At 54.1% G+C, this 41368-nt stretch carries 37 protein-coding genes and 3 tRNA genes (1 of these 40 only partly in view); 20 read left to right on the top strand and 20 right to left on the bottom strand.

What is annotated here, in order from left to right; genetic code table 11:
• The 6 genes from obgE to KKW20_RS13695 all read right to left on the bottom strand — a co-directional run.
• Positions 1-258: the 5' portion of a GTPase ObgE gene (obgE, locus tag KKW20_RS13670; RefSeq protein ID WP_214568459.1), read on the bottom strand. It extends 774 nt beyond the left edge of the window; 258 of the gene's 1032 nt are visible here — the first part of the coding sequence; it begins with the start codon at positions 256-258; the stop codon falls past the left edge of the window.
• Positions 259-367: 109 nt separating this feature from the next.
• A complete protein-coding gene (locus KKW20_RS13675) occupies positions 368-880 on the bottom strand; it encodes a GNAT family N-acetyltransferase (protein ID WP_214568460.1) in 513 nt (170 codons plus the stop codon).
• On the bottom strand, positions 880-1407 hold the full coding sequence (locus tag KKW20_RS13680; RefSeq protein ID WP_214568461.1) for a GNAT family N-acetyltransferase: 528 nt from the start codon (positions 1405-1407) through the stop codon (positions 880-882). The genes KKW20_RS13675 and KKW20_RS13680 overlap by 1 nt, the downstream gene beginning before the upstream one ends.
• Positions 1408-1420: 13 nt before the next feature.
• Entirely contained in the window at positions 1421-1960 is a 540-nt protein-coding gene (locus KKW20_RS13685; RefSeq protein WP_214568462.1) for a GNAT family N-acetyltransferase, read from the bottom strand.
• 204 nt (positions 1961-2164) lie between these two features.
• A complete protein-coding gene (rpmA, locus tag KKW20_RS13690) occupies positions 2165-2434 on the bottom strand; it encodes a 50S ribosomal protein L27 (protein ID WP_214568463.1) in 270 nt (89 codons plus the stop codon).
• 21 nt (positions 2435-2455) lie between these two features.
• Positions 2456-3046 (bottom strand): 50S ribosomal protein L21, encoded by a 591-nt coding sequence (locus KKW20_RS13695; RefSeq protein ID WP_214568502.1) that lies wholly within the window; start codon positions 3044-3046, stop codon positions 2456-2458.
• A 304-nt stretch (positions 3047-3350) separates the two neighbouring features.
• Here KKW20_RS13695 and KKW20_RS13700 point away from each other — a divergent pair, with 304 nt between their 5' ends.
• On the top strand, positions 3351-5507 hold the full coding sequence (locus KKW20_RS13700) for a tetratricopeptide repeat-containing sulfotransferase family protein (RefSeq protein WP_214568464.1): 2157 nt from the start codon (positions 3351-3353) through the stop codon (positions 5505-5507).
• Positions 5508-5573: 66 nt separating this feature from the next.
• On the opposite strand, the gene KKW20_RS13705 is transcribed toward KKW20_RS13700, so the two are convergent.
• From KKW20_RS13705 to purC, 6 genes are all read right to left on the bottom strand, one after another.
• Positions 5574-6353 (bottom strand): HpcH/HpaI aldolase family protein, encoded by a 780-nt coding sequence (locus KKW20_RS13705; RefSeq protein ID WP_214568465.1) that lies wholly within the window; start codon positions 6351-6353, stop codon positions 5574-5576.
• 65 nt (positions 6354-6418) lie between these two features.
• The gene (locus tag KKW20_RS13710) at positions 6419-7753 is read right to left on the bottom strand and encodes a sigma-54-dependent transcriptional regulator (protein WP_214568466.1); all 1335 of its coding nucleotides are present in this window, start codon (positions 7751-7753) and stop codon (positions 6419-6421) included.
• A 31-nt stretch (positions 7754-7784) separates the two neighbouring features.
• Entirely contained in the window at positions 7785-9563 is a 1779-nt protein-coding gene (locus KKW20_RS13715) for a sensor histidine kinase (protein WP_214568467.1), read from the bottom strand.
• Between the two features lie 36 nt (positions 9564-9599).
• Positions 9600-10268, bottom strand: a complete 669-nt coding sequence (purQ, locus tag KKW20_RS13720) for a phosphoribosylformylglycinamidine synthase subunit PurQ (protein WP_214568468.1) — start codon at positions 10266-10268, stop codon at positions 9600-9602.
• Positions 10268-10498 carry a phosphoribosylformylglycinamidine synthase subunit PurS gene (gene purS / locus KKW20_RS13725; RefSeq protein WP_214568469.1) on the bottom strand — a complete coding sequence of 77 codons (231 nt, stop codon included), beginning with the start codon at positions 10496-10498 and terminating at the stop codon, positions 10268-10270. The genes purQ and purS overlap by 1 nt, the downstream gene beginning before the upstream one ends.
• An 11-nt stretch (positions 10499-10509) precedes the next feature.
• On the bottom strand, positions 10510-11274 hold the full coding sequence (gene purC, locus KKW20_RS13730; RefSeq protein WP_214568470.1) for a phosphoribosylaminoimidazolesuccinocarboxamide synthase: 765 nt from the start codon (positions 11272-11274) through the stop codon (positions 10510-10512).
• A 238-nt stretch (positions 11275-11512) separates the two neighbouring features.
• Here purC and KKW20_RS13735 point away from each other — a divergent pair, with 238 nt between their 5' ends.
• From KKW20_RS13735 to KKW20_RS13760, 6 genes are all read left to right on the top strand, one after another.
• A complete protein-coding gene (locus KKW20_RS13735; RefSeq protein WP_214568471.1) occupies positions 11513-11824 on the top strand; it encodes a DUF1476 domain-containing protein in 312 nt (103 codons plus the stop codon).
• Positions 11825-11991: 167 nt separating this feature from the next.
• Positions 11992-13980: a phosphatidylglycerol lysyltransferase domain-containing protein gene (locus KKW20_RS13740; RefSeq protein ID WP_214568472.1), complete on the top strand. Its 1989-nt coding sequence runs from the start codon at positions 11992-11994 to the stop codon at positions 13978-13980.
• Between the two features lie 100 nt (positions 13981-14080).
• A complete protein-coding gene (bmt, locus tag KKW20_RS13745; protein ID WP_214568473.1) occupies positions 14081-15094 on the top strand; it encodes a betaine--homocysteine S-methyltransferase in 1014 nt (337 codons plus the stop codon).
• A 480-nt stretch (positions 15095-15574) separates the two neighbouring features.
• On the top strand, positions 15575-16279 hold the full coding sequence (locus KKW20_RS13750) for a corrinoid protein (protein WP_214568474.1): 705 nt from the start codon (positions 15575-15577) through the stop codon (positions 16277-16279).
• Positions 16280-16375: 96 nt separating this feature from the next.
• Complete coding sequence (locus tag KKW20_RS13755; RefSeq protein ID WP_214568475.1) at positions 16376-16561, top strand: hypothetical protein; 186 nt, start codon at positions 16376-16378, stop codon at positions 16559-16561.
• A 109-nt stretch (positions 16562-16670) separates the two neighbouring features.
• Positions 16671-17318: a DUF1638 domain-containing protein gene (locus tag KKW20_RS13760; protein ID WP_214568476.1), complete on the top strand. Its 648-nt coding sequence runs from the start codon at positions 16671-16673 to the stop codon at positions 17316-17318.
• A 97-nt stretch (positions 17319-17415) separates the two neighbouring features.
• Here KKW20_RS13760 and KKW20_RS13765 read toward each other — a convergent pair whose 3' ends face one another.
• A complete protein-coding gene (locus KKW20_RS13765) occupies positions 17416-17826 on the bottom strand; it encodes a SufE family protein (RefSeq protein ID WP_214568477.1) in 411 nt (136 codons plus the stop codon).
• Positions 17827-17948: 122 nt separating this feature from the next.
• Between KKW20_RS13765 and KKW20_RS13770 the strand changes: the two genes are divergently transcribed.
• Positions 17949-18419, top strand: a complete 471-nt coding sequence (locus KKW20_RS13770; RefSeq protein WP_214568478.1) for a hypothetical protein — start codon at positions 17949-17951, stop codon at positions 18417-18419.
• 35 nt (positions 18420-18454) lie between these two features.
• Here KKW20_RS13770 and rnd read toward each other — a convergent pair whose 3' ends face one another.
• The 3 genes from rnd to purM form a co-directional block, all read right to left on the bottom strand.
• A complete protein-coding gene (gene rnd / locus KKW20_RS13775; protein ID WP_214568479.1) occupies positions 18455-19615 on the bottom strand; it encodes a ribonuclease D in 1161 nt (386 codons plus the stop codon).
• 109 nt (positions 19616-19724) lie between these two features.
• Positions 19725-20339: a phosphoribosylglycinamide formyltransferase gene (gene purN / locus KKW20_RS13780; RefSeq protein ID WP_343207597.1), complete on the bottom strand. Its 615-nt coding sequence runs from the start codon at positions 20337-20339 to the stop codon at positions 19725-19727.
• Positions 20336-21385 (bottom strand): phosphoribosylformylglycinamidine cyclo-ligase, encoded by a 1050-nt coding sequence (purM, locus tag KKW20_RS13785; protein WP_214568480.1) that lies wholly within the window; start codon positions 21383-21385, stop codon positions 20336-20338. Before purM ends, purN begins: the two co-directional genes overlap by 4 nt.
• 115 nt (positions 21386-21500) lie before the next feature.
• Between purM and KKW20_RS13790 the strand changes: the two genes are divergently transcribed.
• A tRNA-Ile gene (locus KKW20_RS13790) sits at positions 21501-21577 on the top strand.
• 64 nt (positions 21578-21641) lie between these two features.
• Here KKW20_RS13790 and KKW20_RS13795 read toward each other — a convergent pair.
• Together KKW20_RS13795 and KKW20_RS13800 are read right to left on the bottom strand one after the other, a co-directional pair.
• Positions 21642-22415, bottom strand: coding sequence for a class II aldolase and adducin N-terminal domain-containing protein (locus KKW20_RS13795; RefSeq protein ID WP_246534608.1), 774 nt, complete (start codon positions 22413-22415; stop codon positions 21642-21644).
• 84 nt (positions 22416-22499) lie between these two features.
• Positions 22500-23813 (bottom strand): ATP-binding protein, encoded by a 1314-nt coding sequence (locus KKW20_RS13800; protein WP_214568481.1) that lies wholly within the window; start codon positions 23811-23813, stop codon positions 22500-22502.
• Between the two features lie 158 nt (positions 23814-23971).
• On the opposite strand from KKW20_RS13800, the gene KKW20_RS13805 reads away from it, so the two are divergent.
• From KKW20_RS13805 to KKW20_RS13855, 11 genes are all read left to right on the top strand, one after another.
• Positions 23972-24877, top strand: a complete 906-nt coding sequence (locus tag KKW20_RS13805; protein WP_214568482.1) for an MBL fold metallo-hydrolase — start codon at positions 23972-23974, stop codon at positions 24875-24877.
• A 61-nt stretch (positions 24878-24938) separates the two neighbouring features.
• Positions 24939-25013: transfer RNA gene (locus KKW20_RS13810), tRNA-Asn, on the top strand.
• A gap of 478 nt (positions 25014-25491) precedes the next feature.
• Positions 25492-27915, top strand: coding sequence for an ATP-binding protein (locus tag KKW20_RS13815; protein WP_214568483.1), 2424 nt, complete (start codon positions 25492-25494; stop codon positions 27913-27915).
• 271 nt (positions 27916-28186) lie between these two features.
• Positions 28187-28444, top strand: a complete 258-nt coding sequence (locus KKW20_RS13820) for a hypothetical protein (protein ID WP_214568484.1) — start codon at positions 28187-28189, stop codon at positions 28442-28444.
• Between the two features lie 581 nt (positions 28445-29025).
• Positions 29026-29100 (top strand) — tRNA-Asn (locus KKW20_RS13825).
• A gap of 497 nt (positions 29101-29597) precedes the next feature.
• Positions 29598-31565, top strand: coding sequence for a site-specific integrase (locus KKW20_RS13830; protein WP_214568485.1), 1968 nt, complete (start codon positions 29598-29600; stop codon positions 31563-31565).
• 78 nt (positions 31566-31643) lie between these two features.
• Complete coding sequence (locus KKW20_RS13835; protein WP_214568486.1) at positions 31644-32333, top strand: hypothetical protein; 690 nt, start codon at positions 31644-31646, stop codon at positions 32331-32333.
• Positions 32334-32525: 192 nt separating this feature from the next.
• Positions 32526-34544, top strand: a complete 2019-nt coding sequence (locus tag KKW20_RS13840; protein ID WP_214568487.1) for a type I restriction-modification system subunit M — start codon at positions 32526-32528, stop codon at positions 34542-34544.
• A complete protein-coding gene (locus tag KKW20_RS13845) occupies positions 34541-35899 on the top strand; it encodes a restriction endonuclease subunit S (protein WP_214568488.1) in 1359 nt (452 codons plus the stop codon). Before KKW20_RS13840 ends, KKW20_RS13845 begins: the two co-directional genes overlap by 4 nt.
• Position 35900: 1 nt before the next feature.
• On the top strand, positions 35901-36386 hold the full coding sequence (locus tag KKW20_RS13850) for a hypothetical protein (protein WP_214568489.1): 486 nt from the start codon (positions 35901-35903) through the stop codon (positions 36384-36386).
• A 5-nt stretch (positions 36387-36391) separates the two neighbouring features.
• Entirely contained in the window at positions 36392-39352 is a 2961-nt protein-coding gene (locus KKW20_RS13855; protein WP_214568490.1) for a type I restriction endonuclease subunit R, read from the top strand.
• A 62-nt stretch (positions 39353-39414) separates the two neighbouring features.
• Here KKW20_RS13855 and KKW20_RS13860 read toward each other — a convergent pair whose 3' ends face one another.
• On the bottom strand, positions 39415-40446 hold the full coding sequence (locus tag KKW20_RS13860) for an AAA family ATPase (protein ID WP_214568491.1): 1032 nt from the start codon (positions 40444-40446) through the stop codon (positions 39415-39417).
• A partial coding sequence (gene tnpC, locus KKW20_RS13865) for an IS66 family transposase (protein WP_214568492.1) occupies positions 40415-41368 on the bottom strand: 954 nt, incomplete at its 5' end. The genes tnpC and KKW20_RS13860, both read right to left, overlap by 32 nt.

The following is a 41368-nucleotide window of genomic DNA, read 5'->3' on the forward strand; positions in this document are numbered from 1 at the left end:
GATGTCATCACCATCGGCTCCAGTGCGTTGTTTGCCCATGCCCGGGCGGCCGTTATCTGCGAAAAAATGCTGTTGATAGCGGAAATCAATGAGCGTGTTCAGCCCTTCGACCACCTCGGCAATCACATCACCGCCGCCGCCGCCGTCGCCCCCATCAGGCCCGCCGTATTCAATGTATTTTTCGCGCCGGAACGACACACAGCCGCCACCGCCGGCACCGGAACGAATATAGACCTTGGCGAGATCGAGGAATTTCATGTGTCTTAGCCTTTTCTGAACTGGCTTTGGCGATAGAGGGAAATGGCGTCAGGCTCAAGTCTTTGGCGCTACAAACCCGCGTTTTCCACCCTAAAACGAGATATTAGCATCATTTTGCAGGCGGACGGGGCAGAGCAAATTTTTGAACCGGCAGGTCCTTGCCTTGCGCCTGACAAAATGCTGTCGCTGTGCCACATTTTGAAAAGCCCAGTTTTTGCAAAACGCTTCTGGAAGCAACATTGCCCTGAAACACCGCGGCGCCGATCTGATCCCACTCATACCGCGCCCAGCAATGTTTGATCAATTCGCACGCCATTTCGGTTGCAAATCCTTTGCCCCAAGCCTCGCGCGCGAGCATATATCCAAGCTTTGGTCCATCAACATCCTGCGACACGATTCCCATACCACCGACCATCTGACCTTTGTTAAAGACCGGACCAGCCATCCCCCATTTTGGGTCAAACGGCTTGCAACGCTCCAACGTACGGCTCGGGACTGCGGGCCACGGCCAAGTGGCTGTCCATTTTACAACGTCAAAATCAGAGGCAAGCGCATGATAGGCGTCATAATCCGCGAGTGTTGCCCGGCGCATCATCAAACGATCAGTGATCAGGCGTGTCATCATTTTGATTGGTCCCAGTCCGCCCGATTTAACCAGTCCGCCCGGTTTAAGCTGACCTTAATCAGAGGAACGGCTCGCCCTTGTGCTTGCGAATGCTCAGAAATAACGCGGCCAGTTGGTTGAAACCCAAGCTTTTTAAGAACGGCGCAGGAACCAGAATTGCCCTCGAAATACCCGGAGCTAAGCACCCGCGCCCCGGAGGTTTCAAAGTACCAATCCGTCAGGGCCTCGGCCGCTTCGGTCATATAGCCTTTGCCGTGAAACGGCTTGCCCAACCAATAGCCAAGCGTGTCGCCAATACCGATCACACCAATCACGCCCTCTTCAGTCTGAATGGCGAGCCCCTCAAAGACAGACCCCGCCTGAAGGTACTCCAGAAAGGCGTCAAAGTCGTCTGCTGTGTATGGATAAGGCACAACCGTCAGCCAGCGCGAGACATCAATGTCGTTTAACAAACGAACAATGACGTCCCGATCACCACAAGTCAGCGGGCGCAAAATCAGGCGCGGCGTTTCGATATTTTCCATGAACAGCAATCACTTACGCAAACTTGTGCATGTAGGTCCAGGTTGGAACATTGGCCGCGCGCGCAACACAGTGACTTTCCGCGTCCCCAATATACTCAAACCCAGCATTGGTCAGAACACGCGCCGAGGCCGGATTATCCTGAAATACTTCTGCAAAAATTTCACTATTTTTCAGCGGGTTGGCCGAAATCATGGCGCGTACGGCCTCTGACGCGATACCGGCATTCCAAAATGCGGGCGCCACCCAATAGGACATTTCCGATTGGCCACGATCTAATCGGGTCAGTGTAACCACACCCAGCACTTCCTGCTGTTCTGTCAATGCCCCGTCAATCACCCAAGCATCCTGCGGTTGAGACCCGTCCAGAGCACGTTGGATGAAGCCTTCTGTCACGCCATCAGGCAACGGATGTGGAATAGATCGCGTGCTGCGCGCCACACGTTCGTCGCCCGCATAAAGCGCCATCGCACCTGCGTCGGATTTGCGCACGGGGCGCAAAACGAACCGGTCAGCGGGGATAACGGGTTGGCAAGAAATCGTATCGTACATCATGGCTTTCCCTCCTCCGAAAAGCGCAGATTGCCAAATCTTCAATTTGTGGATGGCCCGCCCGTTTAGAGAGCTGACTATCTGGCAAAATGGTTAACAAAACTTAAAGGTCCAAATGCGACATCCCAGTTCGATCGGCCCCAAAACAGAAAAGGGGCCGGCTGTTGCAGCCGGCCCCTGAATTTTCATCACCTTACAGGTTTCGACTTACTCAGCGGCCTCCGCCACTGGGAGAACCGAAATAAAGGTGCGGCCCTTGAGGCCCTTGTGGAACTTCACTTTACCTTCGCTGGTTGCGAAGAGGGTGTGATCACGTCCCATACCGACGTTTTGGCCTGCCCACATTTTGGTGCCGCGCTGACGCACGATAATGTTGCCGGGAACGACGTCCTGACCACCAAAAATTTTGACGCCAAGGCGACGACCGGCTGAGTCGCGGCCGTTACGGGATGAACCGCCTGCTTTTTTATGTGCCATGCTATCTCTCCTTAGCTCAGATTAGGCCAGTGTTTTGGCCTGCTCGACCCAGTCTGCTTTCACTTTAACAGCCTCAAAGCTGTCAACGTCGATCGCAGCCAGTTGGGCGAAGGTGGTGACGCCGGCATCAGCCAGCTTTTTGGCAGCGGCAGGGCCGACACCAGTGATGGTGGTCAAGTCGTCGCCACCCGCTTGAGCGGGAGCTTCGGCTTTAGCAGCTTTTTTAGCGGCAGGTTTTGCAGCAGGCGCAGCAGCACCCGAAACAGAACCAGCACCCATTGCAGCTTTTACACCAGATTTATCAGCGCCCTTTTCGAGGACTTCAAGGATCTTCACCAAAGTCAGTTTCTGACGGTGGCCCTTGGTACGCTTTGAGCTGTGCTTACGACGGCGTTTCACAAAGTTAATCACTTTGTCGCCTTTGATCTGATCGATCACTTCTGCTTGAACGCCCGCGTCTGCGACGACGGGGGTACCAACAGTGGTGCCAACCATGAGAATCTCGTTGAACTGGACAGTGTCACCAGCTTCGGCCGCCAGCTTTTCGACACGCAGGATGTCGCCAGCTTGGACCTTATACTGCTTGCCGCCGGTTTTCATAACCGCAAACATATGATCTTCCTTCATTTTCCGCGTCCTACGGCCCCGGTTTGACCCGGTGTTCCAAGGATGGGTCTGGCCCATCTTGCCCCGAACGGCGCGCCCATATGGGCCGCAATTAAACTCACTGGTAAAGGGAACCCCTTACCAGACTGGCGGCTTATCGGGGGAATTGGGACTTAAGTCAAGAAAAATAACAGCAAAGCCCGACGGAATGCTCAGCTTGTGCTTGCCTCCATGGGCAGGCCATATTAGCCAATGACCACGCGAAAAGACCACTTAGCATTCTATACCAATCCCTGCGGAGAACCAGCCCATGACGCAAAAACGATCAAAATCATCGGCCCCCATGTTCCCGCTGGCAAGTCAGGCGGCAAAAGCAAATGTTGGATCCACCACGGGGATGCAACAGACCAACCTAAAGGTCGCCCAAGCCCAAACTGCCATTCGCATGGGGCATGCAAAGATGTCTCAGGGCAAATTCAAAGAGGCGGTAGACGCCTATCAAACGGCGGCGCGCATTCTACCCAAGGAAATCGCTATTTGGACGGCATATGCAAAATCCTTGTCGATGCTTGGGGACAAAACGGCCAACAAACGCGCCCAAAAGTTATTGAAAAAATCTGGCCTGCCCGGCCCCGCACAGAAATCCATCGTGACCGAGATGTCGCGCAGCAACACCAAAACCTCGCGCACCAGCACCGGGATTTCTAAGGAAGTGATCAACCAGCTTCTGACCCGCTTTAACAACGGGGATGCGCAAGGCGTTGCGCAGGAGGCAAAGGCCCTCGCTGAGGTGCATGGTTCAAATGAAATCATCCGATTGATCCTGGGGGCCTCGTTGGCAGCGCTGGGTCAAAACGAAGGTGCAGAAGCGGCTTATCTGGAGGCATTGTCCATTGCCCCAGATTACGCAGAGGCCCAAGCAAATCTGGGCGAGCTTCTGACCGCGCAAGGGCGGTACAATGATGCGTTGGAGCATCTTCAGGCGGCGTTCCGTCAAATTCCCTCGAACCCGAAAGTCCTGGGAAACCTTGGCCGCGCCATGAAAGAGGTGAACCGCACACATGAGGCGCTTAACTATCTCGACAAGTTCTTAGCCCTCGCGCCGAACACGCCTTTTGCGCAATTTCTGCGCGCCGAATGCCTGATCACGTTGGAGCAGGGTGAAGAGGCGATTAAAGCTTTGGATGCAATGCCCGAGCAGCATCGTTCAAACCCAGAACATCTTGTTTTGCGGGCCGTTGCCTTAGATCAAACCGGGCAAACGGACGAGGCGCTGGACCAAGTCCGAGACGCAGCCAAGCTTGCCCCAACCCAAATTCGTGTTGTCACGGTGTCGGCAAATCTGTTGCAGCAGCATGGGGCGTTTGACGAAGCAGAGGCGCTGTTGGTCAAAGCGACCGAGCTGGGGTTAAAACATGGTGCGGTGTACCGCCAGATCACAAGCGGGCGGAAACTCGACAAAGACGAACCTCTTGCGCTTGAAATGCTGGACCAATGGGTTTCAAACCCCGAGATCAAGGGGCGTGCAGACCTTGGGTATGCCTTGGTCAAATTGATGGAGGACAACAAGCAGTATGACAAGGTATGGCACTATCTTGACACGGCAAACACCATCCTGCGCACCGAGTTCCCCAACCCAAAAGGACGCGACCGTCGAGAGTTGACGCAAATGCTATCCTTCGTCGGGGATATGGATCTTACGCGCGTGGGAAAGGTTGGCTATCAAGACGACAGTCCAATTTTTGTCACCGGTCTGCCCCGGTCGGGCACCACGCTTGTGGAGCAAATTCTTTCAAGCCATTCGCGTGTGACAGGCGGGGATGAAATGGCGCTTTTCCATACGATGGGCTTTAATCGCGCCTCGGACGTTTTGGCCAAGGGTGGCAAAATCAACGATATGACACCCAAAATGCTTGAAGAGATTGGCAAAGACTATCGAGACGCCGTTCTGAAACGTCACCCGGGCGCAGATATTGTAACCGACAAGTCAATCTCGACCTATAAAGTTGCGCCTTTGGTGTGGCTTGCCCTTCCCAAAGCAAAAATTGTCGCGCTGAAACGTGACCCACGCGACAATCTGTTTTCGATGTTGAAAAACCGGTTTGTGTCCGGGCTGCACACTTACACCTATTCTCAATCAGATCTGGTTGAGGTTTACCAATTGTTCACCGAATATCTTGCCGCGTGGCGTGAATTGGCAGCCGACCGGATCTATGAAATCCAATATGAAGAACTCGTCGCCAATCCCGAAGTTGAAGTGCGCAAGTTGTTGGAGTTCTGCGAGTTGGGTTGGGAAGACGCCTGCATGAACTTCCACCAAAACACCCGCAAGGTGAAAACCCTGTCGATCCACCAAGCCCGTCAGCCCCTTTATAATTCCTCAATTGGCCGTTGGCGCCGTTACGAGGAGCATTTGGGCGAGATGTTGGAGGGGCTTACGGGGATGGTCGGCGTACCGGAAGACTAAGGCGGCGCCCCCCACAGAGTGACCCAAAAGGGCTGCCAACGGCGGCCCTTTTTAAGTTTTTCAATGTTACGTTTGCGTGGCCAAACGCGCCGCTGCCAAATTCGCTTGCAAGGATGCGCGCAGCAAAGATGCCTCTGATCCAACGCCAAAAAAGGTCACACCAAGTTGGGCATAATGACCAAAACTGGCCGCATCAAAACTTAGAATGCCCGCCGCTTTGCCCGCTGCTCGAATGTCAGCAATACCTTTTTCAATCGCCGCTTTGACATCTGGATGGCCGGGGTTTCCCAAATGCCCCATGTCAGCCGACAGATCAGCGGGGCCAATAAACACCGCATCCACACCATCCGTCCCGGCGATAGCTTTGATATTTTTCATAGCTTCTCTGGTTTCAGCCTGCAAAACCAAACAGATCTCACCATCGGCGTTTTCCGCATAATCCGCATTATGCCCATAAAGTGCCGCTCGTGCGACCCCTGCCCCCATACCGCGCACACCGCGCGGCGCATATTTGGTGGCGGCGACAATGGCTTGGGCCTGGGCACCTGTATTGACCATTGGCACCAACAGACTTTGCGCGCCAAGATCCATCACTTGCTTGATCACCCAGTCTTCACCGATGGGGACACGCACAATGGCGGACGTGTCGAACTGTCCCAACACGCGGAGCTGTTCCAGGATGGTATTCGGGTCAAACGGCGCATGTTCGCCGTCTATCAAGCACCAGTCATAGCCTGTTGCACCAACAATCTCGGTCGCGGAGCCTGACCCGAGGTTCAGCCACATCCCGAGCTGCATCTCACCTTTTGCAAGCGCGTGTTTTAGCGTGTTGGTTGGCGCAGGCATATGATTATCCTCAATATATTTATCATCTTAACGATATCCTACACACGGCCCCCAACAAGGGAGGTTCACTGTAGATAGTCGGCCCGCTGCAACCCATATTTTGCCATCTTTTCGTTCAGCGTCCGCCGTGGAAGGCACAGTTCATCCATCACCCCAACAATCGACCCTTTGTGGCGCCGCATTGTGTTGTCAATCAACATGCGCTCAAAGGCTTCAACATATTCCTTCAAAGGCTTCCCTTCGGTGGTCATCACCGGTTGCGCCTCTTCGTGGTCATTCATCAACAGTGACGAAATCGTGCCCGTTCCACGCCGTGACTGAAGCACCGCACGTTCGGAGATATTGATCAACTGGCGAATGTTTCCGGGCCAAGGCGCTTGCATCAATTGGGCCGCCTCCTGCACGCTGACGGTGGGGGCGGCACAGCCATATTCATCGGCAAACTGATCCGCAAACCCAGTGAACAACATCAAAATATCTTCGCCCCGCTGGCGCAGCGGCGGCAAGGTGATTTTCATCGCAGCCAAGCGATAAAACAGATCGGGGCGCAGGCAATCTTCGCAGGTTTTGCCCTGTTCTTGCAGGTTGCAAATCGCGACAATGCGTGTTTCGGCTGGGGCACCTTGATCATTCATCCAGGTCAATAAACGCGCCTGAAGCCCCATCGGCAGTGCCTCGATATCTTCCAACACAAGCGTTCCGCCACGCGCCTCTTCGACATAAGGCTGGTTGCCACCCTCTTCCATTGGGCCAAACAAGCGACGCCCAAGCGCGTCCTCATCCGTGTCTGTGCAAGACACGACCACAAATTTATTTCCGGCCTTGGCCCCAACCGCATGAAGGGCGTGGGCCACGAGTGTTTTACCCGTCCCAGTTTCGCCCTCAATCAAAGCATGGCCATCCGACTGGCCGATATCCAGAATGTCTTCCCTTAGACGTGACATGACCGGGGATGCGCCGATCAGTTTCTTCATGATGGTGGTGCCATCCCCCAGTTCCTTGCGCAAAGCGCGGGCATCAAGCGCCAGACGCCGCTTATGCGTGGCTTTCTTTACCAGGTTGGTCATGTTGTCTGGGTTAAAGGGCTTTTCCAGGAAATCAAATGCCCCGACCCGCATCGCCTCCACCGCCATGGGGACATCGCCATGACCCGTAATCATGATAACGGGAAGCGAGCTGTCCAGCGACATCAGCTTTTTCAGGAAATCCATTCCATCCATGCCCGGCATCCGAATATCCGAAATCACCACACCCGGATAATCAGGTCCAATCCCCTTCAAGGCGTCCACCGCCGAGGGGAAGGTTTCGGTTTGAAAACCTGAAAGGGCCAACCACTGAGAGATGGACTGACGCATATCTTGTTCGTCATCCACAATTGCAACTTTTATTGCCTGAGCCATGGCTTTTCCTCCGCCATTTTCACCGGCCACCTTATTCAGCGGCTTCAATATCACTGTCTTCTTCATCTAAGATAGGAAGCTCAACTTCAAATACAGCCCCCCCATCTTGCCCATTTCGGGCGGTTAACCGCCCACCAAAATCAGTGACAATCCCCGAAGAAATTGCCAAACCCAGCCCAACCCCGTCCCCCGGGGCCTTGGTGGTGTAGAAGGGTTCAAACAGATTATCGAGATCCGTGACCCCCTCGCCATTGTCGCGCACGGTGATCAAAGCGTAATCCCCGCGGCTCACAATGATGTCCACCTGTGGGGCATCCACTGTTTTTGTGGCATCAATGGCGTTGCGCAACAAGTTGATCAACACCTGCTCCAGACGCAACCGATCCCCCATGACCATCACCGGATTGCGGGGAATATTGCGCGTGATGCGCACTTCGCGGCGCTTCAGCTGCGGTTCCATCATCGACAACGCCATAGAAACAGATTTCCTGATGTCCATCGGTTCAAACGCATCACCGCCTTTGCGGGCATAGGATTTTAGCTGCCGGGTGATCGCCCCCATGCGCTCAATCAGATCATCAATACGCTGGAAACTGGATAAGGCTTCATCGGGTCGCTTGCGTTGCAGCAACAGTTTGGCACCGGCCAAATAGGTTTTCATGGCTGCAAGCGGCTGGTTCAGCTCGTGGCTGACAGCGGCCGACATTTCCCCCAAAGCGGCCAGTTTGGAGCTTTGCGCCAGTGTCTGCTCCGCCACCTGAAGGTTCTTTTCAGCCCTCTGCCGCTCTGCGATCTCCCTTTGCAACTGGTCATTAAGCTGCCGCAAATCCGCGGATTCCTGAGCAAAAAGAACAGACCTGAATTGGGCGCGTCGGCTGATCAAATAAAAGGTCAGCGATAAAAGCATCGCGAAAGCCATGATTTCCAACGACAAGAACGCGTTCACCTTTTCCCTGACCGACGCATAAGATGTGAAGGATGCAATCCGCCAACCCTGAAAAGGCACACGCGCTTCATGGCGCATCACCGCCTCCCCCAGAAACAGCATCTCTGACGGTAGGGCTGTCCATTCTGTGGTATTACGAAAGCTGCGCCGGATGGCGGTCATGGCTGGGACGGTCACCAGGGCATCATCTTCTTGTTTGCCACGCCAGCGTGGCTCTGTCGCCAGAATGACATCGTTCTGGGAATTGGTCACCAAAACAGCATCCGAAATTCCGGACCAGCTCTCTTCAAATTTGCGCAAATCAACTTCTACGACAATAACACCAATGACCTTGTTGCCAGCTTCGATTTTGCGCGAATAGGTGAACTCATATGCGCCTGACTCGCTTTGCGCGGTGGAAAACACCGTTTCCGAACTGCGCAGTGCATCAACGAAATAGGGGTCTGATCGGTGTAATTCCCCCAATGTTTCCCGAACAGTCGCCGCCACAGTCCGCCCATCACCATCAAGCAATATCAGTGATTTGGCTTCGATCTCTTCCCGATAGGAAATCAAACGCGCAGAGCTTTGCGAAAAATCGTCCGAATTTAGCGCATTGATCAGCGCCGGATCCCGAGACAGCAAAAGTGGCACAACCGAATTGCGCTGTAACTCGCTGATAAGGTTCCCAGAATAAAGCGCCACGCGAAGCTCTGCCCGGTTGCGCGTTGTTTCCGTATAGCGTTCGGTCAGCCAACTGTTTGAGACATAAATCACCGCAGCGGCAAGGCTGATCAACGCCAGCAAGACCACTCGCGCACGCAGTGAAACCCCTGTGCGCGGGGTCAAAGCAGGTTTGGGAGGGTGTTGGACATTATCCGCCATGGCGCAAGTCTAAGCGCCATGGCGAGGGGCCACAAGTCAGGCTGCGACCACGGCATCCACCAACGAGCGGAACATTGCCACCCCGTCAGTGCCGCCATGCATCTCATCCACGCAACGCTCTGGATGCGGCATCATACCAAGCACCCGGCGGTTCTTGGAAATCACACCCGCGATGTCGCCGGTCGATCCATTGGGGTTGTCGGTGTAGGTAAAAGCAATGCGGCCCTCGGATTTCAGCTGCGCCAGCTTTTCATCCGTGACGTTGTAATTGCCATCATGATGCGCCACCGGAACAGACAGTTCCTGCCCTTCGGAATACCCAGACAAGAAAGCATTATCTGTGTTTTCCACTTTTAAACCAACCGGTTTGCAGATGAACTTCAGATTTGCATTGCGCATCAAAGCACCGGGCAAAATACCCGTTTCAGTGAGCACCTGAAACCCGTTACAAATCCCGATCGCATAACCACCACGCTCGGTGTGACGGATCAAAGACCTGGTGATTGGGGATTGCGCGGCAATGGCCCCACACCGCAAATAATCCCCAAAGGAAAACCCGCCCGGAACACCCACGATGTCCAGATCCTCAGGAAGGTCGGTTTCTTTGTGCCAAATCATGGTCACATCGGCCCCGGCCCGCTCAAACGCGACGGCGAGGTCACGGTCACAATTTGACCCCGGAAAGACAAGTACGCCCGCCTTCATCACAGCACCTGAATGGCGTAGTTTTCGATCACGGTGTTGGCCAGAAGCTTGTCACACATGTCTTTTATGGTGTCTTCCGATGTGCCGTCAGCCACATCCAATTCAATCACTTTTCCCTGACGCACTTTTTCAACACCGTCAAATCCCAGGTTGCCAAGCGCGTGGCGCACGGCCTCGCCCTGGGGGTCCAAAACGCCGGTTTTCAGCATGACATCAACACGAACTTTCATGGGGCTCTTCCTTAGTTGATCAGGGTGGGTTTGGTGTTGGCGTGGGTCACATTTGAAGGCAGAACCCCCAAACGGCGCGCCACTTCGGTATAGGCGTCGGTCAGATTGCCAAGATCGCGGCGGAACACATCTTTATCAAGCTTTTCGCCCGTTTCAATGTCCCACAGACGGCAGCTGTCCGGGCTGATTTCATCGGCCAGAATCAAACGCGGAAAGTCGCCTTCGTAGATGCGGCCAAATTCGATTTTAAAGTCGATCAGCTTGATCCCGACACCGTACATCACGCCAGACAGATAGTCATTTACGCGCAGTGTCGTATCGACGATCTCGCCCAGCTCTTGCTGCGTGGCCCAGCCGAACGCCATAATATATTCTTCCGGAACCAGAGGATCCCCCAAAGCGTCGTCTTTATACGAGAACTCAACAATCGGGCGCGGCAGGCGTGTGCCCTCTTCGATCCCCAAACGCTTCGCCATGGACCCGGCCGCGAAATTACGCACGATCACTTCAAGCGGCACAATTTCAGCCGCTTTGATCAGCTGTTCGCGCATATTCAGGCGTTTGATGAAATGCGTTGGCACGCCAATCTGACCAAGGCCGGTCATGAAAAACTCAGACAGACGGTTGTTCAACACGCCTTTGCCTTCGATCACGTCCCGCTTTTCGGCGTTAAACGCGGTGGCGTCATCCTTGAAGTATTGAACCAGAGTGCCCTGTTCCGGGCCTTCATAAAGAACTTTTGCTTTGCCTTCATAGAGTTTTTTGCGACGCGCCATGGGATCCCCGCCATTTGAGTGCAGCCCGCGGGGTCAAACGACTCCCGCACTTGCACGCCCTATAAGCAATTCCCCCCTTTGGGGCAACATGGGGGTATCATTCTGTGCCGATTATCCGAGAAATCCACCAAATCCTCTCAAATTCCCATGAATGAGAGCGCTAGCGGGGTTGCGATGGGGCGCTTGGATAGGCATATCAAGAGCAACAGAATGACAACCCATAGATAGGGACGCCAGAATGACAACGTTTGACGATCGTGAAAACGCCTTTGAAGCTAAATTTGCCCATGATGAAGAAATGATTTTCAAGGCAAATGCGCGGGCCAACAAAAAACTGGGCCTGTGGGCTGCTGAAAAACTGGGTAAAACTGGTGATGAAGCGGAAGCTTATGCCAAAGAAGTCATCGTTGCTGATTTCGAAGAGGCCGGTCACGATGATGTCGTGCGTAAAGTTGTGGGGGACCTCAATGATGTCACCGCCGACGAAATCCGCGCCAAACGGGCCGAACTTTTGGCTGTGGCCAAGGCTGAAATGGCCGGCGACGCTTAATCGCGTTGGATTCAGAAATTATGAGGCGCGCCCATTTGGCCGCGCCTTTTTTTGTACCCATGCCCACCCTCAGCTGGGACAAGACATAAGTTCGAACAAATTGATCTGTTAACGGTCTCTTTGCAAAGCAGGCTTAAAGTAAGCCGGGGCAATGCAAAGGGTGAGGTATGCATCAAGGACGTTTCAGAGGTATTGGGCGCGAACGGCTGGCCGAGCGCCGCTTTTCCAACGTTTTGCCACATGCAGGTGGCGACGGCATTGACCTTCGCAAAATGCTGGCGCGACAAATCCTGCCGCTGGCGTTTGCCCTTGGTATTGTCTGGCTACTTTGGGGGAAAATGGATGACCTCGACGTAAACCATATCAAAACCTCACTCAAAACCGTAGCTCCGCATCAATGGCTTCTTGCCGCTTTCTTTTCCGCAATCTCATTCTGGGCACTTGGGCGCTATGATCGTGTGGTCCATCGCCTGATCGGCTCCCCCACACAATCAGGCGCTGCACAGCGCGCGGGTGTCACAGCTATCGCACTGTCGCAAACCGTGGGCATGGGGGTGTTATCATCCGCTTTGGTGCGCTGGCGAATGCTGTCAGAGATCAGCCTGTTACAAGCCACCCGGATTTCAATGATTGTCTCGGTATCCTTTCTGACGGCCTGGGCCGTGGTGGCGGCAGGGGTTGTCCTATTGGTCCCTCTGAACCTGCCAGGATCCACCTGGATCGCTTGCGCGGTCCTGGCTGGGGCCACAGCATTGGTTGCCTTCTCCGTATTTCGCCCAAATTTTCTATCGCGCTTCAACCTCCCGTCAGTAAAGGCAATGGCAGCCTTTGTGGCCCTTGCGGCAATCGATACATTTGCAGCAGGCGCAGCACTTTGGGCGGTAATGCCGGAAAACTGTGTCATAGGGCTTGTGCCGCTCGTGGCCGCCTATCTCATCGCCCTAGGAGCAGGGTTATTATCAGGGACACCCGGCGGCGTTGGTCCGTTTGAGGTGACACTTCTGGCGCTCTTGCCCCAGCTTGACCAAGAACCAGTCCTCGCGGCAATCCTTGCCTTTCGCGCAGTTTACTACGCAGCACCTGCGTTGATCGCCGCAGCACTTACCATTCGAGGTCCGGCAAATGACGCTGCACCTGACACGCAGCGCACGGGTGCTCAACTCACGGAACTTACACATACATCCTTGTTGCCCTCGCGCGTCTCTGCCGCGATTGATGCCGCCCCCCGCGCAGAATCGGCGCTACTGCGTCAAGGGTGTCTTTCCCTTTTTGAAACCCACGACAGGTGTCCCACCGCAATGGCGAAAAAAACGGGACAAAGCCTGGTGGTTGTCTCCGATCCGCTGAAGCAGGCCCACTTTCACACCGGCTTTCTATCAGATCTAACACAGGCCTCTCACAACAATTACCTTTCTCCTTTCCTGTACAAAATTGGGGGCCGGATGGCCGCCATTGCGCGCAACGCGCATTGGGTCACACTGCCGGTTGCCCGCGAAGCATGGATTTCCCCTCAAATATTTTCGACAGACGGTTCCTCTCGTCGGCAACTTCGTCGCAAACTACGACACGCCGAAAAATCGGGGGTTTATGTTAAGGTCGGCGGCGCAAACCTGCCTTTGTTGGAAATGGCCCGGATTTCAGACGACTGGCGTCGCGCCCGTGGCGCAGAGCGTGGGTTTTCGATGGGCGTTTGGCGCCCAGACACCCTACCCCATTCTCAAATCTATCTGGCGTATCAAAACGATAATCTGGTTGGGTTTATTACCCTACATAAAAACGCCCGCGAATATGGCCTCGATCTCATGCGAATGAAAGAGGACACCCCGGATGGCACCATGCATCTACTGGTCTCGTTTGCGATTGAACATGCCGCCAAACAGGGCTGTAAACGCCTTTCGCTGGCAGCCGTTCCCCTTGGCCCCAAGCCCGGCGAACCAAAAATATTTCATTATTTGCGACACACGCTGGACAAGATCAGCGGCGCATCTGGTTTGCGCCAGTTCAAAACGAGCTTTGCGCCAAATTGGGAAACACTTTATGTGTCGGCGCCCACCCGACTGGGCCTGTTGCTGGGCGCGCTGGATGTGACACGCGAGATTTCTCGCCCGCATGTCACCGGATGCAACACAACAAACCGGCAATCACCCGAGGGCTAAGTTTCAATGCCATTCATAGTTGCTATGAAACTATTGCATTTGCGCGCGGGGCAAATCCGTGGCAGGTAGCGCCTATACTTGAATTCGCCGGAGACCCGAGATGGTAGATGCGCTTACCCAGCTGTTGAATGAACGTGATTGGTTGATGGCCGATGGCGCGACCGGAACCACTTTATTCAATATGGGTCTGACCTCTGGTGATGCGCCAGAGCTTTGGAACGTCGAGCAACAAGACAATATTCGCGCCTTGTATCGTGGGGCTGTGGATGCCGGGTCAGATATTTTTCTGACCAACTCTTTTGGCGGAAATGCCTCACGTCTGAAATTGCATGATGCCCACGCGCGCGTTCACGAGTTGAACAAGGCGGCGGCTGAATTGGGTCGGGAAGTGGCGGATGCGTCTGGGCGCAAAGTCATTGTTGCGGGATCCATTGGTCCAACCGGCGAGATTATGGAGCCGATGGGAACCCTCACATTTGACGGTGCGGTAGAGATGTTCCACGAACAAGCCGAGGGGCTTAAGGCCGGTGGCGCAGATGTCCTGTGGGTCGAAACCATTTCAGCCGCAGAGGAATACAAAGCCGCCGCAAAGGCCGCGGAATTGGCGGGTATGGCGTGGTGTGGCACCATGAGCTTTGACACCGCCGGTCGCACGATGATGGGGATCACCTCTGCGGATCTTGCGCAAATGGTTGAAACCATTCCCAACCCACCCATTGCGTTTGGCGCGAACTGTGGTGTCGGTGCGGCGGATCTGCTGCGCACCGTTCTTGGGTTTGCCGCGCAAGGTTCAGAACGTCCGATCATTTCCAAAGGCAATGCGGGCATTCCCAAATATGTGGATGGGCATATCCACTATGATGGCACGCCGGAATTGATGGCGGATTATGCGGTGTTTGCACGCGATTGCGGGGCGAGCATCATTGGTGGCTGTTGCGGAACCACACCAGAGCATCTGCGTGCCATGCGCGAAGCGTTGGAAACACGCCCGCGCAGCGACACCCGCCCAACACTTGAAGAAATTGCGGATGCGCTGGGCGGATTTTCATCCAACTCTGACGGAACGGGGGATGATGAACCCAAAGCGCGTCGCACCCGCCGTCGTGGCGGCTAAGATCGTGAAAACCGATGATTGAAAAGGCCTGCCATCTGGTGGGCCTTTTTTGTGGAGAACCAATGCCTGACATTCATGGAACAGTGACTGTTGATCCACAAAGCCCTTATCCAGTCCGTCATCATTCCGTCATCACAGCTTTGCAGATGCATTAGCGAACCCCCCATCCGCAAGCCGATCATATTTTGGTATCGGATGTTTTCATCGCGCCCAACAAATGTCGAATCGGCTCTCTTGCATTCTGGCCCCCCCCCGCCGCGGACGTTGCGTCAATGCAACGTGGATATTTTACTTGTTTCCCCTGTAAACGCGCAGAACATAACGGAAACAATTGAACGATATTCACTATCCTCACGCGAATAATTCATTTGCTTTGGGGTCGGTCCAAGGGCACTCAATGTCGCAATCGTTCCAGACCGGCGTACCAAAATTGGCGCATGTGTTAAGGGACCAAGAGTTTCAGCCAAGGGAAAGGCGACCATGTCCGACCAAGAAGACGATATCATCCTGAGCGAACTGAGCGATGAAGAACTTGTTCAACAGATGCATGATGACCTTTATGACGGTCTCAAAGAAGAGATCGAAGAAGGCGTCGGCATTCTGCTGGAACGTGAATGGACGCCTTACCGCGTTTTGACCGAAGCCCTTGTGGCCGGCATGACCATTGTGGGCGCTGACTTCCGCGACGGTATTTTGTTTGTGCCAGAGGTGCTTTTGGCCGCAAACGCGATGAAAGGTGGCATGGCCATCTTGAAACCATTGCTGGCCGAAACCGGCGCGCCCCGTATGGGGAAAATGGTGATTGGAACCGTAAAAGGCGACATCCACGATATCGGCAAAAACCTTGTGTCGATGATGATGGAAGGCGCAGGTTTCGAAGTGCATGACATGGGCATCAACAACCCTGTTGAGGGCTATTTGGAAGCGCTCGAAAGAGAGCAACCAGACATCCTCGGCATGTCCGCCTTGTTGACCACCACCATGCCCTACATGAAGGTTGTGATCGACACACTCATCGAAAAAGGCATCCGCGATGACTATGTGGTCTTGGTTGGTGGCGCCCCGCTGAACGATGAGTTTGGCAAAGCGATCGGTGCAGACAGCTATTGTCGTGATGCGGCTGTGGCCGTTGAAACCGCCAAAGAATACATGGCGAAAAAGCACAATCAGCTTGCTGCTGGCTAAACATGTGATGTGAAGAATATGGATCAGGCCTCGCTTTTTTGCGGGGCCTTTTCTTTTCCCCTTTTCATTTCATCCGGGGGCCCCCACATAGGGGGAATGAGCAAAACACGCTATGCCTTTTTACTGTTGCTGGTCCTCGCCTCAGGGGGGCTGACCGTACTTGTGGCCGGCTTAGCGATCAGCAGCGGCAAGCTGAACGGGCAAACGGCTATGTCGCTTATGCCTTTGTTGTTGCTTCTATCTGTGGCAGTGAAAGCCCTTCGTCCGGATGGTAAAGACTAATTATAAACTCGGCACCTGCCCCGGTTTGCTTAGATATTTTCCGTGTTAAGTGTTAACCTGTTCGCACCACCACGCATTATGCCGATCTGCCACCAGACGAGGACCTGCCATGACCGCTTTTCGCCCGACGGATGAGAATCTAACCCGCGATGGACTTGCGCCAACCGTTGAAAAAGGACAGGTGCTGATTTTGGCCTGCGGGGCTTTGGCAAATGAAATTATCGCGGTCATTCGCCAAAACAAATGGGATCATATGACCCTGACCTGTTTGCCAGCGATCCTGCACAATACACCAGATCAGATCCCCGCTGCTGTCGAAGACGCCTTGAAAAAGCACAAAAAAGACTTCGATCAGATCTTTTTGGCCTATGCCGATTGTGGCACCGGAGGAGTATTACAAACCATATGCGACGCGCATGGCATTCAGATGATCCAAGGGCCGCATTGCTATTCATTTTTTGAAGGAACTGAGGGGTTTCTTGACCGCGCGGAAGACGAGATAGACACCTTCTATCTCACCGATTTCCTTGCGCGTGGCTTTGAAAACTTCGTTATTAAACCGCTGGGTCTGGATCGCCACCCAGAATTGCGTGACATGTATTTCGGCCACTACACCCGACTTGTCTATCAAGCGCAAACCAACAATCCTGCTCTCGACAAACTGGCACAAGACGCCGCAGACCGGCTTGGATTACGTTACGAACGCAGGTTTACGGGCTACGGCGATCTGGAAACCGCATTGGCATCAGTGGATTGATGCGTCTCAACTTAAACCTGCATCACCTAACGTTGGCTGAAAACAATGATTTCAACGCCTTAGATGATGCCCGCCGCCCTATTGACGCCAAAGCGCATTAGCTCGCCTCAGAGGCCGTTTTTCTGATCCGTTCGACCATCGAACGCACCCCGTTGGACCGCTGCGCGGAAAGATGTTCGTTTAGCCCAAGCCGCCCCAACTCCGATACAGCATCAACATCAAGGACGTCAGCAACGGGAAGACCGTTATAAAGCGCCCCAAGAACCGCCACCAATCCGCGCACAATCATCGCGTCGCTATCGCCTTGAAACCGGTAAATCCCTGCCTCAATCATGGGCTGCAACCAAACCTGGCTCGCACACCCTTCCACCTTGGTCGCAGGCACCTTCAGCGCGTCATCCAATGGCGCCATGGCTTTGCCCATGTCGATCACCATGGCGTAACGATCTTCCCAATCGTCCAGAAATTCAAAATCTTCGACAATCTCTTCAAATGCTGCGCTGGCCATCCTGCCCTCCATTGCTTCTTTTCACCTAAGGAGATCGGCTGAAAAGGTCCAGCCCTGCAATGGCTCTCTTTTCAAAAGCCGCGTCATGCGCTAACCCTTTGAGCAGAACCAAAGGAGCCCCTATGCGTATCCGAATTCTTGCTGTCTCTGCCATGTGCCTTGGTCTTACCGCTTGCGGCGGTGGCACCAATTTGAATCCACTGTCCTGGTTTCAACGCTCAGGCCCCAAAGATGTGGCCCTGATTCCCGCGGGCGGGTTTCTTGACGCACAGGATCAACGGCTTTTGGTGGCCGAAGTTGTCGAAATGAAAGTCCTGCAGGCGTCGGGTGGCGTGATCATTCGCGCCAAAGGTCTGCCGCCACGTTTGGGGTACTGGGATGCAGAACTTGTATCAAACAGCCTTGAAACGCCAGAAAAGGGCGTGCTGACCTATGAGTTCCGCATTTCCGAACCGCCCTATCACACCAATACCGGACGCGCCAAACAACGCGAAGTCTTTGTGGGGCATTTTGTGTCGAACGCGAAATTACGCAATGCCACCAGCATTCGCGTTCTGGGCACCGGCAACAGCCGTTCGATGCGCGTCAAATAGCGAAAACAGCGGGGTTAACCCGCTGCTTTTGTGCATTAAACTTCGAACACCTCGACCCGCTGACCTTTTGCGGCCAAAGCAAGCTTGCCTTCGCACAGGCGCACCGCATCATCACCAAACACCTCAGCGCGCCATCCAGACAGGGCCTGAACATTGCGCTTTCCAGCCGCCAGTGCATCCAGATCTGCCGCAGATGCAATAAGCTTCTGCGCCACTTTTTCCTGCTCACACCGGGCCTTAAGCAACACGCGCAGCAAATCCGCCAAGGCAGGATTGACCTGTAGCTTTTCTTTGTTTTGATCCGAGACCTTTGGAAGCGCGTCCTGATTGCAAGCCAAACCGTCAGCGACGGCTTTAAGAATACCCTCCGCAATATCGCCCCTGCGCGCTTCACGCAAAAGCAGGCGCGAGCGACCAAGCTCTTGAATATTTTTCGGTTTGGTTGACGCAAGCTCCAGCAAGGCATCGTCTTTCATCACCCGGTTACGCGGAATATTTCGAGATTGCGCATAGATTTCACGAAACTTTGCCAGCTCTCGTACAATTCCAAGAAAACGCCCGGAATTGGTGCGTGTTTTCACCCGTTTCCAAGCCTCTGGCGGGTCAATTGTATAGGTGTCAGGATGGGTCAATACGCGGAGCTCTTGCTCCACCCAGTCAGCCCTGCCCGTCTTGTTCAGCTCTGCCGCCAACCATTCGTAAATGCCCCGAAGATGGGTCACATCCCCAATTGCATAGGTTTTTTGCGCATCGGTCAAAGGACGACGCGACCAATCGGTGAAACGGCTAGATTTGTCCAATTGCTCCTTGGCAATTTTGCGCACCAGCGTCTCATAACCAACTTGATCGCCAAACCCGCACACCATGGCCGCAACCTGCGTGTCAAAGAGCGGTTTGGGAAACACGCCGGCTTCGACAAAAAAGATTTCAAGATCCTGACGGGCGGCGTGGAACACTTTTACAACATCTTCGTTGCGAAAAAGCTCATACATCGGCTCCAACGACAGACCCTCAACCAAAGGATCGACCAGAACCGCGTCTTCTTCGGCCTTTCCCGGAACCGCCATTTGAACAAGGCACAGCTTGGAATAATAGGTGCGTTCGCGCAGGAATTCCGTGTCCACCGTGACATAGGGATGTTTGGCGGCGCGCGCGCAAAATTCAGCAAGCGCTTCGGTGGTCGTAATGGTAATCATTTCAGTATCCTGATCGAGTGGCCCATTGGCGTTCGGGGCGGCGTTCGGGCAGGTTTACGGCGAAATTGCCCGAAAGAAAAGCCTTGTGGAAAAACGGGGTCCGTGGCGCTCACCCAAAGAACACAGGCGTCTTGTCACCTTGCGCAAATCGACGCAAAACGGCGGGGTAAAGCAGGTGTTCCTGAACCAAAACGCGCGCGGCCAGATCGTCAGCGGTATCGCCTTGCAACACCGGCACACGGGCTTGCCCCAAAATAGGCCCACCATCCAGTTCAGCCGTCACCTCGTGCACGGAACATCCGGCTTGGACATCGCCCGCATCTATTGCGCGTTGATGTGTGTGCAGCCCTTTGTACTTGGGCAGCAACGAGGGGTGGATGTTCAAACATTTCCCAGCCCAATGCCCCGTGAACCCTTCGGTCAGGATCCGCATGAACCCGGCAAGACAGATGATATCAGGGGTTGCCGCCTCAAGACGTGCGGTTACGGCCGCCTCGAACCCCGGACGATCACCTTTGTAATCGCGGTGATCCACAACCGCGGTCTCAATGCCAAGGTCGGCCGCTTTCGCGAGGCCACCCGCGTCTGGAATATTCGACAACACAAGGCACGGGCGCGCGGGGTGGTCACCGATCATCGAGTTGACCAGCGTGACCATGTTAGAACCGCCCCCGGAAATCAGGATGGCGACCCGCTTATGCGACCCTGCCCCGTCTTTTGTCACAGAAGCGACCCTAGGTATTTTACACCTTCGCCGGTTTGGATAATGCCCAGCTGGCTGACGGTTTCGCCGGCGTCGGTCAGCAGTTTGATGATGTTTTTCACCTGTTTGCTGTCGACAACCATGATCATGCCGATGCCAGAGTTAAAGGTTTTAAGCAGTTCCGCTTCGCTCATCTGGCCGGTTTCAGCCAACCATTTAAAGACAGGTGGCAGATCCCACGCATCCAGATCAACCACGGCGCCAAGGGTGTTTGGCAGCACACGCGGCAGGTTCTCGGTCAGGCCACCACCGGTGATATGGGCCAGGGCGTGAACGCCACCGGCGTTGATCGCCTCAAGAACTTGGGTGACATAAAGACGTGTGGGCGCCAAAAGCGCCTCGCCCAAGGTGATGCTACCATCCCAAGGGCAATCCGCATCCCAACCAAGACCAGAGACTTCGACCAGTTTACGCACCAAAGAATACCCGTTGGAATGTACCCCGTCCGAGGCCAGCCCCAGCAGAACGTCACCCGGACGCACACCGCGCGGCAACACTTCGCCGCGTTCCAGCGCACCGACCGCAAAGCCTGCAAGATCAAAGTCACCGTCGTCATACATGCCCGGCATTTCGGCCGTTTCCCCGCCAACCAAGGCACAGCGTGACAGTTCACAGCCTTTGGCAATGCCTTCGATGATCCGCGCCGCTTTGTCTGTTTCCAGACGCCCCGTTGCAAAGTAATCGAGGAAGAAAAGAGGTTCCGCCCCTTGGCACACAAGGTCATTCACGCACATCGCCACAAGATCGATCCCGATGGTGTCCACATTGCCCGTGTCAATTGCGATGCGCAGCTTGGTGCCCACCCCATCTGTGGCTGACACCAGAACCGGGTCTTTGAACCCTGCGCCCTTAAGGTCAAACAGCGCGCCAAAGCCGCCCAGACCCGCCATCACACCCGGACGATTGGTCCGTTTGGCGGCCGGTTTGATCCGCTCCACCAGCGCGTTGCCTGCGTCAATATCTACACCTGCATCCGCATAGGTGATGCCCTTAGACTGATCGCTCATGTCGACCCCCGATAATCCAAAGCTGCGTTTTCACGCCACGAGGTAACTTAGTGCGCGCAAAGAGTCTACGCCCAGCTTGACGCGGGCCAAAAGTTTGATACCTAGGGGGCACGGTGGGCCTGTAGCTCAACTGGTTAGAGCAGAGCGCTCATAACGCTTTGGTTGCGGGTTCAAGTCCTGCCGGGCCTACCAATTCCCCACCGACATCCCTGCCCCAAGGCACTGACCTGTAAGGTTTTATGCGCCGGATAAGGCGTTATGACGCATAATTGCTGCCTTCATCATCCAAGAGCGCCTTAAGCTCGGACAAGTGGCGTTCGGATTGATCGGGATAATCCTCTAGTTCTTGCGCCGTTTTCTCTGCAATCTCGTCACTAAGAATTCGAAGTTTTTGCCCCGTTTGCAGCGCACGGATATAGGTTTCTGCCGCACGCTCAAAATAATAAAGCCGATTGAACGTGTCCGCGACGCTTGATCCGATCACCAACACGCCGTGATTGCCCATGATCATCGTTTTGACTTTGGGATCTGTGAGCATTGATGCACAGCGCGCGCCTTCGCTTTCAAAGGCAAGTCCTCCGTACCCGTCATCAATCACAAATCGGTTGAAAAACGTGGCTGAGTTCTGATCGATCGGCGGCAAAGAACTGTCCGCCAATGACGCAAGCACCGTGGCATGAATGGAATGCACATGCATCACACAGCGCGCGTGCGGACACAGACGGTGGATTGACCCATGCAACCCCCAAGCCGTTGGATCCGGGGCGCCCGGGCGGCCCATCGTGGTCTGATCATCTGCATCCAAAAGCAATAGGTCAGAGGCTTTGATGCGCGAGAAATGCATCTGGTTTGGGTTCATCAGAAACTGACTGCCCGCCTCATTCACCGCCAATGAAAAGTGGTTTGCCACCGCTTCGTGCATGTTCAGCCGAGCGGTCCAACGAAAAGCCGCAGCCATATCCACACGCTGCTGCCAATGGTCAAGATTGGCGCCCATGTCGGATGTCATTTCCAGATGTGTCTTGTTCATGAGCTGTCTCCTGTTTTGTTCAACTTAGCGGGAGTGGCCAGCCCAATTCAGTTCAATAATCACATTATTCCGCCCAAAACCGACCTAAAGCGGTATGACCAACTCGGCCTTTAACCCACCAAGGGTCTCGCTGTCCCCCAACCGCAAATGCCCGCCATGGCTGCGTGCAATGTCGCTTGCGATGGCCAGGCCAAGCCCCACACCAGAGCCGTTGTTTTGATTGCGCGCGGCATCCAAGCGGGCAAATGGCTTAAGCGCCAACGAGCGATCTGAAACAGGAATGCCGGGCCCATCATCTTCAACGACAAAACGCAAATCGCCCCGCCCCTGCAAAACCGACAGCATCACATTTTTCCCATAACGCGTTGCGTTTCCAGTAAGATTTTCAAGAGCACGCTCGATGGGGATCCGGCGAAGCGACATCAGCTCGGTCGCCTGTAATGCGCCAAGCTGCACCTCTTGCCCCGCACGCCGACATTTATCAACAATGTCTCGGGCCAATTCGTTTGGATCCAATATTTCTGTCGGATCATCAAGAGCTTCCGCGCGCGCGAAATTCAAAAAAGTGTCCACCAAACGGGCCATGTCATCGACGTCACGCTCCAACTCACCGCGCGTTTCATCCTCGATCATCGACAACCCAAGTTTTAAGCGGGTCAAAGGCGTTCGAAGATCGTGACTGATTCCTGACAGCATCAACGTCCGTTGTTCGATTTGCCGTTCGATCCGCCCCCGCATGTCTAAAAACGCTTTGCCGGCCGCACGCACTTCGGTCGCCCCGGCAAGTTTATAGGGCACCACCTGCCCTTTACCAAAGGCTTCGGCCGCGCGCGCCAAACGGCGGATAGGACGTAATTGGTTGCGCAAAAACAGATATGCAATCACGGTCATTAACAGCCCCGTACCGACCATCAGCACCAACAACTGATGTGGGTTCGTTGCGGACACGCGTTCGCGCGATAAGGAAACACGCATCGGGCCATGGCGTGTGTCAAATCCAATAATCACCTGCGATGGCTCAGTGCGCAGATCTACAGCGCTAATATTCATCACGCCCTCTTCCAATTGCTGCTCCACCAAATGCCCGGTTAAATCGGTAAATTTGATCGATTTTTCAACCGGATCCGACGGCAATTGAATGTCCAATGCCAAGGGGACAATCAGGGGTGAAATTGCGGCCTGTGCAAGGTCAACTGTTGGCGCGTCATTCACAAGACGCGTCACATACTCCAGCTCGACCACCACGGCATGGGTCATCTGTACAGTGATCCTGTTGAAATGCCGCTGTATGAACACAACCGAAACGACAAGCTGCAGTGCCACAATTGGTAAGATCAGAATCAGCGCCGCCCGGCCATAAAGACCCCGCGGCATGAATTGTTTAAGCCATAAGAACATTCCCAAACCCTAATGCCACACAGCGCCCCCTGCAACGAGGGATGATGCAATCTCCACCGAAGCCGCCCCGGCGGGGGGGACGGCCAGGTCGGGACGTTGCGTTCAGCTTGCCAAACACCACAAACCCCGCCCTTATGAACGAAAACGAAAGGCGCGCCATGACTGACAAAAGCCCCCCGGTTGGCACATACCAAACACTCGAGCCGGGCATTCGGCGCATTTTGGCCCCTAACCCCTCGCCAATGACCTATTGGGGCACAAATACATATGTATTGGGGCATGGCGAGGTTGTCGTTTTGGATCCTGGTCCAAATCTCGCGCCTCACCTCGACGCGATCTTGACAGGGCTAGAGCCCGGCGAGCAGATCAGCAAAATTCTTGTAACACATGCCCATCTCGACCATTCCCCTCTGGCGCCCCCCCTATCACAGGCCACCGGCGCACCCATCTATGCCTTCGGGAACGCACAGGCAGGTCGCAGCGATGTGATGCGCGATCTTGTGGCCCGGGGGCTCAGCTCCGGTGGTGAAGGTGTGGATGTGGATTTCACGCCCGATATCATTCTGTCTGACGGCGACGTGGTTCATCACAACGGGCTGGACATAGAAACAATCTGGACGCCGGGTCATTTCGCAAATCATCTTAGCTTTTGCATGAATGGAGCAACGTTTACAGGGGATCATGTGATGGCTTGGGCCAGTTCACTGGTGTCTCCGCCTGACGGTGATTTGACAGCCTTTATGGCCAGCTGCGAGAAACTGCGCATTCGGGATGACAGGATTTACTACCCCGGTCACGGAGCCCCTATTGTCAATCCAGCCGAGCGTATTAACTGGTTGATACATCACCGAAAAACACGAGAAGCCGATATCTTGAACGCCCTTGGCAACGGCCAAGCACACACCATCACCTCCCTGACGCAGAATATTTACACCGAGACCCCGACAGCCTTGCTACCGGCCGCCGAGCGAAATGTATTTGCACACCTCATCGATTTATATGAGCGGGACTTGGTGCGTGCAAAACCGACACTTGATGTCAGCGCTGACTTTTTTCGGCTTTGAGGGAAAAAGTAGGTTTCCCCTCTTGCGGCAAAAAATTCACAAAGTTATACACGCCCTCAGTTCCGGCGTAGCTCAGCGGTAGAGCAGTTGACTGTTAATCAATTGGTCGTAGGTTCGATCCCTACCGCCGGAGCCAGAGATTTCAAGGGCTTAGCGAGCAATCGCTAGGCCCTTATTCTTTTCTAAGCCTTATTTCAGTCTCCCAAATCAGACAGTTTTGAGGAGGTTTTCTATTGAGCGCCTTAAAGGTCCAGCCGCCGGCAAAGGTATACCACTGACCTTTCCAAGAGATGAGGTTCAGTTTCATTTCCGGAAGACCCCGTTTATTAGACGCCCCGCACCCAAGCGCAAAGAAGCAACAGACCTTTTGACATCCTGTTCAGACACCGCGCCGCGACATGCATGGGGGATGATGTAAGTATCTGTCGTCATATAAAATTCGACATCAGAGTGGTATCAAAACACCATAGATCCCCCCGTCTCGCAAACGCTGTTTGTGAGTTAAAAAAATTTGAAGGTTTTCCTGAAATGCTGATTCAAACACAGGCTCGGCACCTTTCTGCCGGCGAGGTAAGGGGTATGGATTGAACACTTGGGTTCAAAGAATAATTACAATGCGACCGAACCGCGCTTACCTGCCCGTTTGGGTGGCCATTTTTGGCGTGGCCGCTGCGGTCCTATTTGCTGACCGCCAAAGCCAGACCATTCATCTTCAGAGTGTCCGCGCCAGTGTTCAACACGAAGCCGGTCTCTTGCGCTCGCAACTTGAGGGTCACCTCAACGCGGACATTCAACTTGTCAGTGGATTGGTTGCAGTCATTTCAACCACTCCCACCCTGCAGCAGGAACACTTTAGTGCGATTGCCGCGCAAGCGATCGGGACGAAAGAAGAGTTTCTTAACATTGCTGTGGCGCCGGATTTGGTTGTGCAAATGGTACACCCGTTTGAGGACAATAAATCGGTGCTGGGCCTCGATTACACTCGAAATGACGCACAACGCGCAGCAGCGCTTAGGGTCAGGGACAGTGGCGAAATGGTTCTTGCGGGACCCGTTGAACTCATCCAGGGCGGCCTCGGTTTCATTGGACGTTTTCCAATCTATGTCCAAGAGGGCGGTGAAAAGAAGTTCTGGGGAATCGCCTCCGTGGTGCTCGACGTCGAAACAATCTACGCGAAAACGGGCGTGACCGATCCAAACTCGCACATTGAAATTGCGTTGATCGGTCGTGATGGTTTGGGGGCGGATGGGGAACTTTTCTTCGGAGATATGTCCATTTTGGACGCTGACCCTGTGCTTATTGATATCGTCCTACCGGTCGGAACCTGGCAGCTTGCAGCCATTCCGCGTGGGGGCTGGTCAGCGTGGCCAAACAATTTCTGGCCGCTACGGCTCATCCTCTTGGGGGCTGGCATCCTGATCATTGTCCCGACCTTTCTGGCCTGCCATCTATCGACCATCCGCCAGGGCGTGATTTCAGCGCTGAGCAAGCGGGAGCAGGAGCTTGAGGCCAAGCAGGAAGAGCTGGAACTTCTCTCAACCGTGGCGCAAAACGCATCTGACAGTATTGTTCTGACCACCCCCGAAACCCAGATCATATGGGTTAACAGAGCATTTACGCGGATGACCGGATACACCTCGGAAGATGCCGTGGGAAAAACACCGGGAGAGCTTTTAAATGGGCCCGAGACTGATCCGGCCGTGATCGAGAAGATCACCGAACATAAATCACGCGGAGAGTGCTTCGAAAGTGAAATCCTAAACTACACCAAGACGGGAGAGAAAATATGGGTGGATGCCCGTTTCGTCCCAGTCCTGGACGACAACGGCGCAATCTCGATGGTCATTGGGATCGAGCGAGATATTACCCAAGCCAAACTTCATGCATTGGAATTGGCCGAAGCAAAACTGGTCGCCGAGCAGTCGGTTCGAGTGAAATCCGAGTTCCTCGCCAACATGAGCCACGAAATCCGCACGCCAATGAATGGGATCATTGGGATGGCGGATGTTTTGTCGGAATCCCCGCTGAACGAAGGAGATCAGCAATGCGTTGATACGATCCGCAGCTCATCTGAGGCGTTGTTGAACATAATCAACGATATCCTTGACCTGTCCCGACTAGAATCGGGAAAACTCAGCATGTCGGACATCGACTTTGACCTAAAGTCGTGCATTGATGCTGTTGTCGAAGTGATGCGCCCTGCAGCCCGATTGAAAGGCTTATCCATCGAGGCTGTCTACGACAGCGGCTTGCCGCAAACGGTGCGCGCTGATGATGGAAGGCTGCGCCAAATCCTGCTGAACCTCGCGGGCAATGCCGTGAAGTTTACAGCCACCGGACATGTATGCCTTCGGGTTGGCAACAGCGCGAGCAATCCTTATCGGCTGATCATTGCGGTCGAGGACACCGGTATCGGTCTTGACGAGCACGAAGTTACACAAGTTTTCGACAGGTTCTCGCAAGCAGACGCGGCGACAACAAGGGCCTACGGGGGAACAGGCTTGGGCTTGACCATTTCGCGCAGTTTGGCCGAGCAGATGGGCGGCGGTATCACCCTGAGTTCAGAAAAGGGCAAAGGCAGCTGTTTCACGTTGGAAATATGCACCAAACCTGCCGAAGGGACGGTGGAAAGCGACCCTTCTGACCACCCAGTTGACCTCAGCACGCTTCATGGACGCCGCATTCTTGTTGCAGAAGACAATCGCACCAATCGCCTTCTACTTCGCAAATATCTGTCCGGGCTTTCAGTCGAATTGATCGAAGCAGAGAACGGCCGTCTTGCAATCGAACTCTGCGCTAAACATCATCCGGATATCGTCATAATGGACATGTCTATGCCCGAAATGGACGGTGTGTCGGCGGCAAAAGCCATTCGGGGCCTGTCCATTCCACAACCGTTGATCGTTGCGCTCACGGCAAATGCCTTCGGCAGCGACCGGGACGCTTGCCTGAAGGCCGGAATGGACGCGTTCCTGTCCAAACCGATCAAGAAAATGGAACTCCTGAGCAAATTGGCCTCAGTTGTCGGGCAAGACTGATATACACCTGACGTTTTAACAACTGTTGCTGGCGCATCATCGAAGCGAAACGCGCATCAATACCATCGAAATGTCGCATCGACACACCAAACAGCCGACAGAGCATACCGAAGCAAGTGTTCGCTCTCCAGTCAATATTGATGGCTCTGAGGATTGCGACCCTCTGTGAGCAAAAACTGTTCACACGGGCCTGATGCGCATTTGCCCCCCAAGTGTGTGTTTGTGCCACTTTCTTTTCGGGCCCGATGGGGCGTTTCCAGCGCAGGGCTGTGTGACGGCAGCGCGCGGAATAGAGCGGGTTCTGAACTCGACGATTGCCATCTCGGCTTGCGTCCTTGTTTTCCATGACCAGCGCCAGATCAGCTCTGCTTTTAAGGTTATGAAGAACGTCGTAACGGCGGCATTGTCACAACGGCTGCCCTTGCCGCAAATGGATCCTTTGAAACCATGCTCGCGCAAAAAACTTCTGACGGTCTTGCGAACAGTATTGGTGGTTGAGATCGATGCAATGAATGCAGCTTTTGGGTGATGAACTGAAGGAGATGGCCAATTTCAAGGCCCTGATTACCAAACTTTCAGCGCAATATAGCCAACCCTGACCTGTCCAGACCCAGCGGATGTCCTCTGCCCATTTTCGATTTGGATGGACACCTTGAGCGCCGCGCAAACGGCGGTCGAATTCCGCAAATCTATCCGGGTCTAAAAGATCCTCCAGCGCGATGCCGACAAGTTCTTCGGATGAATACCGCTTTTACGTCACCCGTTTCATGTCTTTGGCCATCGTCTCGTCAGACACTGTGCATGTAAATCTATTTTTCTCGCCTTTTTCTCGTCGGTGATTTTGACAGACCAGAAACGCTTCAGGATCAAACTCCACGAGTTGGCCGCATAGGCAGAAGCATCAGGCAATGCAGGTTTTTTTGTTTAACTTCAAATGGATACGATGCTTTTCCGCGCCGAGATTCACAAATATAATGGTGTTCAGTTTCTTTTGGCAAATCCCTCTACAAGACAGGTTTTGGGGGATGTTTTTTGTTCGTTGACTTTCAAATGAAAAATTTCAATTCTTCTCTTGCGGGCAGATATGAGCGGCGCTATACACCGCGCAGTTCCGGCGTAGCTCAGCGGTAGAGCAGTTGACTGTTAATCAATTGGTCGTAGGTTCGATCCCTACCGCCGGAGCCAAACAACCTCTAAGAGGTTGATTTCTAAGAAAAAGGCGACCCATCCGGGTCGCCTTTTTCGTTTCTGGCACTGCGACTGGCACTCCGCGTGACACTTTGTGGCACACGGGAGAGACAGTCATGCCTCGTTCAAACAGAATTCCTCACCTTGAATATCGACGCTCGGGATACGTTTGGCGGCGCAGATGGCCCAAGAGTCTTTGCGACCTTTGGGCGGCTTCGCAGCCGTCCGAATCTGCAGTCGAACAGAATCATCCAACCTTCAGATCAATCAGATCCACGAAAAGCCCTATAGGGGAAAACCCCTATTCCAACCCCCTGCTTCAAGCGCCAGCCGACAGAATTCCCAACAATAGCTGGCCCACCTCAAATGGCCCGAATAGGGGATTTCCCCTACTTGTGTTTTCCCTAAAAACTCATGCATTTTCTGAGGCACAGGAGCTTGCCATCCGGCTGACAGCTCTGAGCAATCTGACATTCCATTACATCGCGAGCACCATGACACTGACTCCAGCTGTCGTCACGCATGTCTTGACGACTCTCGTCCGCTTCGAGATCGAAGCGGCTGACCGAATTCGCATTCAAGGTAACCAGCGCACAGCTGAAGCGGCAGAGTTTGCCCTTCGCCGCGAACGCGCGCTGCAAGAAACACTTGTCCAGGCACTGAAGCTGCGCAACCGAGAAGTTGCACGGCGCCCTTTGCAAGCGGTCGCTCAACATCTCGGCATCAGCCTTCCGGAAGATGGAGATGATTGGAAACATCTGGCTTACGAAGCCACACGCGTATTACTGAACCTCAGCGAAGAGCGCGAACGCCGTGAACGTGGGCTTTTCCAGGAACCGAGCCCGTATTTTACTCAGGGCATCGGGTCGACCGCAGGAGTGGCAGTGCCACTTGCCCCTGAAACTACGGGGGTTAGCCACGTCAGCCCCCCGACCCAGACATTTCCTTACGAGCTAAGCAGTGCTGTCGCTCCCCAGACCGCACAAGCAGTTTCCCCGCAAGTTGCCGTTGGTTGTTCGGAGCGCACCACCTCTTCCGACACCACCGAGTGCAGCACGGGTGCCGCAGTCTCGGCCACAAAACCGGATAACGTCGTCTCGACCACAGAGAATGCGGCATCCGCAGCTCATCTCGCGTCCAAACGTATCCAGCTGAAGAACTGCTCTGACAAGGCCATCGCCGCTCTGAACAAGGGCGAAAACATCAGAATTGATGAGGCGTTTGACGTCTATATCGAACTTAAACTCCAGGGCTACGGCGAGGACTGGGACAAACGTCAAAAGCCCGACAATGAGACCGGCAAAAAGTGGGGGAAATCTACCCTGCCAGGCATGCAGGTCGCCAAGAACATCTGGTCTGACCTGCTGGATAAATCACCGATCGGAACCATCCCCGAAGAGGATGTTCTCAATCAAATCTCGATCATTCGTGAGATCCCCAGATTGCATGGAAAGGCGGCCGATATGACCGCAGCGGAGGGGTATCGCGCGTTGGTAAAACACGTAAATACAAAGGAGAGAATTGCCATGGATAGGGTTGAAAGAGACCTGGAACGCGAGGGAGTCACCGATCCAGTGGAGGTCGAAATGGCCAAGCTTGAAAAGCGCATTCCGCGGCTTCGCGCGGAGACGTATTTCAAGCATGTGCGGGCCGTAAACCGCATCGGAAAGATGTTGCTTTCGCTTGGCGTGATCCCGACCAATCCCTTTGTCGGCTGCACCTTCACCAACAAGGAAGAGAAACGGATCCGAGCGACTGAAGAAAAGATTGCCCGGCAACGCTGGGACGATCGGCGGGCGCTACTGTTTCAAACGCCGGTTTTCCAGGGGAAGACGAGGAACGAAGCGGACCCTCTGTTTTGGGTGCCAATCATGGGCTTTCTTCAAGGTGTGCGTAGTGAAGAAGCGCTGCAGCTTGCTCCTGAGGATTTTGGCTCCCAGAACGGCATCAACTACATGAGAATTCGGAATACGGTTGGGAACAGCGTTAAATCCGAGGCGGGTGAACGCCGCCTTCCGATCCACCCTGCCTTGGTTGAACTGGGTTTGCTTGATCTGGTCGCTCAAAAGCGCGGGCAAAAACGCAAGCGCCTTTTCAGCGAGATTAAGCGCGGGAAGACCAAGAACACTTACACGGAGCTCTTCACGAAGGAGTTCACACGTTACCGTCAGGCCCATGATGTCTACTGGCACGGCCTGGATCTGCACGCTACCCGCACGACCTTCCATCATGAACTGATGGACGTGCCCACCCCGGGTTACATCCGTCGTGCTCTGATGGGCCATGAACCGCTGGATGAGGGCGAACGCTCTTATGCGCAAAACGGGATCTCTCTGAAAACCCTGCACGATTGCATTTCTGCGATCCCGTTCGATCCATCCCTGATCATCAGTCCGGTGCGGGATAATCCTCAGTCGAAGACACGGATCAAAGCTCAAAAGCTTGGCCTGCGCGCCATCTAACCACGATCAACGGCGTGTCTCTCCCTTCGGAGAAGACACGTCCTATTCGAACATCAAAAAATCAAAGGCACTGAAAAAATGGGCGAAATGAAGTCGACTGATGTCTCCGTAACAATCTTGTCTAAGTCGGACCGCTATGCGTATGCAACGTTCGAGCTGGCACAGGGGAAACGGATTGAGTTTCACCTGCGGTATAACGGAAAGACTGCCTGGGCGGACGCCCTCATGTTTGAAGGGGTAACTATGTGTGAGCACAGCATATGGCAATTTCCTTTTTCAAGGTCTGCGCAACCTCTGCATACCCTTGTTCAAGAAACTTGGTATCTGACAGAACAAGCCTTCCAACCGCGTTGGCTAATGGATTTTGTGCGGATCGCAATGTCCAAAACCAGATTGCCAGCCTTATTTCGGGGACAGGTAGAAGCAGAGTTGAAGCTTGTGGAATCCTGTCTCTGCTTCTGGCCCGAGGTGGCGGAGCTTCAAAAGGTCTTTGAAGACAGCAAGTCATTTGGCCGAACCGTCGAAATGGATGATGCCGCCCTTTCTGAAGAATTTGCGACAGCCAAGAGCAGCTTGGATCTATGGTCCGGATCCGCAGGTCAGCGTGACAATCGAAGCGATAACCTGGTTCTCTTTGAGTTGGAGCAGACTTTCTCTGCAGCCAGGCGCATGCTGATGTTGCATCGCGAAACGGCGCGGCGCAATAGCATGTCTGCACACGAAAAGATGGCCTTCAAATTCGAGCGAAAACAACTGGCACAGCCTTAAGTTTGTCAAACAAGGCTCTCCCCATGACGAGACACCCGAAGGAGCAACATCTCGTTGCTCCTTTTTTACTATCTGGGTCTGGATCCCCCGAAGTCAGCGGATGACCTTTCCCGAAAAAGCGTGCTAACGTGCAACCCAAACGGGAGCAAAAGATTCTCCCTAATAACAAAGACTAAGGGTAGAAGTTATTTCATGAGCACCGACATTAAATCACTTGGATCCTTCGTCTGGTCCATTGCCGAGCTTCTTCGCGGAGACTTCAAGCAATCCGAATACGGCAAGGTCATCCTACCCTTCATCGTCCTGCGCCGCCTGGACTGCATCCTCGATGAAACCAAATCTGCCGTTCTGGACATGGCTTCCTCGCTGCCCGCCGACATGGACGACGAGGCGCGAGACACGCTGCTTGCGGGCGTGGTTGGTCAGAACATCAAGCTATACAACCTTTCCCGCTTCACCTTCGCGTCCCTCAAAGGGCAGGATGCAAAGGACATCCACAAGAACCTGATCGACTATGTCACCAAGTTTTCGCCGAATGTGCGTGACATCTTCCTCGACAAGTTCCTGTTCACAGACCAGCTCAAGCGCCTGAACGACGCAGGGCTGCTATTCCAGGTCTTCGACCGCTTTACGCAAATCGACCTTCACCTGAACAAGGTGTCCAACATCGAAATGGGCTACCTGTTTGAGGATCTGATCCGCCGCTTTTCGGAAATTTCCAACGAAACCGCCGGCGAACACTACACCCCGCGCGAGGTGATCCGGCTGATCGTGTCCCTTCTCTTGGTTAACGACAAAGAAGCCCTGACCGGTTCAGGCGTCATTCGCCAGATTTACGACCCCGCTGCGGGCACGGGCGGTATGCTCTCCATCGCCGAGATGGAGATGAAGGCGCTCAACGAACGTATCCGTGTGGAGCTCTTCGGGCAGGAACTGAACCCGGAATCCTTCGCGATCTGTAAATCCGACATGCTGGTCACGGGGCACAACCCGGAAAATATCGCTTTCGGCAACACCCTCACCCAGGACGCCCACGCGGGCAAACGCTTCCACTACATGCTCTCCAATCCGCCCTATGGCGTCGACTGGAAAAAATACGCGGATCCAATCAAAGACGAGGCCGCCGAACTTGGCGTGAGTGGACGCTTTGGTGCTGGCTTGCCACGGATTTCGGACGGACAGCTACTGTTCCTGCAACACATGATTTCCAAGATGCGCAACGACGAGCAAGGCACGCGCATCGGCATCGTCATGAACGGCTCCCCCCTCTTCACCGGCGGTGCGGGGTCGGGCGAGAGCGAGATCCGCCGCTGGATGCTGGAAAATGACTGGGTCGAGGCGATCATCGCCCTGCCCACCGACCTGTTCTACAACACCGGCATTCAGACCTACGTCTGGCTGCTCACCAACCGTAAGGATCCTGCCCGCCAGGGCAAGGTGCAGCTGATCGACGCCAGTGGCGAACGCTTCTGGAAACCGATGCGCAAGTCGCTCGGCTCCAAACGGCGCGAGATCCCCGAGGGTGCTACGGACGAGATCGCCCGCATTTACCATGACATGTTGAACGGCAATTCTGACTGGGCCGATGTGTCAAAGATCTTTGACAACACCGATTTCGGCTATCGCGAGATCCGGGTGGAACGCCCGTTGAAACTGCGTGTCGAATGGTCTGAGGCTGGAAAGGAAGCACTTCAGGAGGCCAAGCCCTTCCAAAAACTGGATGAAGACAGCCAATCCAAGGCACTGACCTTGGTGCAATCCCTGCTCAGCGGCGGGCATTGGATGAACGCGGACAATTTCGCCAAAGCCATGGATGATCTGTTCAAGACATCCGGCCTGAAGATCGGTGCGCCGGTCAAGAAAGCCATCCTGAACGCCTTTGCCGAGCGTGATGATGAGGCCGAGACCTGCACCGATAAAAAAGGCAACCCGGAAGCGGATACCTCCCTGCGCGATCACGAGCTGGTGCCATTGGGTGAGGATTGGAAGGAATATGTCGCGCGTGAGGTCACACCCTTTATGCCCGACGCCTGGGTGGATGAAAGCTACACCGATACACAAGACGGCAAGGTCGGTCGGGTCGGCTATGAGATCAACTTCAACCGCTATTTCTATCAGTATGTCCCGCCCCGTCCGTTGGAAGAGATAGACGCCGAATTGAAGGCACTGGAAGCGGAAATCGCCGGGCTGTTGCAGGAGGTGGTCGAGTGAGTCGTCGTTCCGATAGTGTCTCCAAGGATAGTGGTGTGGAGTGGTTGGGAAGAATACCGGCGCACTGGGACGTAAGGCAAAGCAAACGCCTGTTCTCTGAACGCAAAGAGCGTCTAAGAGAGGGCGATCAACAACTGACAGCGTCCCAGAAGCACGGGGTGATACCCCAATCTGAATATGGCGCGTTAGAGGGTCACAAAGTCGTTCAGGTCATAACGGGCGCCGAGATTCTGAAGCACGTCGAACCAAATGATTTCGTGATAAGCATGCGAAGTTTCCAAGGTGGACTTGAATACAGTCGGCATCGGGGGTGCATCAGTTCCGCTTATGTGATGCTTGTTCCGAATGGCGAAGTTTCGCCGGGGTTCTTCCGCCATCTGTTCAAGTCTTCAAGATACATTCAAGCGCTGCAGGCAACATCAAATCTTGTTCGAGATGGGCAAGCAATGCGTTTTGCAAACTTTGTGCAGGTTCCGCTCCCACTACCGCCGCGCGATGATCAGGAGCGCATCGCCGACTTTCTGGACCGTGAGACCGCAAGAATAGACCTTCTGATCGAGAAAAAGCAGCGGTTTACAAATGCGGTGGAAAACGAATATCTAAACAGGATTAGCGCTCTTGTCACGGTAGGAGCCGACCAAGATGCTCCTTCAAAACCATCTGGCTATCCTTGGCACCCCACCCTACCAGAGCATTGGAATGTCGTTCGCCTGAAATTCCTTTGCCAGCGCATTGTAGACTGCTTGCATGAAACACCTATGCATGAGGATGATGGCGAATATCCATCAATCCGAACCTCTGATGTGACCAGAGGGGCAGTGAACATCTCTGCAGCAAAGCGGGTAGATAAGGTCCAATACAAGCACAGGATCCAAAGGTTGGAACCTCAAGAAGGGGACGTTCTATATACCCGCGAGGGTGAACGCTTTGGTTTGGCCGCACTTGTGCCTCATGGGGAAAAGCTCTGCCTTGGGCAACGGATGATGATGTTCCGCACAAACGACCGGGTCATTCCTGCATATCTGATGTGGTCGCTGAACGGGTCCTTTGCATACAATTACCTCAAACAAGACGTTACTGGGGCAACCTCTCCCCACCTGAACATCTCTGATATCCGAAATGTGCCGGTCTTCTTGCCTCCCATCGAAGAGCAAAGGAGCTTGGTGGCGGAACTCAACGCTGATTTTGTTAAGAAAACCAAACTGGTCAGCAAGACAAACGCAACGATCGACCGCCTCAAAGAATACCGATCTGCCCTGATCACCGCCGCAGTCACGGGCCAGATCGACGTGGCAAGCCACAGCAAATCCGGCACTACCGAGCGCAGGCTTGATGCTCTTCAGGAGAAAATTTGAAATGAAGATAAAATTGCCGCCTTCCCCAAATGTCCCTTATGTTCCGACCCCTGATCAGTTCAAGCAAGCGCGGAAGCTGCTCAAGCTATCTGAGGATAAAACTCCAGAAGCGACGGACGAGTTGTCTTTGCCGGTCGACAAGTCAGCATTAAGGGCCATTGAGGCAGGTGAAACGCCACAGCGACCAACGAAGACAAGTGGCCCACGCAACATAGATTATTACGGCAAGAGTGATATCGGTGAAAAGCTCTATGCTCAGATCGACTATCACCAGCGGCTGTTGCTTTTCTATCAATTGAAAGGGGTCGTGTTTTTCCGAGATGGAGACGTAAAGAGAGCCGATCCACATGATCTTTTTGGACATTTGGCCGCTCTGCCCAATGAGCATTGTGATGTCTGGAATGAAAACTTGGCAAAGTTAAGCAATAGTTCCACCTTTGATCCATTGAGAATTCTGCTCGACAAAGCTTTGCAACAGAAGAAGTAACTTTGATGACACCCCATACCACCGCAGACATTCATCAAGAAAAAGTCTTTGAAGAACATATTGTTGCCAGTCTGACTTCGGGCCTCGGTTACGTTGAGCGCGATTGTCCCAGCCATTATGATACCCGGCTGGCACTGGACACTGAGTTGTTGTTCCAGTTCCTGCGCAATACCCAGCCGGATGCCTGGAAGGTTCTGGAAGATCACTACAGTGCGCAGGCTGAAAGCGAAGTTCTCAAGCGGCTTGAGAAGGCCCTGAAGGACAACCCGACACATGTTGTTCTTCGCAATGGTATCAAGCTGGTTCCAAACATCCAGTTTTCGCTCTGCTACTTCAAACCGGCCTCCAACTTGAACCCGGACCTCACCCGGGCTTATGAGGCAAACATTCTGTCGGTCATGCGGCAGGTGACCTACTCAGCAAAGAGCAAGAACGCGATTGATCTGGTGACTTTCGTCAACGGCATTCCCGTGACGACATGGGAGGTCAAGAACCTGCTCACCGGGCAGAACGTCAAACACGCCGAGAAACAGTATCGCAAGGACCGCTCGCCCGCTGGTGAGCCGCTGCTGACGTTCAAGCGCGGGGCCGTCGTGCATTTTGCGGTGGACCAAGACAACGTGTCCATGACGACCCGCCTGATGAACGGCAAAACACGCTTTCTGCCCTTTAATCGCGGTCGCGATGGCGGTGCAGGCAACCCTGATGTCCCCGGTGAGAACCGCGTCGCCTATCTGTATAAGGATCTTCCTGACTGTCAGGCGGTGTTCTCGCGCGAGGTGCTGTTGGACCTGATCGGACGGTTCATCCACCTTGAACGCGATGGTGGGAAGGAAGTGCTGATCTTCCCCCGGTTTCAGCAGTTCGATGCGGTGCGTAAGTCTCTTGCCGATGCAAAGGCACATGGTGCCGGTCAGAACTATCTGATCCAACACAGCGCGGGTTCGGGCAAATCGAACACCATCGCCTGGACTGCGCATCAGATCATCAACCTGCATGACGATGGCGACCAACCTCTGTTCGACACAGCCATCATCGTGACGGACCGCTTGGTTCTGGATCGACAGCTACAAAACACCATCGGCGGGTTTGCCCAAACAGATGGCGTTGTAAAGAAAATCGAAGGCACATCACGCGACCTGAAAGATGCGATCCTGAAAGGCGCACGGATCATCATCACTACGATCCAGAAGTTCGGCACCGAGCATCTGGCGACCATTTCCGGACAATCCGGTAAGAACTTCGCCGTGATCATCGACGAAGCCCACTCGTCGCAATCTGGCAAGGCCGCTCAGGCGATGACAGACGCCCTGACGCGCAGCGCAACCAGTTCTGACGACATCGAGGACATGGTTCTCGCCTTCCAGAAAGCGCGCGGCCCGCAAAAGAACATTTCATTCTTCGCCTTCACCGCGACCCCTCGGAACGTCACTCTGGAACGGTTTGGCAGAACCGGGACCGATGGAAACCCGAACCCCTTCCACCTATATTCAATGCGGCAAGCCATTGAAGAAGGCTTCATCCTCGATGTGCTGCAAAATTACATGACCTATCAAGCCTACTATCAGCTTGAGAAGGCCATCGAAGACGACCCTGATTTCAAGGGACGTAAAGCTCAAGCTCGGGTGGCGCGCTTTGCATCTCTGCATCCGTCGGCGATTGACCAAAAAGTTGAAGTGATCGTGGAGCACTTCCGCCGGCATGTTTCCGGCGAACTTGGCGGTCAGGCAAAGGCCATGATTGTCACCCAGAGCCGTGAACATGCTCTGCGCTATTGGCAACGCCTGAATGATTACATCGCAGCCAAAGGATATTCTGACCTGAAAGCACTTGTCGCGTTCTCGGGTGATCTCGAACTGGATGATCAAACCTGGACAGAAGAGCTTGCAAATGGTTTTGCAGAGACCGAGCTCCCCAAGCGATTTGACACAGATGAATATCAGATCCTTGTCGTGGCTGAAAAATACCAGACCGGCTTCGATCAACCAAAGCTCGTGGCTATGTATGCCGACAAGAAGCTGGCCGGATTGCAAGCTGTCCAGACCCTTGCAAGATTGAACAGAATCCGGGTCGGCAAGGATCGCACCTTCGTGCTCGACTTCCAGAATACAATGGAAGAAATCAAGGAGGCATTCTCTCCCTTCTTTGAGGCGACTGCGCTTGAAGAGAGGACCGACCTCAACCAGATCTACGATCTGGAGCAGAGAATTTCGTCCTCCACCTATGTGAATAAGGACGAGGTAGAACGGTTCGCAGACCGTTTTTTCCAGGGTGAACTTTCCACGCAGGACCGCCTTGCCCTTGAAGGGACGGTCCGCCTCGCTGTTGAACGCTTCAATCTGGATGAAGACGAAGCTCAGAAGGAAGAGTTTCGCCAACTCCTGCGCAGTTTCCTGCGCTTCTACTCCTTTGTAGCACAGGTTGTTTCGCTAAATGATGCCTGGCTTGAGAAGCTCTACGCCTATGCCTCGTGGCTATCACGGCTCTTGCCTTCGCGTGAAGTTCCTGCCGACATCATGATCACCGATGACATGTTGTCGCTTTCAGCATTCAAACTTAAAAAGGGCGAGGAAGGCAGCGCTTCTTTGGTGGCTGGTGAAACCACAACGCTGGCCCCAATCACCGAGTTCGGGGCGAACGCTTACACCGAAGAAGAAGAACGCTCGCTTTCCGAAATTATCGACTCGTTCAATGATCGTCACGGGACCAGCTTTTCGCGCGAAGATTTCCTCAGGTTTGAACGCGTCACACGCGACATCATGAATGAAGAAATGACAGAGATGGTGCGCAACAACCCGGCCGACGTTGTCTACAACGCTTTCTCTCAGGCCTTCTTCCAAGGCATGGTCAAGATGTTCCAACAAGACAACGAGATGCGAAACATCGTAATGACGGATAAAGATGCCCGCGAGCAAGCCACGCGACACTTCTTCAAACGTGCTCAAAGGCAAGCCATGGAAGCCTGATTGATCGGTTAGCGGCTTGGGGGGCTTCCCCAAGCCAGTTTCTACAGTTCTTGAAGTTCGGCCTACATCAGTGACCAAAAGTAATTCCCACTCCCATTCTTTACACCTTTGAGCCTGCCAGCCCCTTCAAGCTTTGTTAGAGCACCCCGCAATGTGGTTCCTTTGGCATTCTTATTCGCCCCCTTTGGGCGAAGCTCAGACGGCATGGCATTGAGAATATCTGCAGTCGATGCCCCAGTCTTGTCTTCTGACTGAATTCCCTTCAAGGCCGTCCAGGCTGCCGCTTGGAGGGGGCTAAATTTGACGGGAGCCGCATCATCTGTCGACAGCGATCCATCGACGATGGTAGCCTTCACAGTGAAGCGGTCAACCCCTTCCTCGTCAGTGCAGAGTTTGACCTTCTCAAGCTCATATGAGAACCGCAGGTCACCGGCCATGTTGCGTTGCTTGGTGGTGTTGACGACGCATGCGCCCGAGTCTTCGTCTTTTTTGATTGTGAACTCGGAATCGACGTTTGTTCTGATCGCGGACGAGCCGCGTCCACCTTTGTCCTCATCACGCCCTGTGTGATGGACAAGTAGAACATGCGCATCCAGCTCTTCCGCGATTGTCTGAGCGCCTGAAGTCGCGATGCTCATTTCATTCGAGAAATTCTCGTTCAGGTCAGCGATCGCATGAATGAACGTGTCGATGATGATCAGGCTGATGGCCGTCTCGCAGCAAGGCAGATGCTTTTTCAACTGCTCAATCAACTCGGGCACATGATCCGGGTCACCCAAATTCAAGCGCGATTTCATCACGAGATAGTCTTCTGCGTCTTCCACGTCCTTGAGCAGGGCATAGACGCGATCTTTGACCCCATCACCTCCCTCACCACAGATGTGCAAAACGGCACCACGTTTGGTGTTCATTCTGAGAACAGGCTTCCCCTGCACCACATGTGCCCCAAGTGCTACTGCAACGGCTGTTTTACCGACATTGCTGGGGGCGACAAGCATGCCAACTTCTTTGCGATTGCAGAGATCACGTATGACATAATTGTAAGCGGTGCGCTGATCCCACCTATTTGACGTAGTTCCATGGTAGCAGGCCATTGATCTGACTTTGTTTATGCCCGTTGACAATGGCAGTGAGCGTCGCGGTTATATAGGCGTGGGGATCAACTGCGTTGAGTTTGCAGGTTTCGATCAGGGAGGCGATGACGCCCCAGTTTGCGGCTCCGGCGTCGTGACCGGCAAAGAGCGCATTCTTACGGTTCAAGGCGATTGGACGGATGGTGCGCTCGACCGGGTTGTTGTCCATTTCGATGCGGCCATCGGTCAGGAAGAGGCAAAGCCCGTCCCAGTATTTGGCGATATACTTGAGTGCTTCGCCCAAGGGCGCTTTGGCAGAGACGCGGGCGCGGTATTCTGCCAGCCATGCCTCAAACACGGCGATCAACGGGGCTGACCGGCCTTGTCTTGCCGCCAGCCGGTCCTCGTCGGTCAGGCCCCGGATATCCTTTTCGATGCGGTAGAGGGCCGCAATCTGTTTCAGCCCCTCTTCGGCAATGGGAGCAGTGCCAGATTGCGCAACTTCGTGCAGTTTGCGCCGCGCATGGGCCCAGCAATAAGCCAAGTCAACATTGTCACCCTTGCGTTTGAGCAAGCGGTTGTAACCTGCATAGCCGTCCACCTGGAGGATCCCCGAGAAGCCTTTGAGGATGTCATCTGCAAATTGTCCCGAGCGCCCCGGCGCATAGGTGAAGGCCACACCGGGTGGAGCTGTGCCACTCCACGCGCGGTCATCGCGGGCCAGCGCCCAGAAATATCCGGTTTTGGTTTTGCGTTTGCCAGGATTGAGAACCGGGGCGCGGGTCTCGTCCATAAATAGCTTGGTGGACCGCTTCAAATCGGCGATCAACGCATCGAAGACCGGTCGTAGCTCATAGGCGGCTCTACCAACCCACCCTGCGAGGGTGGAACGATCCAGATCGACCCCTTGCCGTGCGTAAATCTGCGCCTGACGATACAGCGG

The sequence above is a fragment of the Aliiroseovarius lamellibrachiae genome (genome assembly GCF_018599245.1).
Classification (GTDB): domain Bacteria; phylum Pseudomonadota; class Alphaproteobacteria; order Rhodobacterales; family Rhodobacteraceae; genus Aliiroseovarius; species Aliiroseovarius lamellibrachiae.

Coding starts and splice junctions, on each gene's coding strand:
- KKW20_RS13675 (WP_214568460.1), bottom strand. CDS start 880: ATGACACGCCTGATCACTGATCGTTTGATGATGCGCCGGGCAACACTC.
- KKW20_RS13855 (WP_214568490.1), top strand. CDS start 36,392: ATGACACCCCATACCACCGCAGACATTCATCAAGAAAAAGTCTTTGAA.
- KKW20_RS13755 (WP_214568475.1), top strand. CDS start 16,376: ATGAGCAAAACACGCTATGCCTTTTTACTGTTGCTGGTCCTCGCCTCA.
- KKW20_RS13705 (WP_214568465.1), bottom strand. CDS start 6,353: ATGCCTGCGCCAACCAACACGCTAAAACACGCGCTTGCAAAAGGTGAG.
- purS (WP_214568469.1), bottom strand. CDS start 10,498: ATGAAAGTTCGTGTTGATGTCATGCTGAAAACCGGCGTTTTGGACCCC.
- KKW20_RS13795 (WP_246534608.1), bottom strand. CDS start 22,415: ATGAACAAGACACATCTGGAAATGACATCCGACATGGGCGCCAATCTT.
- KKW20_RS13860 (WP_214568491.1), bottom strand. CDS start 40,446: ATGGCCTGCTACCATGGAACTACGTCAAATAGGTGGGATCAGCGCACC.
- KKW20_RS13770 (WP_214568478.1), top strand. CDS start 17,949: ATGCGTATCCGAATTCTTGCTGTCTCTGCCATGTGCCTTGGTCTTACC.
- KKW20_RS13710 (WP_214568466.1), bottom strand. CDS start 7,753: ATGGCTCAGGCAATAAAAGTTGCAATTGTGGATGACGAACAAGATATG.
- purM (WP_214568480.1), bottom strand. CDS start 21,385: ATGAGCGATCAGTCTAAGGGCATCACCTATGCGGATGCAGGTGTAGAT.
- rnd (WP_214568479.1), bottom strand. CDS start 19,615: ATGATTACCATTACGACCACCGAAGCGCTTGCTGAATTTTGCGCGCGC.
- purC (WP_214568470.1), bottom strand. CDS start 11,274: ATGGCGCGTCGCAAAAAACTCTATGAAGGCAAAGCAAAAGTTCTTTAT.
- KKW20_RS13740 (WP_214568472.1), top strand. CDS start 11,992: ATGCATCAAGGACGTTTCAGAGGTATTGGGCGCGAACGGCTGGCCGAG.
- KKW20_RS13700 (WP_214568464.1), top strand. CDS start 3,351: ATGACGCAAAAACGATCAAAATCATCGGCCCCCATGTTCCCGCTGGCA.
- KKW20_RS13830 (WP_214568485.1), top strand. CDS start 29,598: ATGACACTGACTCCAGCTGTCGTCACGCATGTCTTGACGACTCTCGTC.
- KKW20_RS13750 (WP_214568474.1), top strand. CDS start 15,575: ATGTCCGACCAAGAAGACGATATCATCCTGAGCGAACTGAGCGATGAA.
- KKW20_RS13800 (WP_214568481.1), bottom strand. CDS start 23,813: ATGTTCTTATGGCTTAAACAATTCATGCCGCGGGGTCTTTATGGCCGG.
- rpmA (WP_214568463.1), bottom strand. CDS start 2,434: ATGGCACATAAAAAAGCAGGCGGTTCATCCCGTAACGGCCGCGACTCA.
- KKW20_RS13735 (WP_214568471.1), top strand. CDS start 11,513: ATGACAACGTTTGACGATCGTGAAAACGCCTTTGAAGCTAAATTTGCC.
- KKW20_RS13805 (WP_214568482.1), top strand. CDS start 23,972: ATGACTGACAAAAGCCCCCCGGTTGGCACATACCAAACACTCGAGCCG.
- KKW20_RS13765 (WP_214568477.1), bottom strand. CDS start 17,826: ATGGCCAGCGCAGCATTTGAAGAGATTGTCGAAGATTTTGAATTTCTG.
- KKW20_RS13715 (WP_214568467.1), bottom strand. CDS start 9,563: ATGGCGGATAATGTCCAACACCCTCCCAAACCTGCTTTGACCCCGCGC.
- KKW20_RS13760 (WP_214568476.1), top strand. CDS start 16,671: ATGACCGCTTTTCGCCCGACGGATGAGAATCTAACCCGCGATGGACTT.
- bmt (WP_214568473.1), top strand. CDS start 14,081: ATGGTAGATGCGCTTACCCAGCTGTTGAATGAACGTGATTGGTTGATG.
- KKW20_RS13685 (WP_214568462.1), bottom strand. CDS start 1,960: ATGATGTACGATACGATTTCTTGCCAACCCGTTATCCCCGCTGACCGG.
- KKW20_RS13840 (WP_214568487.1), top strand. CDS start 32,526: ATGAGCACCGACATTAAATCACTTGGATCCTTCGTCTGGTCCATTGCC.
- purQ (WP_214568468.1), bottom strand. CDS start 10,268: ATGAAGGCGGGCGTACTTGTCTTTCCGGGGTCAAATTGTGACCGTGAC.
- KKW20_RS13850 (WP_214568489.1), top strand. CDS start 35,901: ATGAAGATAAAATTGCCGCCTTCCCCAAATGTCCCTTATGTTCCGACC.
- KKW20_RS13835 (WP_214568486.1), top strand. CDS start 31,644: ATGGGCGAAATGAAGTCGACTGATGTCTCCGTAACAATCTTGTCTAAG.
- KKW20_RS13680 (WP_214568461.1), bottom strand. CDS start 1,407: ATGGAAAATATCGAAACGCCGCGCCTGATTTTGCGCCCGCTGACTTGT.
- KKW20_RS13695 (WP_214568502.1), bottom strand. CDS start 3,046: ATGTTTGCGGTTATGAAAACCGGCGGCAAGCAGTATAAGGTCCAAGCT.
- KKW20_RS13815 (WP_214568483.1), top strand. CDS start 25,492: ATGCGACCGAACCGCGCTTACCTGCCCGTTTGGGTGGCCATTTTTGGC.